At 40.9% G+C, this 57,671-nt stretch carries 50 protein-coding genes (2 of these 50 running past the window's edge); 20 read left to right on the top strand and 30 right to left on the bottom strand.

Translation table 11 applies throughout. The features are described from left to right. The 8 genes in view from E4S40_RS15430 to E4S40_RS15395 are tightly spaced (at most 36 nt apart) and all read right to left on the bottom strand, a layout consistent with a single transcriptional unit that may run on beyond the window. Positions 1 to 372, bottom strand: partial view of a sensor histidine kinase gene (locus tag E4S40_RS15430; protein WP_135076166.1) — the 5' end (the start) only. The gene continues 3,003 nt to the left of window position 1, outside the view; only the first 372 of its 3,375 coding nucleotides appear in the window; the start codon lies at positions 370 to 372; its stop codon lies off the left edge, out of view. Next, a complete protein-coding gene (locus E4S40_RS15425) occupies positions 365 to 1,132 on the bottom strand; it encodes a DUF6090 family protein (protein ID WP_135076163.1) in 768 nt (255 codons plus the stop codon). Before E4S40_RS15425 ends, E4S40_RS15430 begins: the two co-directional genes overlap by 8 nt. Position 1,133: 1 nt before the next feature. Then, on the bottom strand, positions 1,134 to 1,928 hold the full coding sequence (locus E4S40_RS15420) for a DUF6090 family protein (RefSeq protein ID WP_135076160.1): 795 nt from the start codon (positions 1,926 to 1,928) through the stop codon (positions 1,134 to 1,136). After that, on the bottom strand, positions 1,928 to 2,671 hold the full coding sequence (locus E4S40_RS17180) for a hypothetical protein (RefSeq protein WP_135076157.1): 744 nt from the start codon (positions 2,669 to 2,671) through the stop codon (positions 1,928 to 1,930). Before E4S40_RS17180 ends, E4S40_RS15420 begins: the two co-directional genes overlap by 1 nt. Before the next feature lies 1 nt (position 2,672). Beyond that, complete coding sequence (locus E4S40_RS15410) at positions 2,673 to 3,347, bottom strand: DUF6090 family protein (RefSeq protein WP_135076154.1); 675 nt, start codon at positions 3,345 to 3,347, stop codon at positions 2,673 to 2,675. A 36-nt stretch (positions 3,348 to 3,383) separates the two neighbouring features. Continuing rightward, the gene (locus E4S40_RS15405; protein WP_135076151.1) at positions 3,384 to 4,124 is read right to left on the bottom strand and encodes a DUF6090 family protein; all 741 of its coding nucleotides are present in this window, start codon (positions 4,122 to 4,124) and stop codon (positions 3,384 to 3,386) included. After that, positions 4,125 to 4,880: a DUF6090 family protein gene (locus tag E4S40_RS17175; protein ID WP_135076146.1), complete on the bottom strand. Its 756-nt coding sequence runs from the start codon at positions 4,878 to 4,880 to the stop codon at positions 4,125 to 4,127. Continuing rightward, positions 4,877 to 5,944, bottom strand: coding sequence for a DUF6090 family protein (locus tag E4S40_RS15395; protein WP_135076143.1), 1,068 nt, complete (start codon positions 5,942 to 5,944; stop codon positions 4,877 to 4,879). The genes E4S40_RS17175 and E4S40_RS15395 overlap by 4 nt, the downstream gene beginning before the upstream one ends. A gap of 459 nt (positions 5,945 to 6,403) precedes the next feature. On the opposite strand from E4S40_RS15395, the gene E4S40_RS15390 reads away from it, so the two are divergent. Both E4S40_RS15390 and E4S40_RS15385 read left to right on the top strand, forming a co-directional pair. Then, positions 6,404 to 10,423 (top strand): hybrid sensor histidine kinase/response regulator transcription factor, encoded by a 4,020-nt coding sequence (locus E4S40_RS15390; protein WP_161971816.1) that lies wholly within the window; start codon positions 6,404 to 6,406, stop codon positions 10,421 to 10,423. 309 nt (positions 10,424 to 10,732) lie between these two features. After that, a complete protein-coding gene (locus tag E4S40_RS15385; protein ID WP_135076137.1) occupies positions 10,733 to 12,457 on the top strand; it encodes a hypothetical protein in 1,725 nt (574 codons plus the stop codon). A gap of 283 nt (positions 12,458 to 12,740) precedes the next feature. On the opposite strand, the gene E4S40_RS15380 is transcribed toward E4S40_RS15385, so the two are convergent. From E4S40_RS15380 to E4S40_RS15330, 11 genes are all read right to left on the bottom strand, one after another. Continuing rightward, positions 12,741 to 13,454: a DUF6090 family protein gene (locus E4S40_RS15380; RefSeq protein ID WP_135076134.1), complete on the bottom strand. Its 714-nt coding sequence runs from the start codon at positions 13,452 to 13,454 to the stop codon at positions 12,741 to 12,743. A gap of 29 nt (positions 13,455 to 13,483) precedes the next feature. Then, entirely contained in the window at positions 13,484 to 14,203 is a 720-nt protein-coding gene (locus E4S40_RS15375; protein ID WP_135076131.1) for a hypothetical protein, read from the bottom strand. 4 nt (positions 14,204 to 14,207) lie between these two features. After that, on the bottom strand, positions 14,208 to 14,642 hold the full coding sequence (locus E4S40_RS15370; RefSeq protein ID WP_135076128.1) for a YybH family protein: 435 nt from the start codon (positions 14,640 to 14,642) through the stop codon (positions 14,208 to 14,210). After that, positions 14,639 to 16,669 carry a S9 family peptidase gene (locus tag E4S40_RS15365; protein WP_135076125.1) on the bottom strand — a complete coding sequence of 677 codons (2,031 nt, stop codon included), beginning with the start codon at positions 16,667 to 16,669 and terminating at the stop codon, positions 14,639 to 14,641. Before E4S40_RS15365 ends, E4S40_RS15370 begins: the two co-directional genes overlap by 4 nt. Before the next feature lie 7 nt (positions 16,670 to 16,676). Further along, positions 16,677 to 17,999: an APC family permease gene (locus E4S40_RS15360; protein ID WP_135076122.1), complete on the bottom strand. Its 1,323-nt coding sequence runs from the start codon at positions 17,997 to 17,999 to the stop codon at positions 16,677 to 16,679. A gap of 3 nt (positions 18,000 to 18,002) precedes the next feature. Then, entirely contained in the window at positions 18,003 to 19,649 is a 1,647-nt protein-coding gene (locus E4S40_RS15355; RefSeq protein ID WP_135076119.1) for an arylsulfatase, read from the bottom strand. 83 nt (positions 19,650 to 19,732) lie between these two features. Further along, complete coding sequence (locus E4S40_RS15350) at positions 19,733 to 21,661, bottom strand: adenylate/guanylate cyclase domain-containing protein (protein WP_161971815.1); 1,929 nt, start codon at positions 21,659 to 21,661, stop codon at positions 19,733 to 19,735. Between the two features lie 29 nt (positions 21,662 to 21,690). Further along, positions 21,691 to 23,076, bottom strand: coding sequence for a sulfatase-like hydrolase/transferase (locus tag E4S40_RS15345; protein ID WP_135076113.1), 1,386 nt, complete (start codon positions 23,074 to 23,076; stop codon positions 21,691 to 21,693). Positions 23,077 to 23,081: 5 nt separating this feature from the next. After that, entirely contained in the window at positions 23,082 to 23,894 is an 813-nt protein-coding gene (locus E4S40_RS15340; RefSeq protein ID WP_135076110.1) for a peptidylprolyl isomerase, read from the bottom strand. Between the two features lie 37 nt (positions 23,895 to 23,931). Further along, positions 23,932 to 25,002, bottom strand: coding sequence for a DUF3500 domain-containing protein (locus E4S40_RS15335; protein ID WP_135076107.1), 1,071 nt, complete (start codon positions 25,000 to 25,002; stop codon positions 23,932 to 23,934). A gap of 10 nt (positions 25,003 to 25,012) precedes the next feature. Then, a complete protein-coding gene (locus E4S40_RS15330; protein ID WP_135076104.1) occupies positions 25,013 to 25,777 on the bottom strand; it encodes a hypothetical protein in 765 nt (254 codons plus the stop codon). A gap of 663 nt (positions 25,778 to 26,440) precedes the next feature. Here E4S40_RS15330 and htpG point away from each other — a divergent pair. The 12 genes from htpG (at position 26,441) to E4S40_RS15275 (ending at position 41,008) form a co-directional block, all read left to right on the top strand. After that, complete coding sequence (gene htpG / locus E4S40_RS15325; protein WP_135076504.1) at positions 26,441 to 28,327, top strand: molecular chaperone HtpG; 1,887 nt, start codon at positions 26,441 to 26,443, stop codon at positions 28,325 to 28,327. Between the two features lie 467 nt (positions 28,328 to 28,794). Then, positions 28,795 to 29,568, top strand: a complete 774-nt coding sequence (locus tag E4S40_RS15320) for a hypothetical protein (RefSeq protein WP_135076101.1) — start codon at positions 28,795 to 28,797, stop codon at positions 29,566 to 29,568. Positions 29,569 to 29,894: 326 nt separating this feature from the next. Then, on the top strand, positions 29,895 to 31,058 hold the full coding sequence (locus E4S40_RS15315) for a 6-bladed beta-propeller (protein WP_161971814.1): 1,164 nt from the start codon (positions 29,895 to 29,897) through the stop codon (positions 31,056 to 31,058). Positions 31,059 to 31,426: 368 nt separating this feature from the next. Further along, positions 31,427 to 31,843: an RrF2 family transcriptional regulator gene (locus tag E4S40_RS15310; protein WP_135076095.1), complete on the top strand. Its 417-nt coding sequence runs from the start codon at positions 31,427 to 31,429 to the stop codon at positions 31,841 to 31,843. 74 nt (positions 31,844 to 31,917) lie between these two features. Next, on the top strand, positions 31,918 to 32,190 hold the full coding sequence (locus E4S40_RS15305; RefSeq protein ID WP_135076092.1) for a DUF2061 domain-containing protein: 273 nt from the start codon (positions 31,918 to 31,920) through the stop codon (positions 32,188 to 32,190). Continuing rightward, entirely contained in the window at positions 32,165 to 32,869 is a 705-nt protein-coding gene (locus E4S40_RS15300; protein ID WP_135076089.1) for a phosphoadenylyl-sulfate reductase, read from the top strand. The genes E4S40_RS15305 and E4S40_RS15300 overlap by 26 nt, the downstream gene beginning before the upstream one ends. A 160-nt stretch (positions 32,870 to 33,029) precedes the next feature. Further along, on the top strand, positions 33,030 to 33,926 hold the full coding sequence (gene cysD / locus E4S40_RS15295) for a sulfate adenylyltransferase subunit CysD (protein WP_135076086.1): 897 nt from the start codon (positions 33,030 to 33,032) through the stop codon (positions 33,924 to 33,926). Between the two features lie 250 nt (positions 33,927 to 34,176). Further along, positions 34,177 to 35,436, top strand: coding sequence for a sulfate adenylyltransferase subunit 1 (locus E4S40_RS15290; RefSeq protein WP_135076083.1), 1,260 nt, complete (start codon positions 34,177 to 34,179; stop codon positions 35,434 to 35,436). Between the two features lie 130 nt (positions 35,437 to 35,566). After that, the gene (gene metK, locus E4S40_RS15285; RefSeq protein ID WP_135076080.1) at positions 35,567 to 36,820 is read left to right on the top strand and encodes a methionine adenosyltransferase; all 1,254 of its coding nucleotides are present in this window, start codon (positions 35,567 to 35,569) and stop codon (positions 36,818 to 36,820) included. A gap of 221 nt (positions 36,821 to 37,041) precedes the next feature. Further along, entirely contained in the window at positions 37,042 to 37,203 is a 162-nt protein-coding gene (locus E4S40_RS17115; RefSeq protein WP_161971813.1) for a hypothetical protein, read from the top strand. Position 37,204: 1 nt separating this feature from the next. Continuing rightward, a complete protein-coding gene (locus E4S40_RS15280) occupies positions 37,205 to 38,650 on the top strand; it encodes a carboxypeptidase-like regulatory domain-containing protein (RefSeq protein ID WP_135076077.1) in 1,446 nt (481 codons plus the stop codon). Between the two features lie 183 nt (positions 38,651 to 38,833). Continuing rightward, positions 38,834 to 41,008 (top strand): bifunctional alpha,alpha-trehalose-phosphate synthase (UDP-forming)/trehalose-phosphatase, encoded by a 2,175-nt coding sequence (locus tag E4S40_RS15275; RefSeq protein ID WP_135076074.1) that lies wholly within the window; start codon positions 38,834 to 38,836, stop codon positions 41,006 to 41,008. Between the two features lie 128 nt (positions 41,009 to 41,136). Here the strand turns inward: E4S40_RS15275 and E4S40_RS15270 are convergent, their stop codons facing one another. The 11 genes from E4S40_RS15270 to E4S40_RS15215 all read right to left on the bottom strand — a co-directional run bounded on the left by E4S40_RS15270 (position 41,137) and on the right by E4S40_RS15215 (position 50,519). Further along, positions 41,137 to 42,918 carry a glycoside hydrolase family 15 protein gene (locus tag E4S40_RS15270; protein ID WP_135076071.1) on the bottom strand — a complete coding sequence of 594 codons (1,782 nt, stop codon included), beginning with the start codon at positions 42,916 to 42,918 and terminating at the stop codon, positions 41,137 to 41,139. 113 nt (positions 42,919 to 43,031) lie between these two features. Then, positions 43,032 to 44,117, bottom strand: coding sequence for a BF3164 family lipoprotein (locus E4S40_RS15265; protein WP_135076068.1), 1,086 nt, complete (start codon positions 44,115 to 44,117; stop codon positions 43,032 to 43,034). Positions 44,118 to 44,802: 685 nt separating this feature from the next. Beyond that, a complete protein-coding gene (locus E4S40_RS15255; protein WP_135076065.1) occupies positions 44,803 to 45,942 on the bottom strand; it encodes a 6-bladed beta-propeller in 1,140 nt (379 codons plus the stop codon). A gap of 52 nt (positions 45,943 to 45,994) precedes the next feature. Then, positions 45,995 to 46,228, bottom strand: a complete 234-nt coding sequence (locus E4S40_RS15250; protein WP_135076062.1) for a hypothetical protein — start codon at positions 46,226 to 46,228, stop codon at positions 45,995 to 45,997. A 185-nt stretch (positions 46,229 to 46,413) separates the two neighbouring features. After that, positions 46,414 to 46,938 carry a hypothetical protein gene (locus E4S40_RS15245; RefSeq protein WP_135076059.1) on the bottom strand — a complete coding sequence of 175 codons (525 nt, stop codon included), beginning with the start codon at positions 46,936 to 46,938 and terminating at the stop codon, positions 46,414 to 46,416. After that, positions 46,931 to 48,049 (bottom strand): 6-bladed beta-propeller, encoded by a 1,119-nt coding sequence (locus E4S40_RS15240; RefSeq protein ID WP_135076056.1) that lies wholly within the window; start codon positions 48,047 to 48,049, stop codon positions 46,931 to 46,933. The genes E4S40_RS15245 and E4S40_RS15240 overlap by 8 nt, the downstream gene beginning before the upstream one ends. A 56-nt stretch (positions 48,050 to 48,105) precedes the next feature. After that, positions 48,106 to 48,318, bottom strand: coding sequence for a hypothetical protein (locus E4S40_RS15235; RefSeq protein WP_135076053.1), 213 nt, complete (start codon positions 48,316 to 48,318; stop codon positions 48,106 to 48,108). A 175-nt stretch (positions 48,319 to 48,493) separates the two neighbouring features. Then, positions 48,494 to 49,060: a nicotinate (nicotinamide) nucleotide adenylyltransferase gene (nadD, locus tag E4S40_RS15230; protein WP_135076050.1), complete on the bottom strand. Its 567-nt coding sequence runs from the start codon at positions 49,058 to 49,060 to the stop codon at positions 48,494 to 48,496. A gap of 3 nt (positions 49,061 to 49,063) precedes the next feature. After that, on the bottom strand, positions 49,064 to 49,636 hold the full coding sequence (gmk, locus tag E4S40_RS15225; protein WP_135076047.1) for a guanylate kinase: 573 nt from the start codon (positions 49,634 to 49,636) through the stop codon (positions 49,064 to 49,066). A 1-nt stretch (position 49,637) separates the two neighbouring features. Beyond that, positions 49,638 to 49,913 (bottom strand): mycothiol system anti-sigma-R factor, encoded by a 276-nt coding sequence (locus E4S40_RS15220; protein ID WP_135076044.1) that lies wholly within the window; start codon positions 49,911 to 49,913, stop codon positions 49,638 to 49,640. Positions 49,914 to 49,925: 12 nt separating this feature from the next. Then, positions 49,926 to 50,519 (bottom strand): sigma-70 family RNA polymerase sigma factor, encoded by a 594-nt coding sequence (locus E4S40_RS15215; protein WP_135076041.1) that lies wholly within the window; start codon positions 50,517 to 50,519, stop codon positions 49,926 to 49,928. Between the two features lie 117 nt (positions 50,520 to 50,636). Here E4S40_RS15215 and E4S40_RS15210 point away from each other — a divergent pair, with 117 nt between their 5' ends. The 6 genes from E4S40_RS15210 to E4S40_RS15185 all read left to right on the top strand — a co-directional run. Next, positions 50,637 to 51,473, top strand: a complete 837-nt coding sequence (locus E4S40_RS15210) for a lysophospholipid acyltransferase family protein (protein WP_135076038.1) — start codon at positions 50,637 to 50,639, stop codon at positions 51,471 to 51,473. A 195-nt stretch (positions 51,474 to 51,668) separates the two neighbouring features. Next, positions 51,669 to 53,927, top strand: a complete 2,259-nt coding sequence (locus tag E4S40_RS15205; protein WP_135076035.1) for an ATP-dependent helicase — start codon at positions 51,669 to 51,671, stop codon at positions 53,925 to 53,927. 95 nt (positions 53,928 to 54,022) lie between these two features. Next, positions 54,023 to 54,640, top strand: a complete 618-nt coding sequence (locus E4S40_RS15200; protein WP_237563208.1) for a DUF4290 domain-containing protein — start codon at positions 54,023 to 54,025, stop codon at positions 54,638 to 54,640. Next, on the top strand, positions 54,641 to 55,945 hold the full coding sequence (gene murA, locus E4S40_RS15195) for a UDP-N-acetylglucosamine 1-carboxyvinyltransferase (protein WP_135076032.1): 1,305 nt from the start codon (positions 54,641 to 54,643) through the stop codon (positions 55,943 to 55,945). It abuts the gene before it with no gap. An 11-nt stretch (positions 55,946 to 55,956) separates the two neighbouring features. Further along, positions 55,957 to 56,949, top strand: coding sequence for a glycosyltransferase family 61 protein (locus E4S40_RS15190; RefSeq protein WP_135076029.1), 993 nt, complete (start codon positions 55,957 to 55,959; stop codon positions 56,947 to 56,949). A 93-nt stretch (positions 56,950 to 57,042) separates the two neighbouring features. Next, a protein-coding gene (locus tag E4S40_RS15185) for an IlvD/Edd family dehydratase (RefSeq protein ID WP_135076026.1) crosses the window boundary here: on the top strand, positions 57,043 to 57,671 show its 5' end (the start). Its footprint extends 1,090 nt past the window's final position; 629 of the gene's 1,719 nt are visible here — the first part of the coding sequence; the start codon lies at positions 57,043 to 57,045; its stop codon lies beyond the right edge, outside the window.

The raw sequence follows: 57,671 nt of genomic DNA, 5'->3' as shown, positions 1-57,671 counted from the left end.
CTCATCCACGTCTTGGAATAAGTTAATTTCTTCAGTTTCCGGATCAATATATCCTATATCCCCATCCTCAATGGAAACCCAAACTCCTCCAAATTGATCTGCCTCTACATAGCGTCCTGAATAAAAGAATCTTTCAAAGTTCTTACCGTCAAAGCGGTAAACGCCATCCCAAGTTCCTAACCAAATAAATCCAAATGAGTCTTGGGCGATGTCTGTTACAGAGGTGGTGGGGAGCCCATTTTCGGGAGTAAGGTTATTGAAAATGTAATTTTGAGCCTTAGAAGTAAAAACAAAGCCTATAAAAAAAAGAAGGAACAAGCCAGATACTAGACTATTTTTTAAAAATCGGATTTGGAGTTTTTCTTTAGTCATTTAATGAAATTTTCTTTTCCTCCTCGATCAGCTCAAGGATGTAATTAAGCCGGGGTCTAAATATTCGGTCTTTATAACCGGCTTCAAGAACACTTTTTTGGATAATAATTTTCAGAAGATACTGAATTTCAGGATCATTTGACATGGCTTCAAGATCAAATTTGACAGAAGCATATTTTCTTGATTCATTATCCGTGATGTTCACATCCCCAAAATCGGGATCCATATATTTCAAGATGCGCTCAGAGTATTGTTGGATGGGTTCTTTGTTTCCATCTTCTATTCTGTAACTGTATTCGAGAAATGTTTGGTAGTCAGCCATCCGCCTTTTCAGATCTTTGTTCTCGATCAGGCTTAAAGTTCCAGAGGATTTCATTTCCTCATAGGTAGGAAGGGTTGGGTTAAAATAATGAACAAAACCAGCTCTTTCCAGAGCGAAGACTGTTTCTACACTGTCCACTTGAGAGGGGAGTTGCTCAAGCATGGCTAATAGAGTTCTTGCATATTTCTCTCTGTTGGCTATAAAATCCAGCAAAATATTCAGCCTATTCTGATTTTCTTCAAATTCAGTTTTTAGACTTTCTAGGAGGATAGCCTTTTGTTTTTTTTGTTTCCTCTCCTCATTCCAGTTGTTGACCTGAAGGGCCAGTAATATCCCGATCATCACTAAAGCGATTTCACCAATGGCATAGAGGATATAGGAACGAACTTTATCCTGCTCAACCAGTTTTTTTCGGATGGTGCGGAGGAAACGCAGCATATCAATCGGAATTTATTGTGGCTATAAAGTCTTTTGCCTGCAAAATGAGTAGTAATCTGGATCGCTTTAGTTCAAGCCGATGTGCTAATTTGTATTTAAGCACTCCATCTTCTCTGAACTCTTTGAAAAGGACCTCGTAGGTATCTTCTGACCATAAGTTAGGCCGTACCTTGAGAGAATCTTTCAAAGTATTGTCCAAAAAAACATGCTGGTATCTTACGGCTATGTGTTCATTAATTGATTGACCAAGCAGATATTCTTCATTCATCAGCTCATTAATACGTGGCACGGAATAGTTATACAATGCATCTAACCGGCGCGTCAACCTCTTATCCTGTATGATAGATAAAGACCCATCACTTACTGCGGCATTGTACACATCCATCCTCGGATCAAAGAATTGAGAATAGCCTGACATATTGAAGATGGGTGAAAAGTTGCTCTCCTGAAACGGTCTGAATTCGCCCTTGATAAGATCAAAAGTCAGATCTGGCCACTTTTTTAGCATGAGTTCAAGTACAGATATGTTGGTTTCCTCTGCCTCTATAAAAGTATCTGCAAGCTCACTGGCTAGTGTTGCTTCTTCTTTAAGACTAGCAACTAAGATCTGTTCCTTAGATCTTGTTTTGTTATTCTCATTCCAGTTATTCACCTGAAGGGCAATCAAAATCCCGATCACCACTAAGAAGATCTCCCCGATAGCATAGGCTAAATATCGGGTTATCCGGTTCCCTGCCTTGCCGGCAGGCAGGTGTTGAAGGAGTTTTTGACGGATTTTGCGAAAGAATGAGATCATTAATTGAGCTTTTCTAGTTCATCTACCAATTCATCTCGTAGCTTAACGGCAGATTCATTTAAGTCTCGGGTAAACATCATATGGTGAGACCATTGCACTGAAAATTTTGAGAGATAATTCAACAACTTCGGGTCATCAGCCATCTCTTTAAAATTTGCCTTTATTCGTATTTCCAGATAGTCAGTGGATACTAAACTTGTGTCTGGAAAGGAACGAATATATTGATCTATATAAAAAACCTGTTCTGCGGCGTGATGCCCCATTAAGACAAAGATTTCATCAGCTGATAAGATTTCTTGCTCGAATTGTATGAGCTTTTTTCTTAAATCAAGATTGTCCATTAACTCAAGCTCACCATTACTTCTCATTTCTGTAATGGTCGAAATTGAGGGGTTTCGATAGGGTACTTGATAGTACAGATGAAGTGTTCTTTCAAAAATTCGGATTTTGTCTTCGGGGAGCTCTTTGGCTTCTAGCATACCAATGGTCTGCAAAATCAATTTTCTGGCCCATGCTGATCGATTGATTTGCTCTCCAGTTTCGTTTATGAAAATATCCAGATCTTCAATGATACGCTCATGATAGCTTTTAGCCTTCTTTTTGTTCAAACGTTCTTGGTTCCAATTATTGACTTGCAGCGCAATCAATATTCCAATTACAACAAGAAAAATTTCACCGATAGCATACTTGAAGTATTTGGCATTCAGGTTATTCCTTCTAAGTTTTCTTAAAAAATTCAACATATTATTCTCTTGACTTGAGTTCTGTTCGGATCATTTTCAAAAGCTTTTGATTCATCGAATAAATTTCCTTGTAATTATTAGTATAGAATCTACTGTCATTACGAACGTAATCGAGTGCCACCATAAAGTCTGAGCTATTCAAAAGTCTATCATAATCAGCTGGATGTGCTCCATCTTCGCCCCAACTAAAGGAGTTAAAATACTTAGGGTAAATTGTTGTTCTGAAATAAACAGGTAAATCAAATTCCTGACCTACTTCTTCAATGTTTTTTAAGAAGTGATAATAGTCAGGTAATTGAAGTCTCAAGCTATCGTTACGAATTAAATTCAGTCCTGCTAAGGTTAGGCTTTCATAAGCTGCATAACTGAATTGGGTGTTAAAAAGGAAAGATACTCTTCCAAAACTGGTATCCAGTGTGTCGTGATACGCTTTTCGTTGAGAGAAATGTGCCCTGATCCCCTCTGCAATTCTGGACTGTCTTTGCATTCTTGCAATGGCATTGTTCAGTAGGAGACTATCTTCTTTCATGCTCACTTCAACCTCTTTGAGAAGTTTTAATTCGAGCAGACTCGATTTTCTTTCCTCATTCCAGTTATTAATGCTTAATGCTATCAGTATACCAATAACCACCAAAACAATCTCACCCAAAGCATATTTAAAGTACTTGGTATTCATATTTTTTCGTCTGAGTTTTCGGAGGAAGTTGAGCATCTACTTATTTAATTCGTCATTTATTTTTCTCAGTAAAAAATTGAGTTCCTCAATTACCGCATTGGTGTGCTGGATTGTCCAAGAGGTCCTCCTTTCCGCATTTCTTAATACTTCTAGAAACAAAGGATCATATATGATGGATGGGTCTGGGTTTGGGCGATCAATGATTACCTCGTCATCTACCAGTTCATAGGTCATATCATCCATTAATTGGGCTAAGCGGTCATCATCACGTTCAACTCTATCTTGAGCTGTTTGAATTAAATCTCTATTTCTAGGAAAAATAAAGTCATAAAAGCGAACGATCTGATACCTCAGTGAATCATTGCTGATCTTTTCGACTCCCATAGATTTAAGACTCTCATAAGGACCTAAATTCATCCTAAAATTTTGCCCATAGGCTAACCTTGACCAATGGTATCTTAAGGAGTCAGTGTCTCTATTCACTTTTTTAAGTAAGTCGCTGAAATAGTCAATTGCGTCTAATTCTGCTTGATTTCGATTACCTAATAAGTGATTTTCAATGTAATTAAGATCAGCTTTTAGGGTGCTTTGAAGTTCACCAAGCATTTTAACTTCAAAATCTCGTGCTTTTTTTTGATCGTTCCAGTTATTGATACTCAATGCGATCAAAATACCTATTACGACCAGCACAATTTCGCCGACAGCATAAGCAAGGTATCGGGTTAGGCGATGTTGCTGGAGCATTTTTTGGCGGATATGTCTGAAAAATCTGAGCATTTAATTGATTCTTGAGATGATTTCTTGCTTAAGGGAAGACATTTCTTGATTCATTTGATCGATATGGCCTGCTAGATTTCTATAAAATATCAGCTTGCTTCTTAATTGATTATCAAAATACTGATTATTGACATAAGCACTTCTATTGATAGAAATCTCAATTTCAGGCATTGCAATTCCCCTGATGGAGTCCATACTATTAATGACTAAGAAGTTTTCAATTTGATAGGGCATCAAATAATTTATCCAGGTATTACTCGCCCTTTCCAGGTAAAAATCATAATAATCTAAGGACTCACCTAGGTTAAGTATTTCTTTTTTGAATTGCTGATCTTCAATATGTTCTAATATACCAGCAGAAACTAAATCATTATATACCAACCGTTCAAGTATGGATAAATACAATGGATTAATATGGGAATTTAAAGCTTTGACAATCGCTTCATCACTCAGAGAATCTTCATATGTGGGCTTTAGGAGCCGCATGGTTTGGATAGTTCCTTCGATATTTTTATCGAGATAATTCAGGTTATAAGACAGTTTTTCCTCATTGGTCTCTATTTCGTCAACTAAAGATCTTAGGTAAGTTGAAGTTCGCTTGGTGATTTTTCTTTCTTCATTCCAATTGTTGACCTGTAGCGCAATCAGAATACCTATGACTACCAAGATGATTTCACCAATAGCATAAAGCAGGTATCGAGTGATTCGATTTTGCTCCAAGAATTTTTGACGGATTTTGCGGAAGAAAGAGATCATGGCGTTAAAGGAATAAACTCGTAAGTTTTATCAGTCATATTTAAAACAATTCGGTACTTCCCAGCAGGCACCTCTAGATTTGGGCCTTGCCAATACATATATCCTTTTGGGAATGTATTCCCTCCCCAGTTGCGGTTCCAAGTCTGATTTTCCCGGAATTTAATCTGGCCTCCGGGTAATTCTATTTCAGCCTCCCAAATATTGGGGTCCTCTGATTTTCTTTCAAATGGGACATCTGTACCCCAATCTTGGTGAGGGGAGCCCTCGCCCACTAAGCCCAGGTTTTTGTATAGCAACTTGACATGGGGAAATTGCCTTTTGATTTGGGTTTTCAGAGTTTCTCCTAGTTCGCGCACGTGAAAAGCATCAGCTGTATAGCTATCATGAAGGACCGCTGCTTTGATCAAAGCAGCCCTAACCTCTGGGTCGTTGATCATTTCCTGGCTTCTCAAAATCTGATCTTCAGTAAAGACACCTGGCATTTCTAAAAATCTTTGATTTAAAGCAATTCCAAAGGTCAAATCTGGTGTGGGGATGGTTTCCTTCAAAAGCAGCTCTTTGAGGAGCTTTTCAGATCGATTGAATTCCAAATTGGCCATCGAGGCATACTCTGTCAAATCTCTAGCGAGTAATATCTCATCTGGGTTTCCGGGTTTTACTTTCAGATTTTGGAGAAAGAAGCCCGTGCTGGTTTGGAAGGGACTTGGTTCCGCTTCCTCATAATTCAGTATCCCTGGGATATGCGAGGGAGCCAAAAGTTCCGGACGATTATACAAGGTGTCTATGTATAGATTTTGCTGCATGAAATGATACTCCAAGAAAAGTAGCTCCTGGATTTCCACATCCAAGACATTGTAGATCTGCTCGATGGTGACAGCAAATTCCTCCTGACGCTTTCGTTCCTCATTCCAATTGTTGACCTGCAAGGCGATCAGAATACCTGCCATTACCAAGATAATTTCGCCCACAGCGTAGGTCAGGTACCGGGTCACTCGGTTCCCTACTTTACCGGTAGGCAAGTCTTGAACAAGTTTTTGGCGGATTTTTCTAAAAAATGATATCATTTTAGTTCAGCAATTGAGAGATAAGTGAAACACTAAAAATTTTCAGTTTAAACCAGCCGATTAATCTTTGAATAACGGCGAGCAAATGAGTCACTGGATTTTCTTCGAGGAGTTTCTGACGGGTTTCCCGGAAAAATTGAATCATAAGTGGGTAAGAAGTTAATTCAGAGGCAACTAGTTGCATAGCTTTAAGTAAGTTAAGGGAAAAAAGGGATATATCTTGATGCTGGATTTTTGGAGCCTTCTAGATTTAGGGTTTCTGATTTTGATATGGTGTTTCTTCCAAAATACCAGCGCGGTTTTTTTATTTTCACTATTCTTTTTTTTATTAAAAATAATAGGGCTAAGTTGTTGATTGCTAATTGTTTTAAATAGATGAGAAGCGCTAGGTTTTTTTTTCTAATTATTTTTTTCTTAAAGTCTTTACTTACGACTGGTCAGGAGGTTAAAATCACTCCAGTGCCTTTTATTTTTGATCCCTCCTTCAGTATTATTTCAGGGATGTGTCAGGACGAAAATGGCTTTATCTGGCTCGCCAAGACCTCTGATGGTTTAATTCGCTTTGATGGGACTAACAAAAAATATTATAGGCCCAATCCCAATGACAGTAGCGCACTACACTTAGATCAACTCGAATGTATCGCAGCTGGAAAAGGAGGGGAGATTTGGATTGGAAGCATCGTCGATGGTTTAGATCGATTTGATCCTAAGTCCGAATCTTTCACTCATTATAGGAAGGAACCAGAAAATCCCAACAGTCTTCGAAGTAACAGAATATATTCCTTATTGGTGGATCGCTCAGGGACCTTATGGATCGGTACAGACGTAGGAGTAGATACATTGGATAGAGAGACTGGGAATTTCGTCCAAATCAAGGTTGACAGTCCTAATGGTCGAATGCTTCAAAAGGCATTTATCCGGAGCATTTATGAAGACAGTTCAGGAGTAATTTGGATAGGTGCTGGTAATGCCTTCGATCGCACAGATTCTCCTTCCTCTGGTCTATACCGCGTAGTAAAAAACACCGGTGTGATAACCCATTTCAAACATGATCCTGCAGATCCTAATTCCCTTATTGGAAATCGTGTAAAAGCAATATTTGAAGATAGTAAGGGCAATTTTTATATAGGTTCGGATGGAGATGGACTTCACCTGATGGACCGGGAAATAGGAAAGTTTCAAAGGCTTATTAATATTCCTGGCAATCCCAATGCTCTTTCCCGTCCGCCAATTAATGACAGAGCTTCTTTTGCAGTTGATCACATCACTTTCATCAACGAAGATGCCGAAGGTGGTATTTGGATTGGAACTTATGCGGGGGGTATAAACCGGTATGACCCCAAATCCAAGAAAATGGCGTTTTTTGGTTCAACTGGTGAGGAGTCCCAATACCACGATAATAATGGCTACTGGACCTCACTCAAAACAGATGATAATTTGATTTGGATTTCTTCCTGGCTACCTGAAAATGAGAATCAAGTGCTCTATAGGGTCTCTACGTTACAAGAGAATTTTGAATATTTTAAAACTGGACCAAGAGCGGTCTTTTTTGGTGAAGATCAGGAAAAAGGTATCTGGGTTGGCACCTCGCAGGGTGTTTTTGGTCATGAATTGGAAACATCAGAGGATAGTTTTTTTAGTTTCGTACAGAGGACCATTGGCAATGACATTTTACGGGCACTGAAATTTGATCAGGAGGGGAATGTTTGGATAGGTACGAGTTCGAGAGGCTTATTTTTTTTCGATAGAGCTACAAACACTTATCAAAACTATGGAAGGAAAGATGCAAGTAAGGAAGGCTTAATCTCACCCATTGCCAATGCCATACTGCCAATCAGAGGAGGAAACGCATGGATAGCCACAGGTGGGGGACTTAATTTTTTTGAATCGAAAAGTAGGACTTTCAGGGACTATAGGCATGATCCAACTGATTCGACCAGCCTAAGCTCGGGCAATGTCATCAGTCTGGCCCAAGATTCAAAAGGTCAGATTTGGATTGGCACGAGAAATGGAATCAACTTACTTCAAGATGATTCAGGGAAATTTAAAAGATACTTAGATGGCTCCGAGATTTCAATACTGGGAATTTATGAGGACGAGAAAGGAAGAATTTGGGCCGGATCTTATCGTTCAGGATTTTTTTTATATGATCCGGAAGAAGATCGATTTAATCCTTACTATGACAATACGGGGCTGATTACCGATTTACTCAGGATTACCGGGCTGGTAGAAGATGACTCTGGCTTCCTTTGGTTATTTACAGATATTGGATTTATCCGCCTCAATCCCGAAACGAATAATGCGGCTTTGTTTGGAAATAGCTGGAAAGAACCCAGTCAAGCAGGCTATTTTTCTTTTGAGCCATTCATCTCTACACAAAAGGAGATTTTTGTTGGTAATGATGAGGGTTATTTTTCATTTCATCCAGACAAACTAGTAAGTCAATATTCCGTCGCTCCCATTCCATACTTAACCTCATTTCTTTTGGGAGAGCGAGAAATCTCTGCGAGAACAGATCCAAAGATTTTACCCAAAAGTCTTTTGGAAACTTCTGAAATTCAACTCGCCCATAATCAGAATACCTTTTCTTTCCAGTTTGCCAGTATTGATTTTGTGACTTTGGAACCAGATAAAAATCTTCGTTACCAACTCGAAAATTATGATCAAAATTGGAAGAATGGCAATACCCACCAAGCAGAGTATTATTCTTTGCCTCCGGGTGAGTACGTCTTCCATATCCAGGCAACCAATCGATTTGGGGTCGTAGGGCTTAAATCTATTTCAGTTGAGATTTTACCTCCATGGTTTACCCAATGGTGGGCATGGCTGGGGTATGGCTTAGTGTTCTTTTTGCTCCTTTTCGTTATTTATAGCTTTTTGTTGAGAAGAAAACTGGCCCAGGCTGAAGTGATCCAGCTAAAGGAATTGGATCAGTTTAAAACCAGAATCTACACCAATTTGACTCATGAATTCCGGACCCCCTTAACTGTAATCACAGGGATTTCAGACTATATATTGAGTCACCCGACGGTGGAAAATTTAAGGGATGGATTGCCTATGATCAAGCGGAATGGTGTCCAATTATTAAGGCTGGTCAACCAGATGCTGGATTTGTCCAAACTTCAGTCTGGGGTTTTAACTGCAAAAATGATCCATGATGATATTTTGGAGTATTTACACTATTTGACAGAATCCTTTCACTCATATTCAGACTCCAAGGATATCCGCTTACACTTTTTTACAGACTTAAAGACCTTGCATATGGACTTTGATCCGGAAAAAATTCAAACCATTTTTTCTAACCTCTTAGGCAATGCGATCAAATTCACTCCATCCGGTGGAAACATCTACCTCAAGGTGGAAAAAATCAAGGCTAAAGAAGGAGAAGATATGCTTGAATTGAATGTTATCGATACAGGTAAAGGAATACACTCTGAACATTTATCGAGGATTTTTGACCGATTTTTTCAGGTGGATGATTCCGCCACCAGAACTGAGGAAGGTAGTGGAATTGGATTGGCACTTACCAAAGAACTCGTCGAACTCATGGCAGGAACTATTGAGGTCAGCAGTCAGCTTGGAAAAGGTTCAGAATTTACCCTCAGGCTACCCATCCGAAACCATGCTCCCAAAGGTTCTGCGGTGGAATTGACCCAAAACTTAAAGCCTTTTGTCAAGGATACACTAAAAGCCTCCGCTATTGGGGTGGAAGAAAATTACGATGAAAGCCTTCCACTCGCATTGCTTATCGAAGACAATGAGGATGTTTTAGGCTATTTGGAACTTTGCCTCAGGGGAAACTATCGTATTCAAAAAGCAAGAAATGGTCTTCAGGGAATTCACTTGGCTATTGAAATAATCCCGGATATTATCGTCTCTGATGTAATGATGCCAGAAAAGGATGGCTATGAAGTAGTGGAAAGGTTAAAAGACGATGAACGAACCAGTCATATCCCTATCATCCTACTTACCGCTAAGGCAGACATGGACTCCCGATTGGCCGGGTTGGAAACAGGAGCCGATGCTTACCTGACCAAACCTTTTAATAAAAATGAATTGGAGATTAGGCTTCGTAAATTGATAGAGGTCCGACAAAAACTCATTTCCAGATATGAAGGTCTGAAGACCCTACCCGAGCCAAAGACATCATCTGAATTGAAAGAGGACACCTTCCTTAAAAAAATCCGAGATCTCGTAGAAAGTGAAATAGGAAATGAAGAATTTGGCATCTCGGAGATTTGCAAAATGCTAGGGGTCAGCCGGACCCAGCTTCATCGCAAACTGAAGGCCTTGACTAATAAATCAACCTCTCAGGTGATCCGAACCATTCGTATGCAGGAGGCCATGAGACTTTTAGAAAATTCTAGTTTAAACATTTCTGAAATCGGCTATGCAGTCGGATACAGCAATCCCAGCCATTTTACACAGGAATTTATCAAAGAGTTTGGGCAGGCACCTAGCTTTTATAGAAAAGGCTAACACTGCTTTGAATTCACTAGATCGAAGCATTTGATTTAAAGGATGCAAGCCTCCCGTTTTTCCTCAAGTCTGTATTATCTACATTTTTTTTGATTTGAAACCATGTCTAATACATTTGAAACAATAGCTAAGGCCGATTTTTTTATTTCTACATACTTTTCAAAAGTAAATAACTCATTGATCTGGGACTACCTTTTAGGCTTTTAGTCGAATATGTTTTTCCATAAAGATGAGCTTTAAAGTCCCCGAAGGGGCTAATTCTTCAAAAAGCTTTTTTAAACATTTTATCCATTAAAACCCCAAAAAATTATGAAAAGTAACCGATTTTCCATTTTTAGCCTATTAGCGGTTTTGGTTAGTATGACTGCATGTTATGAACTGGAGCAACTTTCCAACTTGAACGCGAAAAAAAAGAGTACCCAGACACTTGTTAAAGAGATTGCCACTGGCTCACCCTTAAAGGGTGCCAATGGTATCAACTTTGGACCTGATGGCAACCTTTACATCGGAACAGTGAATTCGCAGGAAATTATCGTGATGAATAGTCAGAACGGTAAAATCTTGAATCGACTTGGACCAAATGAAGGGGTGACTACACCGGATGATTTGGCATTTGGACCGGATGGGTCTTTGTATTGGACAGATATTTTTACTGGATTTGTAAAGCGAAGGACTCCGGATGGAGTAGTGACCGAGCAGTTTGTGGCACCTGGGGTTAACCCAATTACGTTCTCAGAGGATGGTCGATTGTTTGTAGGGCTTTGCTTTCTGGGTGACGGATTGTACGAGCTGGATCCCGACTTCAATGATCCACCAAGACCCATCATCGTTGCTGCCGAGGAAAACTTTTTTTTCCCTCTTGCATTTTTAAATGCATTTGATTTTGGTCCTGATGGAAAATTGTACGGACCTCAATTTGCAGGTGGGAAAGTGATCCGGGTGAACGTAGGAGGGCCAGGGACTCCTCCTTCCACCAAACCCTTTGAAGATGGAACTGCCGAAATCGTGTCAGAAGGCTTTACTGTACCCGTAGCAGCGAAGTTTGATTCCAAAGGAGTTCTGCATGTATTGGATCAATCTACAGGAGAGGTGTTTAAAGTAAATACCGAGACCGGAGAAAAAACACTCCTTGTCAAAATTCAAACTGGTCTTGATAACCTAGCCTTCGACTCCGAGGGCTCCCTATTTATTTCAAATGCGGATTTTGGTTCAATAGTAGAAATTCTACCTAGTGGACAGCCTCGCACGGTAAGTGGAGGAGGAATGATCGGGCCCATGGGCTTGGCTGTTTTGCCGAGGGCGAATAAGCAAGATGCTTTGTTTGTTGCGGACTTGTTTCGATTGAGACAATTCAATGGGCTCAACGGTAAGGAGGAAATGATGTATAAAGGCGATTTGCTCGGAAACCCGGATAATCTGACGACTCCTTTCACCCTTTCGGCAGACGGGGAGAATCTGATCGTTTCTTCCTGGTTTGCCGGTGTGGTTCAGGTTTGGAATCCACAGACTGATAAGGTACTTCAGATTTTTGAGATACCTAGTGTTCCTGTCGATGCTATCCGATTCAAAGATGATATTGCTGTGTCCGCTTTGCTCGTCGGTAACGTGGTCCGTGCAAGTGACCAGTCACCTATATTTCCGGGAGGGACTCTAATTGTACCAAGCGGATTGGCAACTGATGGAGAAACTTTATGGGCGGCCGATTTCGCTACCGGAACCATCTGGCAGCTAGGACCAGACAACATCCCAGTAACACTAGCAACTGGATTTAAAGGCCCTGAAGGATTGGCTTGGGATAAAGAAGGAGGATTGTTAGTTGTGGAATCTGAGGCTTCTCGATTATCGCGCGTTGACTTGGTAACAGGAGTAGTAACCACTGTAGCTGATGGACTCAAACTGAGTGCTGCTCCCATTAATTTAGATAATCTTGTGACTCCATCTTATTGGTTTGATGGGGTGGCTGTCGGCCAATCGGGAGATATTTATGTTTCCGGTGGCGGTAAGAATGTGATTTACCGCATCTCAACAAATTAAGAACAAGCTCATTGACTGAATTTTTTAAGCTAAACGGGTGACCACTCCTCCTTTTCCATTCGGAAGAGGGGGAGTTTTTTTCTTCGATAATTTTCAGAATTCCTTTCTGGGTGCAAGTATTTTTTAGGATTAAAAATCCTTTTATCCTGCTTCGTCTGAATGAAGACTTAGGTAATTAAACCACAGGCTGTTTCTGAAAAAGCATCCCCAACAGTATAGGCGAGGTAGCGAGTGATCCGATTCTGAGCAAGTAGTTTCTGGCGGATTTTTCTGAAAAAAGAAATCATTGAAGATGGGCTTTAATTTGAGATTTAAGAGAGGAAATTTCTTGTAAGGCGGCATACATTCTATTGATAGATCCTTCCCGGTTGTCCTGAAACATCTTGAATAGCACGATGTGCTGTTGGTTTTCCATAAAAGTCTTCAAGTCTCTTGGCTCCATTCGATCATCATAGTCAAAGTCATTAAACTCCCTCTTTGCCAAGGGAATCCAGTCTTCATTGAAGGAGCCTTCCACGTCAGAAAGTGACTGATAGACCTTGAAAAGGATTTCATCATAATAATTGATCAAATCAACCTGAAGAGTTTTATCAGAGAGCATGTCCATTCCTTTGGATTTCAATACCTCGAACCCACTGGTTTGAGATTTGAAGCGCTCAAATCGGATCACTTTTGCCATCCAAATATTGAGTGTTTCATCAAAGACTCCCTGATTTACCCGATTCAGAATAGAATCCGTGATTTGATTTGCCAAAACTGCTTTTTGGTATTCTTGGGTAATCAATACTGAATCCCGGGTAAGATTTTCGCTAATGAGGGATAGAATCTCTTTTTCAAAAACCTTGGTCTTTCGTTCCTCATTCCAATTGTTCACCTGTAAGGCAATTAGGATTCCTATGCTGACCAAGATGATCTCTCCTACAGCATAGGTCAGGTACCGGGTCACTCGGTTCTGGGAAAGAAGTTTTTGGCGGATTTTTCTGAAGAAGGAGATCATAGGCTTTCCGAGTAAAGAAAAAGCTTTAATTAAGGGAGTTCATATTCTTTGTGAATCAATTCCAATAAATCTTCAGCATCTTTCCTTAGGGATGCTGCGCGCACACTATTTCCAAGGCACATTTTTGATAAATAATGAATCTGAAAAGCGAGTTCATTTAGGGTTTGAAAATCATCCGTGACCAGTTGTGGATTAGTTGTAGGAACTACAAAGTTCAACCCTTCATCCATCGTAGCATTCAATGCTTGGGAGTTGAAAACCTTGCCACCCATTTCCCGGAATGTGGATTTGGTTCGGGTGTCGTTTTCGTCCCACTCATGGAGCACAATTACTTTCTTTTCATACTTGAGTAAATCCTCGACGACAAGTCTTTTTTTGATCAGGCGGAGGTTTCCGGCATTTTTTAATTGCTGAATGGTACCATCTGAGTATACAAATGGACTATCATTAAAGACCTGTCTGGCTAAGAAATAGATTTCGTTTCCCAACAAATGTTTTTCCTCGGAGACTATCATGTTTGCCAAGGAGTCCATTAGGTGGGATTTGTTCTTTTTAAAAGTAATGTAGGTGTTTAGGCTTGCGGTGTCGGATTTTAGGTCTTCTACCAAGGAAAGGATGTATTCCTTTTCTATCGTTTTGTTGCTTAAAGATTCCCGGTAATTCTCAGCGAGAAACCCACAGAATACTGCTAAAAAGAGAAGGAAAAAGTCCTTCAAATTTCCCCACCAAGGAGTTTTTTTCTTTTTCATCTAATCATTTTGGTAAGGTGACAAACAGTTGGGAATGAATCAGCCAAGTCCCCGATTTCTTGGTCCATTGGGCTGAATATTTTCCTCCCACTACCGGTTCTTCCGAATCTTCGAAATACCCTTTCCAGGTTCCTGTTTCCCAAGCCAATTGAGTTTCTGGATTGACAATGACTTCATCGGGAGTTCGAATCCAATACATTCTGGGTCCTGATACCTCCTGTACATAATCCATCAATGCTTCTTTTCCCGAGAGCAAAGTCCCGGCACCTGTGGTGATTAGTACATCATCTGTTAGAAAAGTTGCGTTTAATTCCTCATCAAAAGCGCGTAAGGCTTGATTGGAAGCTTCTCTTTGTGCAAGAATCTGAGATTTCTCAGATTCCTGCGCAAAGCTGAAATGGAATAAAAGGCATAGAAAAAGGCAGCTTAATCCCTTCATTTTTGATCTCGATAATGATTAAACCAGCTTAAAATCGCGGCACTTTTACTCATCAGCATACTGGGTCGGTTCACCAGGCCATGAGATGCATTGGGAATGCGAACCATAGCCGATTCCACTCCCTGAAGCTTGAGAGCTGCATAGTATTGTTCGGATTCTGAAATAGGAGTTCGGAAATCACGCTCTCCTGTCAACAGCATGGTTGGCGTAGTTACATTACCTACCAATGAAAGAGGAGATCTTCTCCAGTAATTTTCAATATCCTCCCAAGGCTTTGCCCCAAACCAGTATTTGGTAAAAAAGACAGGATTGTCTGCATGCAGTACAAAGCTGGTCCAATTGATCACGGGCTTGGCTACTACCGCAGCTTTGAATCGATCTGTTTTACCCACAATCCAAGCAGTCAAAACTCCCCCACCAGATCCTCCTGTCACGAATAGGTTTTCGGTGTCGATGTAGCCTTTTTCAATGACTGCGTCTACACCTGACATCAGGTCTTCATAATCATGATTGGGGTAGTCATGATGAATCAAGTTGCCAAATTCCTGGCCGTAGCCGGTACTTCCTCTTGGATTGGTATAAAGCACCACATAGCCTGCTGCGGCATAAGCTTGAATTTCATAGGCGAAGGAAGACCCATACATGGCAAAAGGACCACCGTGGATCTCTAAAATGAATGGATACTTTTTGTTGGGATCAAAGTCAGGAGGGGTTACAATCCAACCTTGGATTTTTCGGCCATCAAAGCTGGATTCCCACCAGATTTCTTCTGTTTTTCCAATTTTTCGGTAGGAGAAAACATCATCATTCAAAGCAGTAAGTCGGGAGGTATTTCCACCATTCCAGACTGCCAAATCAGCTGGATGCTCAGGCCCTCCTAAGGTGTAGGCAATTCTATTATTGGTAGACACAGAGTAGGTGCCTGAATTATAGGGTCTCCCCAAATCCAATCCGCCTAGACCTTCTACCAGGGTTCGGATTTTTCCATTCAGGGAAACATGGGCTACTTTGGTGTCCCCAAATTCATCGTATTGAAAATAGATTCCTTGGCCATTCGCATCCCATTGGGGATTTCCAGCATCTCGATCGAGCGATTCAGTTAAGTTTTTAATACCCGTTCCATCCGTGTTCATTACATAAAGATGCGTGACTTGGTACCCTTGGAAGCTATCGTCAAATCCAGTGTAAGCAATCATTTTTCCATCTGGTGATAGAGTTGGACCCGAATCAGGACCAAAACGGGAAGTCAAGGCGGTGATCTTTCCACTCGCTAAATCAAGTTGGTAGATTTCGGAGTTTGCTGGCTCCAGTTCTGAATTTTCATGAAGATTGGCCGAGAAAAAGAGGCTTTGCCCATCAGCAGACCAGATAGGAGATCCGTGATTCTGATCATCAAAAGTTCGTTGTCTCGCGGTACCACCAGAAAGGCCTATGGTAAAAATCTGTCTATAACCTGGGCTTACATAGCCTCCGCCATCTCTTCGGTAGACCATTTCATCAATAAAGATCGGTGGAGCATTCCATTCCGCACTTTGTGGTTTGGAGGGGATTTTTAGTAAGGAATTTGCCTTAGCAGGGACGAATTGAGTGAAAGCCAAATGCTGATTATCATAGGACCAGGACACAGCACTAGGAGGAGTTGCTGAGTTGGTGAGCGCTACAGAGCTATTGGTGTCGAAGTAGTGGACGAAGAGCTTCACCTTGTCGTCTTGTTGATTGGAAAGGAAAGCCAACTTACTTCCATCGTGCGACCAAACGGGTGCATAGTCCCGTTGATTACCTTGAGTAATGGGGCGATTTTGTGTTCCATCCATATTGACGATCCATAAATTGGAATAGTCTTGATCGGTCATGATGTCCTTGAAGTTGCGGACATAGACGATTTTGCTTCCATCTGGAGAGATGCTCGGGCTAGTGACATATTCGAGATCGAAGAGATCTGTCAATTCGAGATTTGTTTTTTGCTGGGCGATGGTCAGCGAATACAGCCCGAAAGAAAGAAAAAGGAAAACCAGTACTTTTTTCATGGTATTATTAGTTAATGATAGGTTCATTGGATCTTTTTTTAATCTGTGTTCTTAGTATATAGATGACGGCCAATAGCACTATGAAAAGGCCTATTGCTAATAATTCATTATTGCTTAGTTGAAAAAATACCCAGGCTAAAGCGATCAGGGTGATGATTCCAATGGTATTCCCGAAGGGTACTCGAAAGTAGTTGGGCACATCAGATTTATTTTTCCAGCGAAATTTGAGATAGGCCAGGACAGCCCCAAAGTAGATAACCAAGGAGGCCCCTGTGACCAATACCAACAAATACCGGAAGCTGCCGGATGCAGCGAAAGCAAATTCTAAAACACCCAAGAATAAAATAGCCACATAGGGAGTACCGTGGGAAGGATGTACTTTGGAAAGAACCGGATGAAGCAATCCGTCTTTTGCGCCTGCATACAGGATTCTAGGAAGAAGTGTAATAATGGAACTTAAAGTACTCCAAACAGCAATGAAAGAGAGAATCAATACCAAAAGAAATCCCGTTTCCCCAAAAATCACCTTGGCTAATTCAGCTAAAGGAGCTTCCTGATTAGTAAGCATCAAATCTCCCAAAACCCCTTGGGCAGCCAGGTGGATGGTACAAAATCCAAGAATCACCATTACGATTCCTATGATAAAACCCATAGGACCTGTTCGGGTAGGATCTTTCATTTCTCCACCATTGGCTAGAGCCAGTTCCCCTCCCAAAAAGGCAAAAATGAGCAAAATGGAAGCCTCTCCAACTTGCCCGAATTCAGGGAATCCTTCCCAACTGATATTGGCAAAATCTATTTGGGTAAGTGCAATACTAACCAAAGCCATCAGAGATAGTACCTTGGTCCAAGTGAGGATTTTGATAAAGACCATGCTGTCTTTTATTCCCTTAAAATTCAAAAAACAGCTGAAAGCGCTGATGGCAGCGAAGAAGGCAACCCTCATCCCGGTTTCTTTGAAAATAGGAAAGTATGAACCTGCAATATCAGCAAGTGCGTTCATCAAAGCGCCGCATGCTAAAACTCCTACCCCCAACCAATACAGAATATTGGCAATAAATCCGGCCATGGGGCCAAAGGCACGATTGATGTAAACATATAAACCTCCGGTATCTGGCACTCGGTTGCCCAATTCTCCAAAACATAGTCCGAGACACATAAAAATAAATCCGCAGAAGATGTAGGCCAGAATACTGGCATGGCCCAAAATCCCATAAACCAAAGCTGGTAAAAGGAATATCCCACTACCAATGGAAATGCTAAGCACATTGGTAATGACACCACCCATTCCCACTTCACGCTTCAGCTCAGTTGTTTGTTTTTCTGCCATAGATTAATCATTTAAGCCCTCGCCTGGTCGAGGAGTTGGGGTTCTGACACCAACTGATTTTGAATAGGTATTCCATTCCTGAAGCAATTCTTCGTATTTCTCTGGATAGCATTCTTTCACATTATTTTGCTCGTTCAGTGAAGCGGACAAGTCGTACAATTCAAAGTTTTCTTCTGAATAGGGAGTAGTGATATTGAGTAATTTCCACTTGCCTTTTCGAAGCATGATTCGACCTCTATGCTCCAAAGCAAATACATAGGTAGAATCGTGGATTACATTTTGCCCTTCTTGAAGAATAGGTAAGAGGGATTTTCCGGCCAGGGGCTTTACTTCTTTTCCTTTCCATTCGGAAGGATATTCCAAATCTGCGAGTTGATAAAAAGTAGGAGCCAAATCCATCACTGTCACGAATTGATCTACAATTGAATTGGTTTGAAGTACGGATGAACCTGAAATGATCATGGGTGCAATCATACCTCCTTCGGTAGTATATCCTTTGAAGTAGCGATAGGGAGAAGTTCCTGCTTCGGCCCATTGTGGTCCATAGGAAATGAAGGAATTTTCCTTACCCATTTCTTCATAGGAATCTGTATAATTTTCTTGAAGAAAAGGACCGAAATAGGAACTGTAATAAAAGTCTTCAGCTGCCGCTCCATTGTCAGAAACGAAGACGATCAGTGTATTTTCATACAATCCATTTTCCTTTAGATAGCTTACTAATCGGCCTATATTGTAATCAAGGTTGTCAACCATTCCAGCATAGAGCTCCATTTTCCGGGCTTCTTTTTGTTGCTCTTCCTGAGAAAGTGAATCCCAGGGAGTGACAATTGGGTGTAAGGCCGGAAGTGAGGCATTGGGCGGGATGATTCCAGCTTTTTTGAGGGATTCCAGCCTTTTTTTTTGTAGAACTTCATAGCCTTCATCGTACCGTCCTTGGTATTTTTTCCAAAACTTTTCATCCACCTGAAGTGGCCAATGGGGTGAAGTGTAGGCGGCAAAAGCAAAAAACGGTTGCTTATCTTCTCGATTGGACTCGATATAGGAAATTAACTTGTCTGTATAAAAATCAGTAGAGTAAGCATCCTCTGGCCAGCTGGCTTTTTGGCCGTTTTCGGTGTATGGGGATTCAGGAGCATCTGGGAAAACACCTCTGCTGCTGTAATGATTAGCACCTCCTTCTAGGGTGACAAATGAGTATTCGAACCCTTTTTGGTGTGGGTTGTCCTCAGGCCGTAGCCCTAAATGCCATTTACCTACGGTATAGGTGTGATATCCGGCTTGCTGAAGTAATTCTGGTATTGGAATAATCCGCTCGCTCAAATGTCCTTCATAACCCGGAATTCCAGTGACCAAATCCTGAGATCCCATACCTGCGACATGATTGTAATTACCGGACAGCATCATGGCCCGAGTAACGGCGCAATAGGGAGCAGTATGGTATTGATTAAAGCGGATTCCTTCTTTTGCCAATTGATCCAAATTAGGAGTTTCAATATCTCCACCAAAAGATCCCAAATCCGCATAGCCCAGATCATCCGCTACAATTAAGAGGATGTTAGGTTTTTGGGAAGATGTTTTTTCTGGGGTCTTAGTAGTACAGGATAAAAAAGCTAATGTGAGAATCCAAAAGGATAAAAGGGCTGATTTCATTGAAAAGTGAAATAAATGATATTCAAAAAGTTAAGGAATTATCTTGACATTGTACAATTTCCATTTTCTAAGACTTGGAAACATCAAAAAATCCGATCATGATGAACTGCCTCAAATTTTTGAATTTGATTTTTCCTGGATTCCACATACCACATGGAGAGAGGCCCTTTGCCTTTCACAGGGACCAATCCGCGGAATTCAAAGCATAAATTAGGATTGTCCTTGATTCGGGAGTATGTGCTTTTGGAAATATTGATTTTGTTCAATCCGCAGGCTGCTTCCATACGCTGAGCCGTATTTACGGTGTCTCCCCAAATGTCATATTGGAATTTTTTAATCCCTACAATTCCAGCTACTACTGGACCTGTATTGATCCCAATTCGCATATCAAATTTTACCTTTGATGGGATGGAAGGGTCAAAATTTCGCTGATTGATAAAGTCTTTGATTTTCAAGGCAGCGTTTATGACATCCATGACACAGGAATGGTTGTTGAGTCCCCCGGCAGCTAAATAGGCATCTCCGATCGTTTTGATTTTTTCAAGACCAAACTCCTCTATAATCAAGTCAAAGGCTTTGAAACAGATATTGAGCTCATGGACTAATTCTTTGGCCGAAAGGTGCTGGGCTTTTTTGGTAAAGTCAGCAAAGTCAGTAAAAATGACCGTCACTTCTTCAAAGTCTCTAGCTTCCGATTTTCCGGTTTCTTTGAGCTCTTCAGCGACTTTGGTAGGTAGAATATTCAAAAGGAGTTTATCAGACCGATCCTTTTCTTTTCGGATGATATGACTCGCTTTTTTGATGAATTTATATCGTCTCCACCAGCCTACTGCCAAAACCAAAAATAATACTCCACTAATCATAAAAATGATGCGTTGATTTCGCTCCACTTTTAGTCTCTCATCAAAGACCAGGCTTTGCTCCCGCATCTGTTGGGCATTTTGAATACTATCTAAAAGTTGCTGTTTTTCAAATTCATAATTCGCCATCATTTTCGTGATTTCCTTGGTATTGGATTCATTCAAGATGCTGTCTTTGAGTTGGGCAGCTTTTTTGAGATAGGTGAGTTCTGACCGTACATCTCCGGTTTTTTCGGCTACTTCTGTCAACCGCTCATAGGCCATCCGGATTACCTTCACTTCTGAAGCTTTTTGGGCGTTTTCCAGGGATTTTTCAGCGTGGAACTTGGATTTAGAATAATTACTTTTTTGCAAATACAAACTTGCAAGCCGATTATGGGTGTAAGCCAATCCACGGGAATAACCCAAGGAATCCCGAATTCTGAGTGCTTCCAAAAGGGTTTTTTCTGCCAAATCCAATTCTCCTTTGTTGGCGTAATTGTTTCCCAAATTGCTCAATGAAAGTCCTATTGAGTAAGGGTTTTTGATTTGATAAGCCATGTCGAGCGCCATTTGGTGATAATAAATGGCGGAGTCCACAGGTCCTGTATGCTCGAAAATGATGGCGAGATTATTTAAGCTTGAATGAATGCGCCGTGGATCGCCTTCTTTCTTTTCTATATCCATGGAAATCCGGGCATGTCTAAACGCTTCCACATAATCATGTTGGTCATAATAAACCAAACTCAGATTGTTGTGAACACTGGCTATTCCTAAGGCATCGTTTAGTCTTTCATAGATAGAAAGTGCTAGTAGATGGTTTTCAATAGATCGCTCGATATCTCCAAAAAATGAGTAAATACCTGCCAGAAATGTATAGGCTCTTGCCTCTTCGGAATCAAAGCCTGCTTGCTGAAGTTGAGGGATCATTTGTTCCATCCCATTCGGGTCAAAACTTGAAGGGTTCAGCTCCTCCTCGGCTATAGTTTTATAAAAATTACTTTTCAATAGCCCCTCCTCATAGTTCCTCTTTTGGCTGATTAATATTGCCTGATCTGCAAATGAGATCGCTTTTTCAAACTCGTAATCTCCGTAAGCTTCAAAAGATAGGTTGCAAAGGCTATCAATTTCCTGCATCCACTTGCTTTGGCTGAATGCCTGGAAGGAAGCCATGAAAAAAAATAATATGATGGCACATCGGATCATTCTTTCTGTCTTTTTTGATTCAGATACTCATAATGACTATTGTCCTGAGCTCCTCTTACTACCAAGCTGGGCGGTAGAGGCCCAAGTTGCTGTACTGCCAAATCCATGGCTCGCATCATTTGAGCTAACTTTTCGGGATTCTCCTTGGCCAAATTGTTGGTCTCACCCGGATCTAAGCGAAGGTTGAAAAGGAGAGTGTCATGTGCTGGTACACCTCTCATCCAAGGAGCACCCTGAAATCCTCTAAATGGTCTTTTGATTTTCCAGCCATCTTGCTGATAGGCTCGCTGATCAGCTCCCATGTAATAAATAAAATCATCTCCTTCTCGATATCCATTTTCGAATAAAACAGCACTGAGATCTTTACCGTCAATGGCACGATCTTGTGGGATTTCTGCACCTACCAGTTTGCTAAAAGTCGGAAACCAATCCATTTGGGTAGCCAAGTCTTCATAAACTTGACCTGGATCAATTTTTCCCTTCCACATAGCCACTGTCGGCACCCGAACTCCTCCTTCAAAAGTGAATTGCTTTCCTTCTCGAAGCGGTCCTGCCGAACCACCATGATCTTCCATCACCAACCAAGGGCCGTTGTCTGAAGAAAAGACAATCAGGGTATTTTCTAGTAGGTCTTTTTCTTCCAACTTCTTGAGAATTTGACCTATGCTCCAGTCGATTTCTTGGATGACATCGCCATACAAGCCTCGCTGGGAAGTGCCTTCAAAAGCAGGCGAGGCATAGATGGGTACATGGGGCATGTTATGCGCCAAGTAGAGCAAAAATGGGCTGCCAGCTGCCTGATCTATAAATTCCAGAGATTTATGGGTGTAGGTTTGAGTGGTATAGCGCTGATTGACTTGGATGGAGTCCACCTCATTGTCTTTCATGTAGACTACGGATTCCATGTCATTGCTATATGGAATCCCGTAATAGCTGTCAAAACCCTGGTTAAGCGGCAAAAACTTCTCTCGATGTCCAAGATGCCACTTTCCGACGATGGCAGTTTGGTAGCCTTTTCCTTTCAGGACTTCCGCAAAAGTGATTTCTTCAGGATCCATCCCGGTAAAACTTTCAGGAAAAAATACCTGATTGATTCCCATGCGCTGAGGCATTCTTCCGGTAAGTAATCCTGCTCTGGAGGGACTACAAACAGGTGAAGCCGAAAGGAAATTGGTGAATTTAATCCCCTCCTCGGCCATTCGATCAATATTGGGAGTCAATATGTCAGTGGCCCCAAAGCATCCCAAGTCCCCATAACCCAAATCATCGGTGAAAATGAAAACGATGTTAGGCAATGAGCTGCTAGCCGTTTCCGTTTTTATTTCCTTTTTACAGGAAATCAGAAAAGCCGTCAGGATTACTATGGGGAATACTTTCTTCATTTTTTTTAGGGATTAGCTGGGTTCAACCATTTCATTTTTAGGATATAGACATTTTCCAGAGGACGATCCCGTTGATCTGTTTCCACTGCTGCAATTGCATCAATGACTTCCACGCCTGAAATCACCTGCCCGAAAACCGTGTAGTTTTGATCCAAATGCGGAGTGCCTCCTATTTCTTGATAGATCTTTCTATGGGAATCTGGAATGGTATATTTTTCAAATTCCTGATTTGCTAGTCTAGTTTCCCATTTTTCGGATAAAGCACGAACAAGCAAGGTGTCCTTTAGCTCGCGTGCTTGGTTTAGGGAGTCAAGCAAGGCCTTATTATTTGGGTTATTTACTGCGTAATGTCGTTGAATGAAGGTATTAATGCGACCTTCATTGTGAGCCAGAAGGCTGTCGTTTTGGATTTTTCCCTGAACCAAATAAAACTGAGTACTGCTGGAAGCCCGCTGCGGATTATTGGTTCGGGCAGCTGCCAAAGCTCCCTTTTTATGGAAAAGATCCGGATGGAATTCGGCGGGAACTTGATAAGGAAGGGCGGAACTCCCCAAAGCTTCTCCTGCTGCTGCATTTTTGCTTTCTGTATCCCCTCCCTGAATCATAAATTCTTGAATGACCCGATGAAAAAGTAGGCTGTCATAAATTTCATCTTGGACCAGTTTAAGGAAATTATCTCGGTGTTGAGGGGTCTCATGGTAAAGCTCCACGGTCAGATTCCCCATGCTGGTTTGGATTTCAATTTGAGGACGTTCCTGTCCCAGGGTATTTTGCCAAATCCCTAAGAAAAATATCAAGATGATCAGGGAATTTTTCATGTTCAATTAATGGGTTTTAGCTTTTGAAAGCAATTTTTTAATGATGATGTGCCATTCGGTGATTTTTGAGGATATCCTCTCCAAAATCATTTCCATTTTCCCTCCAAATGGAATGAATGTGATTCGCATTATCCAGGAAGCCTACATTGTCATATTCAATCAGGAAGTCTGGACTGTGAATCACGTAATAATGTGGTTTCATCGGTTCATAGCTTCCAATCCAAGCAAAATAGACCTCATCCATGCCTTTGGCATGAAGCATAGCGAGGTATTCATTTGCTTTGGGGTGGTTGAGATTTCCAATATATTCCTCGATTAGATAATGCAAGATTTGCTGCTGTGCCTCTGAGAGATCACTTCCTTTAATGCCTTGGAACTCCTCCAGCCATTGAGGTCGGTCTGGACTTGTGATAATATCTCCAGGGACCTTTCCTTCCAAAGTTGCTATGGATTTTTGCTCATCATTCAGCGAGTTGACAAACCAAAATCCATAATCTTCTTCCTTACTTAAAGGTCGAAGTCCCGCATATTGTGTTTCTTCTACCACAGCTGGATCCGATCCCAAGAATAGAGGTGTCATGCTAAATTCATCACCAGAAACTGTCAGGTTTAAGGAAAGGTGGTGCCCCTCAAATTTGACTCCCCAATTCCTGTCGGATTCAGGGTTCCCGGCTAGCAAAACATAATAGTTTCCATAGTCCCAGTTCAGTCCGCGGATCATTTGGATACTGTTCTCGTTGATTTCTCCCCGCTGATATTTCAGCTCAAAAAGCTCATGGAGTATATCGTCTACCTGCATAATGGCAAATGCTTTCAGGTATCCTTGGGAACTGAGTAATTCACTCAATAATTTATGAAAGGCGATTTTACTTTTGTCTCCGAGATCACCATAGCGAAGGCCTGATCTTGGAGCCAAACCAACAGGAAGATTGGTCCAGGTAACTCTCTCTGAATCTTCCATTGATATGATCACTTGATCTCGCTGAGATTCTTCCAAGGTTTCAAGGAAATCAAAGGCTCTTCCTTTTATGCCCTCCACCGTTTGAGAAAAGCCAATGAAAGGAAAAGCTAGAAGAAGCAAGGCGAGAATTAGGGGTTTTTGTGTCATAAGGATTAAATCAGGCTAGTAAGAATCGGACTACTTTTTCCCAAATGACTGTCTCATTTAGCGTCAAATGGAAAAGCTGTAAAAGCACATAAAGTACCAAGGCAGTGCCAAATGGAAGGATATTTCGATGATTTCGAAGGTCTTTCCAAATTAGGATAATCAGTGCTAAATCAATCAAAACAAAGGCGAGAACCTCAACAGGAACTCCCGGTGCCAGATAGTAAATGTCAAATAGGAAGAGCAGAATTCGGTCAACGGTTGGACCAAGGAAAGTTAGAGATGCAGCTATCATCCAACGGGCATGAAGGCTTGGTTTTTTTCGATTGATGATGGCTAATGAATAAAAGACCGTCAACCAAATCAGGTAAATGAATGCAATAGAAAGAAAGGCTGCAATTTGTCCCTGCGCTTCTTCCAAGCTTACACTTGCTATGCCAGCATCAACCTGTTGCGGAAAAGCAAAAAGTTGCGTTTGGTAGGAATGCCGCATCATCAGCCAGGTAGAGATGATGACCATTGGAACGATGAGGTAGCTGAGTTTACCTAAGCTTCGATGGAGTTTTACTTTTTTATACCGTATCAGAAGGGGTTGGGCAATAATCAATCCCAACCAAAGTGCCATTAATAGAAAATGAATATGGACTATTCCCGGATGGGGAAAAGTAATCTTGCTTAGGTAAGTGACAAAGAATCCCGCAATGGTAAGCGGGATAAATAACATTAGCCAATAGCCAAGATTTGGGTAAAGACGAAAAACATTTTCCTTCGAGTGCATTACTAAAGGTTTAAAATTGAAAATTAGATCCTTGCCTTCCTGTCTTCAAAAATGGAAAATTCCAGAACGGGAAAGAGTCTGAAAATAAGGTTGTTTGGCAAGTATAAGGTAACAAAAAAATGTCGATCACACCAAAAATAGTGTAGTTGATTTCTTCAAAGTTATCAAATGGCGAATTTTTGATTATCAAAAGGTTAAGTGGACAAATAATATTTTTCTAGGCATTCTTCATAGTTGAAGCTGTTATATCCCTTAAAATTATGGTTTTTCCAAGAGTACACGTTTATTTTTAGATCTATCTCGCTCGACAGTGGAGAGCCGATATGGCCGCAGACGGATCTCAGCGAAGCTGTATGTTAATTTATCTCGCCGCAGTCGTATTTCACTGAGCGCAGCGAAGTCTATTTCCATTGTATTTCGCGAAGCATATTTTTAGCGAAGCCATATCTCGCTCGACGAAGGAGAGCTTATCTCGCCGAAGGCGTATCTCACTGAGCGCAGCGAAGTATATTTCAATGTATTTCGCCGAAGGCCTATTTCCCGACCAAAGGGAGTGTATTCTCCAATAACTCATTCTGCCAACTTGTCACTTTTTCTCGATTGGAACAGGCATTGATAATTCCCTTGTGTCAATAATTGTATTCACTTAAACTGATTTATACCATGCAGGAAAAAGGTACCATCTCGATTCATACCGAGAATATTTTCCCGATCATTAAAAAATTCTTGTATTCTGATCACGAGATTTTTCTTCGTGAATTGGTTTCCAATGCCGTCGATGCTACTCAGAAAATCAAGCGACTCGCGACATTAGGTCAGTACACCGGCGAATTGGGTGATATCACTGTGGAGGTTTCCTTTGATGAGAAAAAGAAAACCATCACCATCTCTGACAAAGGGCTCGGAATGACTGCCGAGGAGATCAAAAAGTACATCAATCAGATTGCTTTCTCTGGAGCTACCGAATTCGTAGAGAAATTCAAAGATGCCAAAGATGCCAATGAAATCATTGGGAAGTTTGGTTTAGGTTTCTACTCTGCCTTTATGGTGGCCAAAAAAGTGGAAATCCACACCCTTTCCTATCAGGATGGAGCTGAGCCAGCTATTTGGACCTGTGATGGAAGCACCGAATTCGAAATCAAAAAAGGAAAGCGCAAGGATCGCGGAACTGATGTGATTTTGTACATCAATGAGGATTCTGAGGAGTTTCTCGATAAGTGGAAGCTTCAGGGGATTCTGGACAAATACTGCAAGTTTTTGCCAGTGCCTATCAAGTTTGGCACCAAGAGCGAATCCGTAGAAGATGGAGTAGATAAGGACGGAAACAAAAAGTGGAAGTCCGTGGAAGTGGATAATATCATCAATACCACTTCTCCGATTTGGACGAAGTCACCAAGCGACCTGAAGGATGAAGATTACCTAGCTTTCTATAAGGAACTCTATCCAATGAGTGAGGATCCGCTTTTCTGGATTCACTTGAATGTAGACTATCCATTCAACCTGACAGGGGTGCTTTATTTCCCTAAGGTGAAGAATGAATTTGAATTGCAGCGCAATAAGATCAAGCTTTTTAGCCGTCAGGTATTCATTACTGATGAGGTGAAGGATATCGTTCCCGAATTCCTCATGCTGCTTCATGGGGTGATTGATTCTCCGGATATTCCGTTGAACGTATCCCGAAGCTTCTTGCAGGCGGATGGAAATGTGAAGAAGATCAACAACTACATTACCAAAAAGGTAGCTGACAAACTTTCCGAACTATTTAAGAAAGATCGAAAAGCTTATGAGGCTAAGTGGAATGACATCGGTCTTTTCGTGAAATACGGAATGATCTCCGAAGATAAATTCTACGAAAAAGGTAAGGAATTTACCTTACTGAAAAATACCAATGACGAGTATTTCACTTTGGATGAATACACGGAAAAAGTGAAAGCTATTCAGACCAACAAAGATGATCAGACCATCTTCTTGTATGCCACTGATGTGGACAAGCAGGATAGCTTTATCGCTTCTGCCAATGCTAAAGGTTATGATGTCTTGGTGATGGATTCTCCGATTGACAGCCATTTTATCCAGCATATCGAAACCAAGCTTGACAAAACCCAACTCAAGCGTGTCGATGCAGATGTAGTAGAGAAGTTGATTCAAAAAGAAGATTCTTATGCCAATTTGCTGACTGAAGAGCAAAGCAAGCAGGTGAAAGAACTCTTCGAAAAAGCGATCGACAACAAATCCTATTCTGTGGAAGTGGAGGGATTGAGTCCGGAGGAAATGCCGGTAACCATCACCATGGAAGAGTGGATGCGCAGAATGAAGGATATGGCACAGACCGGAGGCGGGCCGATGAGTTTCTATGGCAATATGCCGGATAGCTACAAGGTTGCGATCAACGGAAACCATCCTTTGGTTGACAAGATTCTGAAAGCAGAGGGAGAAGAAGCCCGGCTTATATTGGCTAAGCAAGCTTTTGACTTGGCCAAACTTTCTCAAGGCTTGCTGACAGGTAAAGATTTGACCGCCTTTGTAAAAAGAAGCGTTGAGATGATTTAACCTTTGGGGTTTCTAATCCCGATAGCAATCGGGACCCGAAGGTTTAGGCAAAGTTATCTCTCTCTGAGGGTTTGAATCCCTCGGAGGGTTTTTAAAACTAATCCCCGTCAATCTTCGGGGATTTTTTATTCATCCCTTTAAGGGATTTATTGATACCTCAAAACTTAGGGTTTGATAATAAAATGCATTTCATGCTATTGAAAATTTGAATATTTAACTAATTAAAATTTTTATAGTTGATAATCAATAAGTTGTAATTAGTTGATAAATAAAAATTAGTAGAATGCTTGCGTTTTAAAATTGGGGGGGGATAATTTTAGTTCAAGTTCAATGCGCAAAGGGCTTTTTATTCAATCCTTTAATTTTAAATTCTAAGAACTATGAAAAATGGATTATTTAAATTTCTTAGCTAGAGTCTCGTTCAATTTATCAGAGGTTTTGTCTTTTTTTTAATTTTAAAGATGGGAGTGGCTGCGTTTATCTTAATGGCTCCATCATGTACTGATGAGAGTGATCCAACCTTCACCGATTATTCAGGAAAGTTCAAGGTTTTAACAAACAGTATTGGAAATTTTAAACTAAAGTTTAAAGATATTTCCGAAAATGGTTTGAATTATCGTCTTTCCAATGACCAAACTCAGCAATTGATTCTTGCTCCTGTTGATGGAGGTGGCGAATTATCTCAAGCTGATCGTAATCATATCCTTAGTACGGTAGATAATCTTAATTCACTAGTTGCTACTTTGGAAAATTACAACCTAGAACCGATATATAATCTTCAGGGAGCGCCTTCGAATGGCCTATTAGTTGAATTTAATACAAATGAGCTCTTAAATGTAATGGCACCCGCCGTTCATGAGGCCAAGAATTATTTGAAAAGAAAAGGTTTCTCGGAATTAGAAATAGACGAAATGATATCACACGAAGGGGGGGCAGAATTGGATTTGATACCCTTAGTTTCGACCATGGCCAATGTAGAAAGATCAAATTTCACCTCTTTCCATTTTAGTGATATTTTGATCACTCCAGCCTTAGCTATTACAAGTCAGGATGTTTTTAACTGTGGAATGGCAGCAATTGGTGCAGATATATTGTGGGCCTTAGGAAGTTCAAATGCCTCAAAGTGGTCGAAGAAAGCTATTAAAAAAGCATTTGGGGTGGTCGCTAAAAGAGCCCTTGGACCGATTGGAGTAGCCATAGCTGTTGTTTCTTTTAGCACTTGTTTAGCAGCTGTTTCTTAGAATGAAAGTCTTATTCTTCTTTATTCCATTGATTGGATATTTGCTCTTCATTAGGGTAAAGAAATTAGTTGACGCAGTAAGACAAGCAGACAATGAAAAGCTTAAAGTAGAAGTGTTATTTACGACTTTGTCGGGTTTAGCAGTGATTTGTTTTATCATTCTTTTGCTAAAGCTTTTCTAGAGCTAGAAGGTTTTTTAATGCAGTGGCCTCGATCATTATTTGGCAGGCTGCAATCCTGTAAGATGCCCAGAAGAAGGTGAAACAATTTAATTAACTTATAAAGAGGGCACCAGTAGGTGTCCTCTAATTTATACATGGAATGATAATGAGAAAGTACTTTATATTGATTACGATTATATGTTGGATGGGGTGTAAAAGTGAAGTTTTCGAGTCAAATGAATTTGATGACAGTCCCACGATTATAGATTTATCTGACAATAAAAACCTTGAAGAATCAGACTTTTTCGATCTATTTTCTGTTGATGAAATTATTGAGTTGCAACTCCCAGAAGGTAGCTATTTAGGTAGCCTGAGAAGATTTGAAATTTTCGATGACCATTTGTTTGCTCTAGATCCATCATTTAACAATCTAGCCAAGTTTGATCTGAAAGGAAATTACATAACACAAATTGGAAGAATAGGAGAAGGCCCTGATGAAATTCCAGAGATAGTAGACTTTTCAATTGATTCCAAAACTGGCCATATTGGTTTAGCTAGTTACAGTCAAATGAAAATATCAAGGTATGATCAAAACGGTAATTTTGTAGAAGCTACTAAGATTGGTGAGCAGATTGATCAACTCGCGATCTTTGATAATAAATTATTTTTGTCTTTGACATATTTTAATACCATCAATAGGAATTTTGGGATTTATAGTTTTACTGGTGATTCCCTTTCTACTCATTTTCCTTTCCCGAATGATATGTTTCCAATGGGATTACTTAATATTTCGGGCCACTTAACCAAAAGTAATAGTGGTATTCTTTTTAATGAACCGGCTTCGTCTATAATCTATTCTTTTTCAAATGATTTATTACCCTATAAAAAATATAGATTCGAAAGAAACAATGAGTTATGGCCAGAAGAAAATAGACATGATTTAAATGGATATTTTCAATCTTTGGCGACAGGAAGACTTACCTTCTTAAGGAAATATTATGAAGAGAATAAAGACTATTTAATTTTTAGTATTAATTTGGCTCAATCCGGCACCCCTACTTCTCCTGTTGATCCGAGGCTAGGTTACTACAATAAAAAAACAAATAAGACTTTTCTAAGTAGGAAAGCTGACTACCTGAAACATTTAGAGGGGCCGATATTTGCCAATGATGAGTATTTTTTCATGTATATTCAGAAGTATAAGTTTTTCCGGATAATTCAGGAAAATGAGACGTTTGAATTTAATTTAGTTTCTAACAATGTTGATTTTAAGAACCTAAATGAAAATGAGGAGGATGCAATCTTGGTTTTGAAATTGAAAATTAAGTAATGTGCTTCTTGCATAGATTTAGGTCCTTATTCTTGAAAGGAGGAATCGAATAAAAGGTATAGCAAAAAAATATTGGTTGCCGTTTCACTATTGGTTTTTGGTCCAAATGAAAGTTTTAAGTCAAATATATAAACGTTTGGCTAGCTTTGGGTGGTAGAGTTATTTGGGCTTAACAGGCACCTAACTTTTGCAACAAACTCAAAAGAATGGTTTTTATGGTTGAAAAACCTATTTATCCACAAAATAACCCTCCAAGGGTTTCAAATCCCTTGGAGGGTTTTTAAAACTTATCCCCGTCAATTTGTCGGGGATTTTTTTATTCCCTACATCCATACTAGGGTATTGATTCATTTCTTTTATTTTTGGACATGCTTTCCAAAAAGACCAAGTACGCCCTTCATGCTTTGACCTATCTGGGTAAACACAAGGATGAAGGAACAGTTTTGATCCATGACATTGCTGAGGAATATGGCATCTCTCATAAATTTTTGGAGAACATCCTGCTGGAACTTAAAAAGGCCGGGATCCTCGGTAGCAAAAAAGGAAAAGGCGGGGGCTACTACCTGATCAAGGAACCCAAGGAGATTCCACTTTCCAAAGTCATCCGACTACTCGATGGGCCTATTGCCTTACTTCCTTGTGTTAGTCTCAACTACTATGAACCTTGCTCCGAATGCAAAGATGAAGCCACTTGTGGGATTAATAAGGTCATGGTCCAGGTTCGAGACGAGACGCTTAAAATACTGGAAAACAAGACTTTAGCGGATATTTTGCTAGGAGAATAAAATTTTTTTCCTATAAACTCTATAAAAAAGATAGGGTTTATATACTTTTGGGGTTTATACCTGTTCATAGTTTTATGATTTTAGATCAGCCTATTAAAAATTGGTTTGTCTCTAAGAGAGGCTCTGACAGTAATCTGAAAAGTTTACTCAAGTCTATTTCTTGGAGAATTGTCGGTACGCTCGACACCATCATCATATCCTTTTTGATTACTGGACAATTAACTATGGCCTTGTCTATCGGCTCGGTGGAAGTCATTTCTAAAATCTTATTGTACTACCTACATGAGCGGGTTTGGGAATCCGCAACTAAAGCCAAAGAACATGAGTCTGAGAAAAAATATGCATGAACTTGAAGCAAAGTTTCGATATCTGAATCCTATGGAAGGATTATCCTTGATCTCGGATCTTTTTCCCGATAAAGTGGTTTTTTCTACCTCTTTAGGTCAGGAGGATCAAGTGATTACGCAAATGATTGCCTCTCAAAACTTGCCCATTCAAATATTCTCCCTTGATACAGGAAGATTATTTCCTGAAACATTGGAGCTCTTGGCTAGGACTGAAAGCAAATACAAAACTCGCATCAATGTATATTATCCCGAACGGGAGTCGGTTGAAAAATTGGTTTCAGACCAAGGGATTAATGGTTTTTATGAGTCTGTTGAAAATCGAAAATCCTGCTGCTTTGTCCGCAAAGTGGAACCTTTGAAAAGAGCATTGGCGGGAAATGAGGTTTGGATTACCGGTCTTCGTGCGGAGCAAAGTTCGAATCGAAGTGCCATGAAAATTATTGAGTGGGATGAATCCAATCAGATCCTAAAATACAATCCTTTACTGGACTGGAACTTTGATCAGATGCTGGCTTACATCGAGGAACATCAGATTCCTTACAATCCGCTTCACGATAAGGGATTTATCAGTATCGGATGCGCTCCTTGTACCCGAGCCATTTTCCCTGGAGAAAACCCTCGATCTGGCCGATGGTGGTGGGAAGATTCAAAAAAGGAGTGTGGGTTGCATGCCCGGTGAATCGCCACTGCGAGTCCCGAAGGGCGAAGCAGTCTCCTAGGAGAGGAATTGTAATGTAGATTGCTTCGGGCCAGTTAAAAAAATAATAAATGAAATGATTGTTTGGGCCCTCGCAATGACGCTCAAACACGTAAATCGTACTTCGTAAATCGTATTTCCTATGAACCTATTTATACCCAATCCCAAAGAAGCTGAGTCTATTCACATTATTCGTGAAGTAGCGGCGCAGTTTGAGCGTCCTGTTCTTTTATTTTCAGGAGGAAAGGACTCCATTACCTTGGTCAGATTGGCTCAGAAAGCCTTTTTTCCTGCAAAAATTCCCTTTCCGCTCTTACATGTGGATACCGGGCATAACTTTCCCGAGACTATCGAATTTAGAGACCAATTGGTCCAAGAATTAGGATTGGAGTTAATCGTTCGGAAGGTTCAGGATTCTATAGATCAGGGAAAAGTTCGCGAAGAGAAAGGCCGCTATGCCAGTCGAAATAGTCTTCAAACAACCACCCTCTTGGATGCTATAGAGGAGTTCAAGTTCGATGCCTGTATAGGAGGAGCGAGAAGAGATGAGGAAAAAGCCCGAGCCAAGGAGCGTGTCTTTTCTGTACGAGATGACTTTGGGCAATGGGATGAAAAAAATCAACGTCCTGAGCTTTTTGACATGCTTAATGGGAAAATTCATCTAGGCCAAAATGTTCGTGTATTCCCTATTTCTAACTGGACTGAACTGGATGTTTGGGAGTATATCAAGACTGAAAATATCTCTATTCCTAGTATTTATTTCGCACACAAGCGGGAGGTGTTTTTTCGGGACGGCTTGATTTGGACAGCAAATGAACATGTATTCCGTGAAATTCATGAAGAGGTTGTTGAAAGATGGGTTCGCTTCCGCACGGTGGGAGATATGACTTGTACTGCTGCAGTCCTTTCAGAAGCAACTACTTTGGATGATGTCGTGGCTGAAATCCGAGAATCCACCATCTCCGAGCGAGGAGCCCGGATTGACGATAAGCGATCTGAGGCCGCGATGGAGACGAGGAAGAAGGTAGGATACTTCTAAAGTACAAAGTACAAAGTAGTAAGTACCAAGTGTATTTTTGACTTGGAACTCTTTGATAAAAAAGATAGCTGCGCAGATAGAAAAAGAGATGCCGATCAATCGGCAAGATAGATTCCAATCTTATCTTTTTTCCGATGGCAAAATATCTTTCAATATCTCTCGAAGCGTATCTTTTTATGGTTTTAATCGAATTTCGGCTAAAGCAAAAAAATAAAGGTGAATCAAGCTAACCCTAGGAAACTCAATAAAAATGGACATACAAAACCGAAAACTCATCAAAATCGCTACCGCAGGTTCTGTGGATGATGGTAAAAGTACCTTGATAGGGCGTCTGCTCTATGATACGAATTCCCTGACTGCCGATAAAATTGAAGCAATCGAGCGGAGTAGTAGACAAAGAGGCTATGACTACCTTGATTTTTCCCTTGCTACTGATGGTTTGGTGGCCGAGCGGGAGCAAGGGATTACCATCGACGTAGCACACATTTATTTCAATACAGATAAGACTAACTTCATTGTAGCTGATACTCCAGGTCATGTGGAATATACCCGAAATATGGTGACAGGAGCTTCTACTTCCCAAGTAGCTATCATCCTAATTGATGCTAGGAAAGGTGTGGTTGAGCAGACCTATAGGCACTTTTTCATTGCCAACTTATTGCGAATGTCACATGTAGTAGTTGCGATTAATAAAATGGATTTGGTGCATTATCAGGAAGATGTTTTTCTGAAAATAAAAGAAGATTTTAATGTGTTAGTTGCTAAAAGTTCTTTCGAGGAGGATCAGATTTCCTTTATTCCTGTTTCAGCTTTGCTTGGGGAAAATATTGCCCGAAATTCCGAGCAAATGTCCTGGTACCTTGGAAATACTTTATTGGATCATTTGGAGGTTTTGGAACCCCGGGATTTGCAGGAGAGCACGGTAGCTCGATTTCCTGTACAATATGTAATTCGCCCTAAAACTGAGGTTCATCATGATTTTAGAGGGTTTTCGGGGAAGTTGTATGGGGACAAATTGCAGGTTGGAGATAGGGTAGCAATTCTTCCATCCGGTACTGAATCTACCATAAAAAGCATTCATTTTTTCGAAAAGGAATTGGAAGCGGCTGCTCTTGGTTCATCCGTGGTTATTACCTTGGCCGATGAAGTAGACTGTAGCCGTGGTGATATGATTGTGAAAGTAGGCGAAGAGCCAAAAAGTGAGAAGGTGATTTCTGCTACGATTTGTCAGGTAAACTCCAAGGAATTACAAGTAGGTCAAAAGTATATTTTGCAGCATGGAGTGAATCGTGTTTTGGCAAAAGTTGACCAAATTGAAGCAAAGATTTTCGCAGATTTTTCCGGTGAGGAAAAGACTGAAAAATTGAATCTAAATGATATTGGTAAGGTCCATTTTAGGTTGAGTAAACCTATTCACTTTGACTCTTATCAAACAAACAAATCCAATGGAGCATTTATATTGATCGATGAAGCAAGCTTTGATACTGTGAGTATTGGCTTTATTGAATAATTGTAAAAGGAGAGAAATTTGCTAATACCAAGCTTCTGATTCTCTTTCTACTGTTCAAATTCCGGTTTTTTATTTCCCTCAGTTCCTGTATTTTTGCGCTCCATCTACGAATGCATCAATCATTTAATTTATGCCCTATTTATTTACTTCAGAGTCTGTGTCAGAAGGTCATCCAGACAAAATCGCTGACCAAATTTCCGACGCATTAATTGATAATTTTTTGGCTTTCGATCCAAGTTCCAAAGTGGCTTGCGAAACGCTCGTGACCACCGGACAGGTGATTTTGGCAGGTGAAGTCAAATCGGATATTTACCTCGATGTGCAGAAGATTGCACGTGATGTGATCAACCGCATCGGCTATACCAAAAGTGAGTACATGTTTGAAGGCAATTCCTGTGGAGTTTTGTCTGCGATTCATGAACAGTCTGCCGATATCAACCAAGGGGTAGAGCGAGAAAACCCAGAAGAGCAAGGTGCGGGTGACCAAGGAATGATGTTTGGTTATGCCACCAATGAGACAGAAAATTACATGCCTTTGGCATTGGATCTTTCCCATCGAATCTTGCGAGAACTAGCCGCTCTTCGCAGGGAAAATAAGGATATTACTTACCTACGTCCTGACTCCAAGGCTCAGGTGACCATCGAATATAGTGATGATAATGTGCCGCAGCGAATCGACGCCATTGTGATCTCTACTCAGCATGATGACTTTGATACAGAGGAAGCCATGTTGGCAAAAATCAAATCGGATTTGATTTCCATTTTGATCCCCCGTGTAAAAGCAGGACTTACGCCGGATATCCAACAGCTTTTCACTTCTGATATCAAATATCACATCAACCCTACCGGTAAATTCGTGATCGGTGGTCCTCATGGAGATACTGGGTTGACCGGCCGAAAGATCATCGTGGATACTTACGGTGGAAAAGGGGCACACGGAGGAGGAGCTTTCTCTGGAAAAGATCCATCAAAAGTGGACCGCTCAGCTGCTTATGCCACAAGACATATTGCCAAAAATATGGTAGCTGCCGGAGTAGCAGATGAAATGCTGGTACAGGTTTCCTATGCAATTGGAGTAGCTGCTCCAATGGGAATCTATGTCAATACCTACGGCACTTCCAAAGTTGGGATGACAGATGGAGAGATCGCCACCAAGATTGGTAAATTATTCGATATGCGCCCTTATGCGATTGAGCAGCGCTTAAAGCTTCGAAATCCTATCTATGAGGAAACTGCAGCTTATGGACACATGGGTAGAGAACCGCAAATCGTTACCAAGCGATTCTGTTCACCTTACCGTGATGAGATCAGTTTGGATGTGGAGCTCTTCACTTGGGAAAAGCTGGATTATGTAGACAAAATCAAATCAGCTTTTAATCTGTAACTAATCAAGCCTCCAGAATTTCAGGAGGCTTTTTATTTTGATTAAAAATTTGATTATCCTTTTTAAGGAGTTGATTTACAGGGTTATTCAGTTTATTTCAAATAAACTAATCCGTAAATATTTAATAGATAGTTTATTTTGATTTCGTTCTTTCTATTTTTGATTTGTGAAGACGTTTTTCATAGTTTATCAATGAATATTCTTTCACTTAAACTTTAAAAATGGTGAAAAAGAAAATTCCAATTCTACTATTTTGCTTTTTTGGGTTTGCTCTTGCTCCAATTAGCAACTCGAATGCACAAGTGGAAGGCGCCTATTTAGCTGATGGATACTTTGATGAAAAAAATGAAAAACAAGGGTTTTATCTAATGCGAATCAACTAATATGAATTTAAGATATCTGCTTTGGATTTTCTTATGTTTTTTTTCACTATCAACAAAGTCACAGTCTTTGGTTAAAGGTCAGGTAACTGATTCATCCACAGGTGATCCTATTCCCTTTGTAAATATTATCATCGTTGACCTTGCCAAAGGGACAGTGAGCAACTTAGGCGGTGAATTTAATTTTAAACTTCCTGAAAATGCCCAGGATCAAATGGAAGTGGTTTTTTCCCATATTGGTTATGAATCCCTAAGACTAGTGGTAGCTGAGCTTAAAGATTCGCCTATTAGTATAACTTTAGATCCTAGTGATTATGAGTTGAACCAAGCCATCGTATTGGATTTTGATCCCAAAAAAATCATAGAACGGGCGCAAGCAAACCTGAAGAATACTCAATATGGAAAACCCCATGAAGTAGAGGTGTTTTATCGGGAATTGATTTGGGTCAATGACAGTATTCAAGGACTTGCTCGAGCTAAAGGATACTTGCATTCTGAGGGCTACCAGCAAAGGCACTCCAATAAGCCAAGCACTAGCGGAGATGTTTATAATTTTATGGCTTTTGATCAAATTCAGAAGTCAGAATATGGTATCCTTACAACTATGACTGGGAGACCAAGAAGTGCTGTTGGGGATTTAATCTTTCCGAGTCTAATCTATCGATTATGGGACTTCAAAATAAATTGGTTTGATTATGAACTGCTTGGAGGCCGAAAAATAGGTGATCGAGAAGTTTATGTGTTAGCAATCAAAGCAAAGAATGGGGGTGTGAAAAATAAAGCAAACCAATGGGGCTACAGTCATTATGGTTTACTTGAAGAGGCTGTATTTTATATTGACCAAGAAGACTATGGGGTTCATATGATGGAGTTATTGCAAAATTTCCCATCTGAAAAAAGAGTAAATATGAATGTTGGTCAAACTTATTCACAAAAAAGCAGAGAGGGAGTTGTCAAATTTAGGAGAGATCAGGAGGGAAAGTATTTTTTTACTTATGCAAATTATACTTCAAGATATACAGACTTCGGATATGAAACTGAGGAAAACCCTACAATACGCGAGGTCAAAGAGTTTGCAGAGCTGTATGCGATGCAGTTTGATATGAAAGTGTTATCAAATGAGGAACTTTCGGAAAAATATTATGCTCCCATCGTAGGTACAATTCCCGACCGGACCATATCCCATCATCCTGATCTTTATAATGGATGGATTTTTATCGTCGGTAAACCGCGATACAATAAAGAATTTTGGGGGGACTTTGACTACCCCGCTTATTCTGGAGAAAAACAGCTGGAAATTCAACTCGCCAAACAAAAACCGCTGGATGATCAATTCCAGCAATTCCGAAACAATCAATTTTACCTCCTACCCATCCTGAGAAGACGACATGGTCTACGAGAAAATTTTTGGAATCGAACAGCACTCTATCAGCATCCGGCAGAATATTAGCTATGAGGTAAATTAGGGAGTTGATACAGGAATAATCATTCAAAAATAATGAATGTATGATGACTTATGTAGGGTGAATTTCCTAACCATTCTGCCATTTCCGCTCATTTTTCCTATCTTTAAGCATATCACCTTTTTGTAGAGGGAGCATTCCCTTTTCATGTTTTTAATCTAAAACCTATCATGGCAAAAACCATTATTGTATCCAACCGACTTCCTATTTCTCTTCGTCATCGCAACGGACGCTTTGAGTTCAAACCATCAGCCGGAGGATTGGCTACCGGACTGGGTTCCATCTATAAATCCGGAGAAAATATTTGGATCGGTTGGCCTGGAAATACCGTCGAAGATCCTGAGCAGCGAGCGGAAATCATCCTGGAACTCCACGACCTCAAAATGGCCCCGGTTTTCCTCTCCAAGGAAGATGTGGAGCAGTTTTATGAAGGCTTTAGCAATGAGACACTTTGGCCTGCCTTCCACTACTTCACCCAATACATGGTCTATAATCCGGAGCATTGGGAAGCTTATGTGCGGGTAAATCAAAAGTTTTGTGATGCCATCTTGAAAAAAGCTGATCCTGATGATACCATTTGGGTTCATGATTATCAATTGCTTTTACTTCCCCAGATGCTTCGGGAAGTGTTGCCAGATGCTACCATTGCCTTTTTCCAGCATATCCCATTTCCTTCTTATGAAATAATCCGAATGATCCCTTGGAGAAAGCAATTGCTAGAGGGAGTTTGTGGTGCGGATTTGATCGGTTTCCATACTTACGATGATATGCGCCACTTCCTCAGTGCTGTAGGACGAATTACAGGCCTATCCAGTGAAAGTGGCTATATACAGGCTGAGAATCGCATAATCAATGTGGATTCTTTTCCGATGGGAATTGACTATGACAAATTTGCCAAACAGGCGAAAAGTAAGAAGACCCAGAATATCGTAAGGGAATTCAGAAATCAGATTCTGGATCAGAAACTGATTCTCACCATCGACCGCCTCGATTATTCCAAAGGAATACCGCAGCGCCTTCATGCTTTTAACCAGTTGCTGGCCGAGCACAAAGAACTACATGGTAAGGTTTCCATGATCATGATAGTGGTACCTAGTCGGGATAAGGTACAATCCTACAAAGAGCTTAAGGAAGAAATTGACCTGCTTGTCGGAAGAATTAATTCGGATTATTCCACCCTTAATTGGGTGCCTGTGCACTATTTCTATCGAAGTTTTCCTTTCGAGGAACTTAGTGCTTTCTACAATTTGGCTGACATTGCCTTGGTGACTCCACTTCGGGATGGGATGAATCTGGTATGTAAGGAATATGTGGCGAGTCGGACCAATCAGAATGGGGTATTGATCCTTTCGGAAATGGCCGGTGCTTCCAAGGAATTACAGGATGCCATCCTCGTAAATCCCAATGATCAACAAGGGGTTGTGGATGCGATTTATCAGGCCTTGACCATGAAACCTGCCGAACAGAAAGACCGGATTACATCCTTGCAGTCCACCGTCAAAAAGTACGATATCTTCCAATGGGTAAAGGTATTTATGGACCGCATCGAGCATGTGAAGGAAAAGCAAGCCGAACTCACCTCCAAAGACGTGGATACCAAAGTCATCAATGAGATTGATAAGGCCTTCAAAAAAGCAGAGCGACCAATTCTATTTTTGGATTACGATGGCACACTCACAGGCTTTGTTGCAAATCCTCAGGATGCCAAACCGGATGCTGAATTGAAAGCCATCATCAAAGGGTTGAGCCAAAAAGCGGAGGTGGTTTTGATCTCTGGACGGGATAAGGATACCTTGGGAACATGGTTCAAAGGTTTCCAGATCGATATGATTGCCGAGCATGGCGTTTGGGTGAAGCGTAAGTCCAATCGGGCAGAATGGGAACTCTATGCCGATGTGGATGATAGCTGGAAAGAAGATATCCGAAATGTGATGGAATACTACGTCTTGCGAACTCCGGGTGCTTTTATCGAGGAAAAACATCATTCCCTCGTTTGGCATTATCGAAAAGTAGAAAGCGGCTTAGGAGATCTTCGTATGCGTGAACTTTTCAGTCATTTGAAATACATGGCTAGAGGTCATAATCTTCAGGTATTGGAAGGAAACATGGTTCTTGAAATCAAGCGTCCCGATATCAACAAAGGCCGAGCAGCCACAGCTTTAATGAAGGGGCAGGAATTTGACTTTATTTTGGCGATAGGAGATGATTGGACAGATGAGGATACCTTCAAGGCCATGCCAAAAAACGCTTATACCATCCGTGTCGGCTACGCCTATACCCAAGCCAATTACAACATCAAGTCCTTTAGACAGGTGAGGAATTTGTTGGGGAAGTTGATTCAATAGGTTGTCGGCTTCGCCTCCAAAGATACACATCGCTGCGCTCAGTGAGATATGCCTGTGGCGAGATATTCTTTGCCACTTCTTTGCTTTGCGGGAGAAATACCTTTACCGTGGCTTGGAGCCTTATGCCTCTACAGGAAATTCGGGATGTCCAGTTTTTTACCGATACGGAAGGCAGCATTCATCAATCCTACATGGGAGTAGGCCTGTGGAAAATTACCCCATTGACTGCCTGTGGCCTGATCAACGTCCTCAGAGAATAGATTCAGGTGATTGCAGTATTTGACCAAGGTTTCAAAGCCTTCAATTGCCTCGTCCAATCGGTTCACGCAAGCCAAAGCCTCGATATACCAGAAAGCACAAATCAAGAAGGTAGTCTCCGGCACTCCGAAATCGTCCATGTGTTTGTATCGATAAAACAAAAAGTCCTTCGCAAGCAGATCTTCTTCCAAAGCCTTCAAATGATTGTTTGCCCGCTCCAAATCATCCCCAAAATAACCCATGGTAATCAATTGTAGCGTGGAGGCATCCATATGTTGGGAACCGATAGCCTGGGAATAAGCTTTACGCTCAGGGAGATAACAGGCTTCGATTTTTTTAGCTGCTTCATCCCGTAGCAAGATGGCCTTTTGGTACATGGCCTCATTCTTCAGCCGAATCCCGATTTTTGCGGCCGCATTGGCACCCGCCCAATGAAAAAGGAAAGTATAGCAATGCTCCTGCGCGAGATTTCGAAACTCCCACAAACCCGCATCTTTTTCGTTCATCGTAGCCTCAATTTTATCCAGCAAATTCATGATCAAAGGCTCAGAATGACTCCGCTCGGACTCCGTGAAACGCTGATCAGAGTACAAAGGCAAAAGTGAAACCAAGACCTGACCATACAAGTCATTTTGAATATGGGTGTAGGCCTGATTGCCAAATCGAACAGGCTTATTTCCCAAGTATCCGTCTAAATCGGATATCTCCTCCGTCAAAAGCCAATCTCCCGTGATGGAATAAAGTGGCTGATAGCGTCCATCCGGCCCGGTGGGTAGGTTTTGGATAAAGTCGAAATACTTCTCCAACTCTTCAAAGTGACCCAGACTATTGAAACAGGTCAGCGTGTAGTAGGTATCCCTGATCCAGCAGTAGCGGTAGTCCCAATTTCGGGTACTGCCCGGAGACTCAGGAAGGGAAGTGGTGGAGGCTGCGATGATGGCTCCTGTATCTTCAAATTGGTGGATTTTCAGAATAAGGGCCGAGCGCAAAACAAGTCGTTGAGAAAAGTTAGGAATGCTGGTAGACTTGACCCATGATCGCCAATAGTCCGTCGTCGATTGTAAAAAGCGTTCCGAGGTTGTCTCGATAGGAGCTTCCAAAGGCCTACCATAAGTTAGTACCAAATACACCGGTCGCTGCAGTACAAAAGGCTTTCCCTCGCAGATATATGCCAAGGGTGCATTGGTAGTCAGGCGCAATTCCTGCTCTATCCCCATGTAGCGAATGTGATTACTACCTTGACTTGGGGTAAGTGCTAACTGACCCTTATTGGTGACCGGCTGACAAGTGATTTTGATCTTTGGACTTCCGGAAAGAGGCTCTACTTTACGGATTAGCATCAAAGGCTTGTAGTAGCGATCGTAGTTTTTGAACCGCGGGGCAAAATCCGTGACCTTATAGCTGTAGGAACCATTGGAAATGACCGTTTCCAGAATATTCGTGTTTTCTACATAGGATTGGCTGGAAGTGAACTCTCCGGAATCGGGAAGAATCGTGAATTTGCCTCCCTTCTCTCGGTCTAGCATCCCGCCAAAAATAAAGTCTGAATCGAATCTAGGCATGCAGAGCCAAGAGATATTACTGTCTTTTTCGATATGGGCGATATAGGCACAGTTGCCGATCAAGCCGGATTCGTAGAGGTGTTTGCTCATGGAGTTGAAGCTTAGGTTTAAAAAAAGTGCGGCTGTTAGGTCAAAGGCAAATAAGCAAAAAAGAGGAAGGGAAGCAAAATTCCTTTCCCCTAATCCTAAAACAGGTGAACGTCTTAGTAATCAAACCGAACAAGATTGGGTTCCCGGTCAACTGTGACTCCGTAGATTACTTTGTTTTCTTCGTCCACTGCGATTCCTAAGATGGGAAAATCTAATTGATAGTGGTTTAGGATATTGCCTTTGTAGTCAAATTCAAAAATTCGATTTAGATTATCTGGGTTACTAAGTTCACGAAAAGATTTTCCTGAAAACAAAGCGAAAAATGATTTTTTACCCGGATATACATCCAAATATCGAAGCGTAGAATTCGTTCCAAAATCTGGCATTTGGTAGCTCATAGAATAGCCAATAGTAAAGTCTTGGATATCTTTAGATGGACCATAGATGGTAAGGATATTCTTTTCTTCTATATCAATAATATCAATATAATCTACAAAAGTGCCTACTTCAACCAAGTGTGATTTAGATGAATTGCTTTTGATGATTCCTTGGAATAAATTACTAATTAAATTTGCATCCAGTTCTTCGGCCAAGTATCCATTAGGCAAGTCTTTATTCTTAATCATGTCAGCCCAATTGCCTAACAAGGCTAAGGTGTCTCCTTTTTTTGTCAAATGTAAGTATTTAGACCAACCATCTACAGTGCTTCCAAAAAGTGTTTCATTCTTTGTCCAAGCTATAGTAGTCAAGAAAAAAGAAGTTTCGGGAGATTTAAATTCCTCCTCAGCTAATCTAGAGGAATCGTTAATATTATATTTAGAAAATTTTCGTATTTCTGGATCGTATGCCCAAACTTTTCCTGGTTCTCCAGTATCTTCAATTTGAGTGATCACAGTGACCTCGCCTGGTCCCATACCGTCCACTCCCTTTGACCGAAGGTATTCGCCGGTTTTTAAGTCTATCAAATGAAATTTACTGTCCCTGACATTTTTCCGCTCTATAACAATGATAAAGTCCTCCTTTAAAAACACGCTGCGAGGATTTACGATTTCTTGAATTTCATACTTTTCTCCCTCAAGTTTTTTAACTGTTGGAAGATCTTTTTCTGAGAAATATAGAATATTGTCAGAAATCTCTCTTGAAGTACAATTCAAAAATAAGAGAGTCAAAAATAGATTGAATACTAAATTCCTTGTCATATAAATTATACAGATTAAATAAGCAGGAGAGTATTGCTCCTGCTTAATTTATCATTACCATGTACATGTTTCAACACATTGGATCCAAGTTGACTCTGCTACCAATCCGGCATAAGGATGCCGACACGTTGCTATCGATTCACAGCACACCCCTCCCCACTGCGTAGTCTCGAATCCTGGTGGACAAGGTTCCTCTTCCTCTTGTGCATTTACCGAAATCCCGGTTAGCATCATTAAACCCAAAAAGGCTATTCCAAAGATTACTTTTTTCATTTTTTAAAGAATTAAAGTTTACTAAAAAGTTCTTGATCAAAAACGGCTCCGACTTCGAAGCTGAAACTAATCTAATGGTCTAGTTTTATAAATCAAACCTAAGCCTTTAAAAAAGATTGGGCTTTTACAAGAAAGGTCTTTTTTTTTGCAGACGGCTAAGAATCAGCTAGATGTAGAGCTTTTTTTTTCGAATATAATCCACCACCGCATCAGGCAGAAGATAGCGCACAGATCGCTTTTGCTGTATCGCCTTCCGGATAAAGGTCGCCGAGATATCTGAATAGAGAAGGTCGGCAAAAAATATCTACTCCTCGCTTGCAGTAGGCATCATTTTTAAATGCTCATTTATATAAGAGGAGAAAATATTGAACCTGATATCATTTCTAATAATCGCATAATTTATAAATATAAGCTAGCCTATTTCATCAATCTTAAAGAAAAGCAGTAAAAACTCCTCAGGACCTAAAGCCCCCATTTCATCGAAGGCAGCCTCTAGGTTTTTGTTCTTCGAAAAATCCCAACCCCCATTCTGGTTGGGCTTGAGCACTGCAATAAACTCTCCATTCTCACTTAAACCAAGAATTCCATCAAAGCCGATGTTACCGATTTTATTGTGGATTAGCTCCTCAGTATCATAAATTCTATTAGTTGATTTTGATAGAAGTCTGCCCTTAATTCCAGGATATTTAAATGTTGTGAATGAAAGGAATTTTTCATTTTGGAAAATATCAAAAACACCAATATACATTTGGCTTTCAACAAAATATTCTAACGGATGGGGATGGTTGCCATAATCGATTTTTGAAATCGGAGCTTCTAAATCAAAAATATAGTCAACTGAAATTTCGTGGCTATTAGAATTATATCGAAAAATGGTGTCTCTATTCCCAACAGTAAAATTATAATTATCTCTATCAATTTTAGAAATAACATTCCTACCATATAATGGGGTCATGTCTAAATAATCAACAAAAGGTATGGCTGATAAAACCAATTCTTGATTTTCATAAACTTTGAATCCATCCTCTGCATTCAGGGAACCATTATTAATCAGAATCTCCGAACTACCTGATGGTAATAGGTCTATATACCTAATATTTTCATTATACTTCTCCTCTTTGATAAAATTACCGTCAAGATCGAAGAAATATTTTTTCCGATAATCCATTGGAATCAGGATTAGTACATTCTCCTTTTCATCATAGTATATATTTTCCAAGTTCTTATATTCTCCAGGCCCTTCACCGATTCTATGGATGTGATTTAAATACTTTCCTGTGTCATCAAAAATAATCACTGCATTTCCTATAATTCTATCAACCAAAATAACCCGATTTTGAATAGCTAGGATCTTATACACACTTCCAACAGGTGCAAAAGTATTTTCCGTAAACCTTACTATCCGAGCAGATTTTATGGATAGATTTTCAACAGAGGCTACTGGCTGAATTTTTATCGGATGGATATCCCCCTCCTCCGAAGAGTTTTGATTGCATGAATAGATTAAATTCAGAGAAAAGATTGCTAGAATGTAATAAAATCGTTTTATCATACTTTTTTAAAATAGAAATGCGGGTCGATCTAACCCGCAATCAGTCTTGTTGTCAATTCGTGAAAGAACAAGAAGTAGTAGCCTCAGCATTACAATCAATACCATCAATCAGTCCCCAAAGGTTCGTCTTTCGACCACAAACGGTAACCGTTATGGTTTCACCATCGATTTCTATTGAGTCTTCACATTCCTCCTCTCCTTCTAAAACTTGAGCATTTGCTATGGAGCCACTGTATGATATGCATAAAGCAGCCAAGAAGGCTAATCCAAATAATAATTTTTTCATTTTTTTTGCCGTGCGTGAGACACGAACGGCGGCTTTTTTTAAAAGTTTTCGGCCAAAAACGACTTCGACTCCGAAGTTGGAACTAATCTAATATACTAGTTTTCATAAAAGAACTTCCTAGTTTATGGATAGTTTTATTGTTTCTTGAAAGGCATACTTTTTTTTCGAATGGTCAGAAATAAAGTCTAAGGACTAATCTCTGAAGGCTTCATCCTGAAATGCTGTTCGAGTTGGGATTCGCGAAGGTTGGGAATTCCAAATTCATAAAAATCTAATATCTGGTTTCCCTGAACGAGAAAAAATAGATTTGATTTATTGTCAAAAGGCACATTTTCTAGATGATTCATTTTGAAAAAAGTATCTTCGGGATCCAAATAAACAGGATACGGGAAATCTCGTTTTCTGAAAAAGGAAATCACTTTTTCTTTGCTGTTGTTTTCATCTTTCGCCTTGCCTCCCAAAAAAATAATGACAGATAAATCCGGATAAGAATCTGCAAACTCTTTCCAATTCACTATGTTGTCTGTAAAGGGATATAGCGATCTTTCTGAAAGACTTAGATAAGCGACAATCTTCGATTCGCAAGTTGGACAAGGGGGATTACCCTGATGAATGATTTCCACGTTTTCAGGAAAAATCATTTGCTCTGGTTTACTTTGGCAAGCATATGCCAGAAAAATCAAAGCAAAGTAGATAAATAACCTATTCATCGAATTGAATTTTAGTCTTTAGGATAACAGGATAGTCAAATTCTCGTTCAGGCAGATCTTTTTGGATTTTATCCAACGAACTTTTGGGAAGAGCGTCCAAAATCACAGATCGATAGGTCAAAAAAAGCACCTCTCCATTTTCAATTCCAATGGGATAATGATAAAGCATATCATCATTCAGATTGGTAGATAATTTTTGTGTTTTATCAGTTGATTTATCAATAAATACCAATTCCTTAAAAATGCCTTCAGGCTTTTGTACATGGACGCTGAGTAGCATCAATTGCTCATCTACAAATACCCCATGTAGATTGGCAAAGCCTGTCTCACTCATTTTTCCAAAGCTCTCCATAATATCTTCCTCCCAAAAGAAGTCGGGGATGGCATAGCTTCCAAAATCCATCTGAGCAATGCGCTTTATCGAATCATTTTCAAACCGATAAACATAAGGCTGAAAGGATTCGATTAGATGCAGGTTATTTTGGTTTTGAAAAAAATTTCGCTCGGTCATCGGCAAAAGCTTATTTTGATGGGTATTTTCTAAATAGGAAGAAATTATCGTTCCACTTGGATCTGTTTTGACCAGTCGGAATTTCGTAAAGGGTAGGTTGTAACTTCCGTAAAGAAGATATTCTCCCGAGGGTAATTTGGTAAATGAGCTTGCCAAATAGCTGGTTTTAAATACCGTTGTTATTTCCCCTGATTGAGAAATCCGATAGATGCTAGCTTGATCACCTATACCTGAAAGCACCTCTACATCACCGTCAGAATTGATAAAAAAATCATCCATTTTAGGAAGATGATCGGGGCCATCACCCACAGGGGCGATGATTCCCAGGTAGTCGCCATTTCGATTGAATTGATGAATCCCATCCTTATTACCCTCATCCATCAAATAAAAAGTCTTCTCGTTAAATCTAACCCGAATATCAATTCCCATGAGATTTTCACTTGTGGTTTCTAAAGGGATAATTTTTTTGATTGTTAGGTTTTCTTTACCTATTAAGGAGACATCATTTAAGGAAATTTGGGGATAATCATCAGGAAAAGGTGGGTTACAAGCAAAACCAAAGAAGAAAATTAAGAAATAAAATATAGGGTTAATTTTCATAAAGACATGAGAAATAGCCACCCTCTACAGGAGGGTAGCTTTTAATTAATGGATATTTATTCGCAATTGTTGCAACCAATCTCAAAGACTCGACAGCGTTCACTTGTAAATTGGTTATCAGAATGGTATACTGTGTAACCACCGTTGCAAATCACCATTCGTTGATAACATGATTGAGTGCCTTCCTCTTCCTCCTCCTGAGCATTAACTGAAATTCCGGTTAACATCATTGAGCCCAAAAAGGCCATTCCAAAGATTACTTTTTTCATTTTTTAAAGAATTAAATTTTACTAAAAAGTTCTTGGCCAAAAACGACTTCGACTCCGAAGTTGGAACTAATCTAATACACTAGTTTTCATGAAAGAAAAACATAGTGGGAGATTTGATCGATTTTTCCAGCAACGGTATTTTTTTTCTAAATGGTTGGCTTGTATGAATAAAAGCCTACAAATACAGCTTCTTATCCTGGATATACTCCTCTACTTTTTGGGGGAGCAGGTATTTGACGGAATAGCCTTTTTGTACGGATTCACGGATAAAAGTTGCCGAAATATCCAACAAAGGGGCATCTACCCACTGTACGGCAGGATGATCAAACTCCCTTTTTTCCCCAGGTCGCGGATAGACATAGACCTGATAGTGCGCTAGAATCTGCTCGTAATTTTTCCACTTTTTAAATTGACTGAGATTATCCGACCCCAAAAAAATACGGAACTGATGCTGTGGATACTGCTCACTGAGATAAGTCAGCGTATCGATGGTATAGCTCGGGCGGGGCATGTGAAATTCCACATCACTGGCCCGAAAGTGGAAATTATCTTCGATTGCCAGCTCCACCATGCGCAGTCGATCAAACTCATGGATGAGGGATTTTCTTTTCTTCAGAGGATTCTGAGGACTGACCACAAACCATACTTCATCCAAATCTGTCCGATCATAAATCGTCTCGGCAATAATCATATGACCGATGTGAATAGGATTGAAGCTGCCGAAGAAGAGTCCGATATTCACCGTTTAGGAGGCTAAAAATTCCCGAACAAGTTTTTCTGCTTCTGCTGAGGACTTGGTAAAATCATCATTGATTATAGTCACATCAAACTGCGGCTCAAATTTCATCTCAAATTCTGCCTTGTACAATCTTCTGGATAGGGATTCATCAGATTCGGTTCCCCGGTCATTGAGCCGGGATTTGAGGACTTCCAAAGAAGGAACCTTCACAAAAATCGCCAGTGCATGATCTCCGAAATATTTTTTCAGCGCCAATCCACCCTTGACATCTACATCAAAAATGACCGCTTTACCTGAATCCCAGATGCGCTGTATTTCTTCTTTCAGCGTGCCATAAAAGTTTCCTTCATAGACCTCTTCCCATTCAATGAAAGCATCCTCGTCGATTTTTCGCTTAAATTCCTCTTGGGACAAAAAGTAATAATCCTTACCGTGCACCTCATGTCTTCCTCTTCGGTCCCGTGTACAGGCTGAAATAGAAAACCCCAGATTTGGGATTCGTTCGATCAGGTATTTGACCAGGGAGGTCTTTCCCGATCCGGAAGGCGCGGAGAAAATGATGGCTTTGCCTTGCGTCATCTTATTTGCTTTCTTGGATCATTTGCCGGATAGAGTCGGCTAATTGATGGGGTACAGGTTGTTTGGTACATTTGGTTTTCAGTACTTCCCGGATGGCTTGTTCAAGATGAAAATGCTCAAAGCAGGGCTGGCATTTGTCCAGCTTTTCTTTGAGGATTTCCTTGCCTTCCTCACCCATTTCTCCATCTAGAATACTTTCCAGCAGCTGAAAGCATTTGCTGACATCACTGCACTGAAGCTTTCGCTCCTCGGAAGATCCTTGTCCGTTGTTTTCCATTTGGTATTCGTTTTATTCCTCCTCGTCTGTCTTGTAGCCCATGGATTGGGCATATCCTCGCAATTTTTCTTTTAACAGGTTCCGCGCCCGATGCAATCTCGATCGAACCGTTCCGATCGGGATATCCAAAATTTTGGCCATCTCTTCGTAAGTAAAGCCCTCCAGGTCTGCCAAAATGATCACTGTTCGGAAATCTACCGCCAAGGCATTCAAAGCATTGGAGATCTCATCCCCGAGCATATCCTTGACCGAATCAGCCCGTAAATCAGTAGTTCCTTGAAAGTCAACATCATCAGAGTTGTAATAAGTTTCAACTTCCTGATAATCGACCTTCGCAGGCTGCTTGCTTTTCTTCCGATATTCGTTGATAAAGCTGTTTTTCAGGATGCGAAACAGCCAGGCTTTGGCGTTGGTTCCCTGCTCAAAGGAATTGATAAATCGGTAGGCCTTGAGATACGTATCCTGCACCAGGTCTTTGGCATCGTCCTCATCAAAGGTGAGCCGGTAGGCAAAATTGTACATGGAGTCTATGTGTGGCATAAACTCCCCGTCAAAAATGCGGTTTTTCTCTTCCTGCGTATATTTTCTGCGCTGACTTTCCGACATAAGTCTCAAAAGTAATAATCTGCTTAATTTATAACTAGGAATCGGGAACTTATCCCCTCTTTTCCTTTATTTTGTTGCTTCGAAAAGGCCAAATTTTCTGACATCCCTCGATAAGCCATGCTTTTCTTTCGATTGCTATCCCGACTTCCTCTTTCGGTCCTGTACCTATTCACGGACATCCTGTATCTGGTGGCCCGTTTTGTGATTCGGTATCGAAAAAAGGTCATCGATGAAAATCTTCGATATGCCTTTCCGGAACTTACAGATAAAGAGCGAAAAAAGGTCCGAAACCGATTTTACAGGAATTTTACTGACACATTTGCTGAAACCATAAAATTACTGACAATTTCGGAGGAGGAATTCCGCCGCAGGTTTGTCATAGTCAATCAGCCTGATTTGGATGCTCCGGTCCATCAAGGGGTCAGTTCCATCATGATGGCAGGGCATATTTTCAACTGGGAATGGGGAGTAGTCGGAACCAATTTATACACGGAGGTTCCGGTCGAAACAGTTTATCTAAAAGTGAATAATCCCTTTTTCAATGAGTTGATCAAAAAAATCCGGACACGGTTTGGCGGATATGTAACAGAGAAAAAGGAGTTTCGACGAGGCATGCTTACCTTGGGTAGGGATCCACGCATTGTCTTGCTTGGCTCAGATCAGCGTCCGCCATCGTCGGAGAATCGCTATCAGCGGGATTTCATGAATCGCCCGGCGGTCTTTTTCGAAGGAGCTGAATTTCTCTCAAAAAAAATGAACCTCCATGTGCATTATGGGAAAATGACCAAAGTCAAGCGGGGATACTATCGCTATGAGTATGTGCCTTTGGCAAGTCCTCCTTATGATGCGGCGGAACCACATTCCATTACGGATCGTTTTTGTGAAATGCTGGAAGAAAATATCCGTGAGCAGCCGGACATGTATCTTTGGAGCCATAAGCGGTGGAAGATATGAATTAGGATGAATTGGAAAATTTTAAAATTGAAAAATTGTCCAAAGTTCAATCTTAAGTAAAATATCAGAATCTAGCTTCTTGTCTCTGATTTCTTGTTTCTGGCTACTTGATACTTGATACTTGATACTTTGTACTTGGTACTTAATACATATTACCATTTGTTATTAAACTCTAGCTACTAGCTACTCAAAATAATGGATTACCTAGAGGAACTCAACCCCCCGCAGCGGGAAGCAGTCGAACATACTGAAGGGCCGGTGATGATTATTGCCGGTGCCGGCTCAGGCAAAACCCGGGTTTTAACTTACCGGATTGCCCACCTGATCTATGCTCGGGGGATTGACCCATTTCAAATTCTTTCCCTGACTTTTACCAACAAGGCTGCCAATGAAATGAAGCAGCGGATCGAACGATTGGTAGGTCTAGAAGCTCGGAATACCTGGATGGGAACTTTCCACTCCATTTTTGCAAAAATCCTACGTGTTGAGTCCGATAAGATTGGCTATCCATCCAATTTCACGATTTACGATACGGATGATTCCAAATCCCTTATTCGGACCATAGTTAAGGAAATGCGATTGGATGACAAAGTGTATAAACCGGGAGTGGTTCTTTCCAGGATTTCAGGTGCAAAAAACCGCCTCATCTCCTGGCAAGCCTATCAGGCAGATCCCTTTGTCAAGGCAGATGATGAGGCAGCCATGAAACCTAGAATGGGGGAGATTTATCAACGCTACCAAGAGCGACTTTTCAAGGCTGGTGCTATGGATTTTGATGATCTCTTATTTAATACGAATGTGCTTTTCAGAGATCATATCGATGTGCTCAACAAATATCAGCAGCGCTTCAAATATGTGATGGTGGATGAGTTTCAGGACACTAACCTTTCCCAATACCTTATCACCAAAAAACTGGCAGCTGTTCATCAAAACATCTGTGTAGTAGGGGATGATGCCCAGAGTATATATGCTTTCCGCGGAGCGGATATCCAGAATATCTTGAATTTTGAAAAAGACTATCCGGATCTTTTTGTTGTGAAATTGGAGCAGAATTACCGTTCCACTAAGACCATTGTGGAGGCTGCCAATTCCATTATTGACAAAAATAAAGCACAGCTCAAAAAGACCGTTTGGACCTCGAACCCCAATGGAGATCTGATCGAATTAATCAAAGCAGCTTCAGATAATGAGGAGGGCCGAATAGTAGCTACCACCATTTTCGAGGAAAAGAATAATAAGAAACTTCAAAACTCTGATTTTGCAGTTCTATATCGAACCAACTCCCAGTCCCGAGCGATAGAAGAAGCGCTTCGTAAAATGAACCTAACCTACAAGATTGTGGGTGGGCTTTCTTTCTATCAGCGCAAGGAAATCAAGGATTTGATGGCTTACCTGCGCTTCACAGTCAATCCTATGGATGAGGAGGCTTTCAAGCGAATCATCAATTATCCTAAGCGGGGAATTGGGAATACATCTGTAGAAAAAATCTTGGTGGCTGCTTACGACCATGATGTGCCACTTTGGGAAGTTGTTCAAAATCCATTTCCATTTTTGGGAGGCCGTGCCGGCTCGGCTGTGGATGATTTTGCAACCATGATCAAAGCTTTTCAGATCGAAGTTCAGCGAAAGGATGCTTACGAAGCGGCAAGTTCCATAGCCAAACAAAGCGGTTTGCTTCGGGAACTATATGAGGATAAGACAATTGAAGGACTAAACCGCTATGAAAACGTGCAGGAACTTCTCAATGCCATGAAGGAGTATGTGGACAATCCTGAAAATGAAGACAAGAGTTTGGGAGCCTTCTTGCAGGAAATCGCCCTGCTTACCGACAATGATCGGGATAAGGACACCACCGATGCCATCACCTTGATGACCATTCACTCCGCCAAAGGCTTGGAGTTCAAGCAGGTCTTTGTAGTGGGAATGGAGGAGGATTTATTTCCTTCACAAATGATGATGCAGAGTCGGGAAGATTTGGAAGAGGAGCGTCGCTTATTCTATGTGGCTACTACCCGCGCAATGGATAAGTTGTATTTAACCTATGCGCTCAGTCGCTATCGATTTGGTCGCTTGCTCAATTGTGAACCGAGCCGCTTTTTGGAAGAAATCGATCCGGCCTGTATAAAGGTAAATAAGAAAATGGCTACTCGGGAAATGCCGGGAGCATTCCGAAGAGAAGGCTTACCGGGAAGTACGGGATTCATCGGTATCAAGAAAAAACCCGAGACCCGTATGCCTACTCAGATGAAGGTGCATACGCCGAGTCCTGATTTCAAGCCTAGCAATACCAATAACCTGCAGGAAAGTCAACTAGTTGAACATCCAAAATTCGGATATGGGAAGGTTTTGAAGATCGAAGTGGATGGACTTAATCGTAAGGCCACCATCCAATTTGAGCATTTTGGGGAGAAGACTTTATTACTTAGCTTTGCAAAGCTCAGAATTATAGACTAAGAGAATGCCCTTCTGCCTTTGGTGATTTTTTGTTACCTTTTGACCGGCAGCCCAAGAGGGCGATAGAGCAGCTAAAATCAGAAAACAAGACTATTTTGAAAGAATACGGAAAAAACATTCAAGGCTTGGTGGACTATGTCTGCAGCATTGAAGACCGGGAAAAACGCACTGCCAGCGCTTACACCATTATTGATATCATCAAGCAGTTGAATCCTGCTATGAAGCAGGAGAATGATCAGAAAATTTGGGATGATATCTACATCATGTCTGATTTCAAATTGGATGTGGATAGTCCTTTTCCAATGCCTGAAAAAGAGTTACTCGGGAAAAAGCCTTTGCCAATCGGCTATCCAAGAGGAGAGGTTCGCTTCAAGCATTATGGTCGAAACATCGAAAAATTGATCGAGAAAGCGATCGAAATCGAAGATGATGAGGAGCAGGAAACAGCGATCATTTACATTGGACAGCTGATGCGAAGCTTCCATTCCACTTGGAATCGGGATAATTTCGATGATGGCATCATCATTGACGATATCAAAACGCTCTCCGGTGGGAAGCTGCATATTGATTTGGAAAAAGTAAAAGAAAACGCCCTTTTCGAATCCAATACCAGAAGGGACTTCAAAGTGCCAACCCATGAAGAGCACAGTGGTAAAAACAAGCGAGGCGGAGGCCGTCGCAGAAATGGACATAACAAAAAACGGCGAAACTAAATGGCATCTTTTCGGGTCCGTGGTGGGAATCAGCTCAAGGGTGAGATTATTCCCCAAGGAGCAAAAAATGAAGCGCTTCAAATTCTTTGCGCAGTACTTTTAACAGACGAAAAAGTAACTATCCATAAAATCCCCAATATCCGGGACGTCAACAAACTTATTGAGCTCCTGAGCGATATGGGGGTGAAAGTGACCAAGCTGGGTCCTGAATCCTACTCATTTCAAGCAGATGAGATCAATCTTGAATATTTGGAAACGGAAGACTTCTTGAAAAAAGCTTCTGCACTCCGAGGTTCCGTGATGATTTTGGGTCCACTTTTGACCCGCTTTGGTACAGGAAAGCTATCCAAGCCGGGTGGAGATAAGATCGGCCGACGTAGGATGGATACCCACTTTACCGGTTTCCAAAAACTAGGAGCCAAATTTCACTACGATGCCGAGCGAGAGATTTTCCATATAGACGGAAAGCATCTGAAGGGTACCTATATGCTACTGGATGAGGCTTCTGTCACTGGTACGGCAAACATCGTGATGGCAGCCGTAATGGCCGAAGGCAAGACTACCATCTATAACGCGGCCTGCGAACCTTATTTACAGCAGCTTTGCGACATGCTCAACCGTATGGGTGCCAAAATCACCGGTGTCGGGTCTAACTTGCTTCACATAGAAGGAGTGGAGCGCTTAGGTGGGACGACTCATACCATGCTTCCTGATATGATTGAGATCGGCTCATTCATTGGCTTGGCAGCCATGACTCAATCAGAAATCACTATCAAAAACTGCCAAATTCCAAAGCTTGGGATCATTCCTGATACCTTTAAGCGAATGGGGATTAAGATGGAGTTTCGAGGTGATGATATTTTTATTCCTGCGCAAGATCACTATGAAATTGAAACCTTTATCGATGGTTCGATTTTGACGATTGCAGATCAGATTTGGCCTGGCTTTACTCCTGATTTATTGTCAATTGTATTAGTGACAGCTACTCAAGCAAAAGGGACGGTTTTAGTGCATCAGAAAATGTTTGAGTCACGCTTATTCTTCGTGGATAAGTTGATCGATATGGGAGCACAAATTATCCTTTGTGATCCTCACCGTGCCACCGTGATTGGCTTGGACAGAAAGTATCCTTTGCGTGGTATCCGAATGACCTCTCCGGATATTCGGGCAGGGGTAGCACTGTTGATTGCGGCATTGTCTGCAAATGGGACCTCCATCATCGATAATATCGAGCAAATTGACCGAGGCTATCAAATGATTGATCAGCGTCTGAATGCACTAGGGGCAGATATAGAGCGTTTGTAAATTCAATACCTATGCCGCTGAGCCCCTCTGAATTGGAACAGGAAATCCGAGTAAATCGAAAGCTTCCTCAGAATATCAGAGAGGAAGATCAACCCCTGTTCCAAAATTGGCTCGAATCCTCATTTAGCATGAAGCCTTCATGGGTTTTGGAAGATGCCTTTATCCTCCAAGACACGGTTTTTTCCTGGAAGGAATTACGCTTTTTTGATTCCCATACCCATGTTTTTGGATTGGGACCTTTCCCTTTGGGGAAGCGAGTTTTGAATTGTGCACTTCGTAAATGGCGAACGATTGAGGAGGGTATTTGGATTAAGGATGAGTGGAGTGCTAATTATTTTCACTGGATGACGGATTGTCTTCCACGCATTTGGCAAGGTTTGGAAAAAGGGATCACAGATCGGGTGATTTTGCATGAATCCTATCAAAAACTTTCGTTTGTGCACCAAAGCCTTGAAATGATCGGTGTTATTCCGGTCTACTATTCATCCTCTGAAAACCTCAAGGTTAATCGACTGGTTTTGACTTCCCGTACAGCGGAATTTCCCCATTTCAATCCCAAATACACCTTAGAGACTAGGGAAAGACTTTCCAAAGTTTCCCAAAATCCTCAGCGGAAAATCTACATCAGTCGCAGCATGGCAGCCAAGCGGCGTGTACTTAATGAAACAGAAGTTGAGCTAATACTTCGAAAAAGGGGATTTGAAATTTTTCACGCCGAAAATCTCTCGGTTCAAGAGCAAGTGGAGCTCATGGGAGAAACACAATTGCTGGTTTCTTTGCATGGAGCGGCTCTAACCAATATGATTTTTTTGCCTTCGGGAAGTCAGGTGCTGGAGCTTCGGAATTATCATGATGACAAGACAAATTGCTATTTCAATTTAGCCAATGCACTTGGGCTATCTTATTATTACACCTTAAACGAAGGAACTGAGAAGAATACAATACTAGCGGATTTCACTATTGATGTGAATGCGCTTGAAGAAGTTTTGGATAGTATGGCTTGATAAGCTGAGAAATCAAGGAGAATAGGTTTTTTACTCGATTAAATCTTCTTTTTTTCCTAACTTCTAGAAAAAATTCTCAAACCCAAAAAAACCATGTCCAAGAAAAAACTCCGTAGTCAGGAGTGGTATGGCCGTACAGGAAAAGACGGCTTTATTTATCGCTCCTGGATGAAAAATCAAGGTCTTCCTCATCATCTTTTTGAAGGCGAAAAGCCAGTCATCGGAATATGTAATACCTGGTCTGAATTCACTCCCTGTAATGCCCATTTTCGGGAATTAGCTGAATCCATCAAACATGGAATTTGGGAAGCCGGTGGATTTCCATTGGAGTTTCCGGTCATGTCTTTGGGTGAGTGCTCCATCAAGCCAACAGCCATGCTTTTTCGAAATCTGGCTTCCATGGATGTGGAGGAAAGCATCCGTGCCAATCCCATGGATGGGGTTATTTTGATGTGTGGCTGCGATAAGACAACTCCCTCCTTAGTAATGGGTGCTGCTTCAGTTGATTTACCCACTTTGGTTGTTTCAGGAGGTCCTATGTTGGTGGGAAGATTTAAGGGTAAAAAAATCGGAACATCCGATGTTTGGCGATTTGCAGAAGAGTACAAATTAGGAAAGCTCTCCCAAGAAGAATTTATTGAAGCTGAAGCGGCCATGTCCCGTTCCAGAGGTCATTGTGCACCGATGGGAACAGCTTCTACAATGGCGGCCATGGTGGAGGC

Origin of the sequence: Algoriphagus kandeliae, from assembly GCF_004571135.1 — a bacterium.
Lineage (GTDB): Bacteria > Bacteroidota > Bacteroidia > Cytophagales > Cyclobacteriaceae > Algoriphagus > Algoriphagus kandeliae.
The sequence above is the reverse complement of the archived record's forward strand: the minus strand, read 5'-3'. Positions and strand labels throughout refer to the sequence as shown.

What these genes read in the sequence shown, in the direction of transcription:
- E4S40_RS15310 (WP_135076095.1), top strand. Translation starts at nt 31,427, where the DNA reads ATGCTTTCCAAAAAGACCAAGTACGCCCTTCATGCTTTGACCTATCTG.
- E4S40_RS15205 (WP_135076035.1), top strand. Translation starts at nt 51,669, where the DNA reads ATGGATTACCTAGAGGAACTCAACCCCCCGCAGCGGGAAGCAGTCGAA.
- E4S40_RS15300 (WP_135076089.1), top strand. Translation starts at nt 32,165, where the DNA reads ATGAGTCTGAGAAAAAATATGCATGAACTTGAAGCAAAGTTTCGATAT.
- E4S40_RS15410 (WP_135076154.1), bottom strand. Translation starts at nt 3,347, where the DNA reads ATGAATACCAAGTACTTTAAATATGCTTTGGGTGAGATTGTTTTGGTG.
- E4S40_RS15330 (WP_135076104.1), bottom strand. Translation starts at nt 25,777, where the DNA reads ATGCACTCGAAGGAAAATGTTTTTCGTCTTTACCCAAATCTTGGCTAT.
- E4S40_RS15250 (WP_135076062.1), bottom strand. Translation starts at nt 46,228, where the DNA reads ATGAAAAAATTATTATTTGGATTAGCCTTCTTGGCTGCTTTATGCATA.
- E4S40_RS15245 (WP_135076059.1), bottom strand. Translation starts at nt 46,938, where the DNA reads ATGAATAGGTTATTTATCTACTTTGCTTTGATTTTTCTGGCATATGCT.
- E4S40_RS15240 (WP_135076056.1), bottom strand. Translation starts at nt 48,049, where the DNA reads ATGAAAATTAACCCTATATTTTATTTCTTAATTTTCTTCTTTGGTTTT.
- E4S40_RS17180 (WP_135076157.1), bottom strand. Translation starts at nt 2,671, where the DNA reads ATGTTGAATTTTTTAAGAAAACTTAGAAGGAATAACCTGAATGCCAAA.
- E4S40_RS15290 (WP_135076083.1), top strand. Translation starts at nt 34,177, where the DNA reads ATGGACATACAAAACCGAAAACTCATCAAAATCGCTACCGCAGGTTCT.
- E4S40_RS15340 (WP_135076110.1), bottom strand. Translation starts at nt 23,894, where the DNA reads ATGAAAAATTCCCTGATCATCTTGATATTTTTCTTAGGGATTTGGCAA.
- E4S40_RS15235 (WP_135076053.1), bottom strand. Translation starts at nt 48,318, where the DNA reads ATGAAAAAAGTAATCTTTGGAATGGCCTTTTTGGGCTCAATGATGTTA.
- E4S40_RS15360 (WP_135076122.1), bottom strand. Translation starts at nt 17,999, where the DNA reads ATGGCAGAAAAACAAACAACTGAGCTGAAGCGTGAAGTGGGAATGGGT.
- E4S40_RS15345 (WP_135076113.1), bottom strand. Translation starts at nt 23,076, where the DNA reads ATGAAGAAAGTATTCCCCATAGTAATCCTGACGGCTTTTCTGATTTCC.
- E4S40_RS15220 (WP_135076044.1), bottom strand. Translation starts at nt 49,913, where the DNA reads ATGGAAAACAACGGACAAGGATCTTCCGAGGAGCGAAAGCTTCAGTGC.
- E4S40_RS15365 (WP_135076125.1), bottom strand. Translation starts at nt 16,669, where the DNA reads ATGAAAAAAGTACTGGTTTTCCTTTTTCTTTCTTTCGGGCTGTATTCG.
- E4S40_RS15375 (WP_135076131.1), bottom strand. Translation starts at nt 14,203, where the DNA reads ATGAAAAAGAAAAAAACTCCTTGGTGGGGAAATTTGAAGGACTTTTTC.
- metK (WP_135076080.1), top strand. Translation starts at nt 35,567, where the DNA reads ATGCCCTATTTATTTACTTCAGAGTCTGTGTCAGAAGGTCATCCAGAC.
- E4S40_RS15210 (WP_135076038.1), top strand. Translation starts at nt 50,637, where the DNA reads ATGCTTTTCTTTCGATTGCTATCCCGACTTCCTCTTTCGGTCCTGTAC.
- E4S40_RS15255 (WP_135076065.1), bottom strand. Translation starts at nt 45,942, where the DNA reads ATGATAAAACGATTTTATTACATTCTAGCAATCTTTTCTCTGAATTTA.
- E4S40_RS17115 (WP_161971813.1), top strand. Translation starts at nt 37,042, where the DNA reads ATGGTGAAAAAGAAAATTCCAATTCTACTATTTTGCTTTTTTGGGTTT.
- E4S40_RS15425 (WP_135076163.1), bottom strand. Translation starts at nt 1,132, where the DNA reads ATGCTGCGTTTCCTCCGCACCATCCGAAAAAAACTGGTTGAGCAGGAT.
- E4S40_RS15315 (WP_161971814.1), top strand. Translation starts at nt 29,895, where the DNA reads ATGAGAAAGTACTTTATATTGATTACGATTATATGTTGGATGGGGTGT.
- E4S40_RS15355 (WP_135076119.1), bottom strand. Translation starts at nt 19,649, where the DNA reads ATGAAATCAGCCCTTTTATCCTTTTGGATTCTCACATTAGCTTTTTTA.
- htpG (WP_135076504.1), top strand. Translation starts at nt 26,441, where the DNA reads ATGCAGGAAAAAGGTACCATCTCGATTCATACCGAGAATATTTTCCCG.
- E4S40_RS15190 (WP_135076029.1), top strand. Translation starts at nt 55,957, where the DNA reads ATGCCGCTGAGCCCCTCTGAATTGGAACAGGAAATCCGAGTAAATCGA.
- E4S40_RS15215 (WP_135076041.1), bottom strand. Translation starts at nt 50,519, where the DNA reads ATGTCGGAAAGTCAGCGCAGAAAATATACGCAGGAAGAGAAAAACCGC.
- E4S40_RS15305 (WP_135076092.1), top strand. Translation starts at nt 31,918, where the DNA reads ATGATTTTAGATCAGCCTATTAAAAATTGGTTTGTCTCTAAGAGAGGC.
- E4S40_RS15380 (WP_135076134.1), bottom strand. Translation starts at nt 13,454, where the DNA reads ATGATCTCCTTCTTCAGAAAAATCCGCCAAAAACTTCTTTCCCAGAAC.
- E4S40_RS15350 (WP_161971815.1), bottom strand. Translation starts at nt 21,661, where the DNA reads ATGGCTTCCTTCCAGGCATTCAGCCAAAGCAAGTGGATGCAGGAAATT.
- E4S40_RS15395 (WP_135076143.1), bottom strand. Translation starts at nt 5,944, where the DNA reads ATGATATCATTTTTTAGAAAAATCCGCCAAAAACTTGTTCAAGACTTG.
- E4S40_RS15370 (WP_135076128.1), bottom strand. Translation starts at nt 14,642, where the DNA reads ATGAAGGGATTAAGCTGCCTTTTTCTATGCCTTTTATTCCATTTCAGC.
- E4S40_RS17175 (WP_135076146.1), bottom strand. Translation starts at nt 4,880, where the DNA reads ATGATCTCTTTCTTCCGCAAAATCCGTCAAAAATTCTTGGAGCAAAAT.
- E4S40_RS15265 (WP_135076068.1), bottom strand. Translation starts at nt 44,117, where the DNA reads ATGACAAGGAATTTAGTATTCAATCTATTTTTGACTCTCTTATTTTTG.
- E4S40_RS15275 (WP_135076074.1), top strand. Translation starts at nt 38,834, where the DNA reads ATGGCAAAAACCATTATTGTATCCAACCGACTTCCTATTTCTCTTCGT.
- E4S40_RS15270 (WP_135076071.1), bottom strand. Translation starts at nt 42,918, where the DNA reads ATGAGCAAACACCTCTACGAATCCGGCTTGATCGGCAACTGTGCCTAT.
- cysD (WP_135076086.1), top strand. Translation starts at nt 33,030, where the DNA reads ATGAACCTATTTATACCCAATCCCAAAGAAGCTGAGTCTATTCACATT.
- E4S40_RS15405 (WP_135076151.1), bottom strand. Translation starts at nt 4,124, where the DNA reads ATGCTCAGATTTTTCAGACATATCCGCCAAAAAATGCTCCAGCAACAT.
- E4S40_RS15385 (WP_135076137.1), top strand. Translation starts at nt 10,733, where the DNA reads ATGAAAAGTAACCGATTTTCCATTTTTAGCCTATTAGCGGTTTTGGTT.
- murA (WP_135076032.1), top strand. Translation starts at nt 54,641, where the DNA reads ATGGCATCTTTTCGGGTCCGTGGTGGGAATCAGCTCAAGGGTGAGATT.
- E4S40_RS15280 (WP_135076077.1), top strand. Translation starts at nt 37,205, where the DNA reads ATGAATTTAAGATATCTGCTTTGGATTTTCTTATGTTTTTTTTCACTA.
- E4S40_RS15420 (WP_135076160.1), bottom strand. Translation starts at nt 1,928, where the DNA reads ATGATCTCATTCTTTCGCAAAATCCGTCAAAAACTCCTTCAACACCTG.
- gmk (WP_135076047.1), bottom strand. Translation starts at nt 49,636, where the DNA reads ATGACGCAAGGCAAAGCCATCATTTTCTCCGCGCCTTCCGGATCGGGA.
- E4S40_RS15335 (WP_135076107.1), bottom strand. Translation starts at nt 25,002, where the DNA reads ATGACACAAAAACCCCTAATTCTCGCCTTGCTTCTTCTAGCTTTTCCT.